52 protein-coding genes, 1 tRNA gene and 1 pseudogene (2 of these 54 running past the window's edge) are annotated in these 56,292 nt (G+C 62.9%); 26 read left to right on the top strand and 28 right to left on the bottom strand.

Annotated features, from left to right (window positions below; translation table 11 throughout):
- From RIN61_RS02845 to gloB, 5 genes are all read right to left on the bottom strand, one after another.
- Positions 1-22, bottom strand: partial view of a microcin C ABC transporter permease YejB gene (locus tag RIN61_RS02845; protein WP_016488245.1) — the 5' end (the start) only. 1,052 nt of this gene lie to the left of the window's left edge; only the first 22 of its 1,074 coding nucleotides appear in the window; the start codon lies at positions 20-22; its stop codon lies off the left edge, out of view.
- A 1-nt stretch (position 23) separates the two neighbouring features.
- The gene (locus RIN61_RS02840) at positions 24-1,859 is read right to left on the bottom strand and encodes an extracellular solute-binding protein (protein ID WP_215520572.1); all 1,836 of its coding nucleotides are present in this window, start codon (positions 1,857-1,859) and stop codon (positions 24-26) included.
- Positions 1,856-3,685, bottom strand: coding sequence for an extracellular solute-binding protein (locus RIN61_RS02835; protein WP_313855671.1), 1,830 nt, complete (start codon positions 3,683-3,685; stop codon positions 1,856-1,858). Before RIN61_RS02835 ends, RIN61_RS02840 begins: the two co-directional genes overlap by 4 nt.
- A 218-nt stretch (positions 3,686-3,903) precedes the next feature.
- Entirely contained in the window at positions 3,904-5,334 is a 1,431-nt protein-coding gene (locus RIN61_RS02830) for a lytic transglycosylase domain-containing protein (protein WP_133974128.1), read from the bottom strand.
- Positions 5,335-5,434: 100 nt separating this feature from the next.
- Complete coding sequence (gene gloB, locus RIN61_RS02825) at positions 5,435-6,214, bottom strand: hydroxyacylglutathione hydrolase (protein WP_112252945.1); 780 nt, start codon at positions 6,212-6,214, stop codon at positions 5,435-5,437.
- Between the two features lie 85 nt (positions 6,215-6,299).
- Here gloB and RIN61_RS02820 point away from each other — a divergent pair, with 85 nt between their 5' ends.
- The 4 genes from RIN61_RS02820 to RIN61_RS02805 all read left to right on the top strand — a co-directional run bounded on the left by RIN61_RS02820 (position 6,300) and on the right by RIN61_RS02805 (position 10,770).
- Positions 6,300-7,073 (top strand): class I SAM-dependent methyltransferase, encoded by a 774-nt coding sequence (locus tag RIN61_RS02820; RefSeq protein ID WP_112252944.1) that lies wholly within the window; start codon positions 6,300-6,302, stop codon positions 7,071-7,073.
- Between the two features lie 15 nt (positions 7,074-7,088).
- Complete coding sequence (gene rnhA, locus RIN61_RS02815) at positions 7,089-7,535, top strand: ribonuclease HI (RefSeq protein ID WP_112252943.1); 447 nt, start codon at positions 7,089-7,091, stop codon at positions 7,533-7,535.
- A 51-nt stretch (positions 7,536-7,586) separates the two neighbouring features.
- Complete coding sequence (gene dnaQ / locus RIN61_RS02810) at positions 7,587-8,345, top strand: DNA polymerase III subunit epsilon (protein ID WP_313855661.1); 759 nt, start codon at positions 7,587-7,589, stop codon at positions 8,343-8,345.
- Between the two features lie 175 nt (positions 8,346-8,520).
- Positions 8,521-10,770 (top strand): Orn/Lys/Arg family decarboxylase, encoded by a 2,250-nt coding sequence (locus RIN61_RS02805; protein WP_112252940.1) that lies wholly within the window; start codon positions 8,521-8,523, stop codon positions 10,768-10,770.
- Here the strand turns inward: RIN61_RS02805 and RIN61_RS02800 are convergent.
- On the bottom strand, positions 10,754-10,972 hold the full coding sequence (locus tag RIN61_RS02800; RefSeq protein WP_003261019.1) for a hypothetical protein: 219 nt from the start codon (positions 10,970-10,972) through the stop codon (positions 10,754-10,756). The two genes, RIN61_RS02805 and RIN61_RS02800, sit on opposite strands and share 17 nt — an antisense overlap.
- A 157-nt stretch (positions 10,973-11,129) precedes the next feature.
- On the opposite strand from RIN61_RS02800, the gene chrR reads away from it, so the two are divergent.
- The gene (chrR, locus tag RIN61_RS02795) at positions 11,130-11,690 is read left to right on the top strand and encodes a class I chromate reductase ChrR (RefSeq protein ID WP_112252939.1); all 561 of its coding nucleotides are present in this window, start codon (positions 11,130-11,132) and stop codon (positions 11,688-11,690) included.
- Positions 11,691-11,852: 162 nt separating this feature from the next.
- Here chrR and RIN61_RS02790 read toward each other — a convergent pair whose 3' ends face one another.
- Positions 11,853-13,925: a TonB-dependent receptor family protein gene (locus tag RIN61_RS02790; RefSeq protein WP_313855658.1), complete on the bottom strand. Its 2,073-nt coding sequence runs from the start codon at positions 13,923-13,925 to the stop codon at positions 11,853-11,855.
- 217 nt (positions 13,926-14,142) lie between these two features.
- Here RIN61_RS02790 and RIN61_RS02785 point away from each other — a divergent pair, with 217 nt between their 5' ends.
- The 3 genes from RIN61_RS02785 to RIN61_RS02775 are packed head-to-tail and all read left to right on the top strand — an operon-like array spanning position 14,143 to position 15,104.
- On the top strand, positions 14,143-14,391 hold the full coding sequence (locus RIN61_RS02785; RefSeq protein ID WP_112252937.1) for a helix-turn-helix domain-containing protein: 249 nt from the start codon (positions 14,143-14,145) through the stop codon (positions 14,389-14,391).
- A 10-nt stretch (positions 14,392-14,401) separates the two neighbouring features.
- Positions 14,402-14,749 carry a head completion/stabilization protein gene (locus RIN61_RS02780; RefSeq protein WP_112252936.1) on the top strand — a complete coding sequence of 116 codons (348 nt, stop codon included), beginning with the start codon at positions 14,402-14,404 and terminating at the stop codon, positions 14,747-14,749.
- Positions 14,742-15,104, top strand: a complete 363-nt coding sequence (locus RIN61_RS02775) for a hypothetical protein (RefSeq protein WP_112252935.1) — start codon at positions 14,742-14,744, stop codon at positions 15,102-15,104. The genes RIN61_RS02780 and RIN61_RS02775 overlap by 8 nt, the downstream gene beginning before the upstream one ends.
- On the opposite strand, the gene RIN61_RS02770 is transcribed toward RIN61_RS02775, so the two are convergent.
- Entirely contained in the window at positions 15,101-15,481 is a 381-nt protein-coding gene (locus RIN61_RS02770) for a helix-turn-helix domain-containing protein (protein WP_112252934.1), read from the bottom strand. The two genes, RIN61_RS02775 and RIN61_RS02770, sit on opposite strands and share 4 nt — an antisense overlap.
- A 200-nt stretch (positions 15,482-15,681) precedes the next feature.
- Here RIN61_RS02770 and RIN61_RS02765 point away from each other — a divergent pair, with 200 nt between their 5' ends.
- A complete protein-coding gene (locus RIN61_RS02765) occupies positions 15,682-15,945 on the top strand; it encodes an Ogr/Delta-like zinc finger protein (RefSeq protein WP_112252933.1) in 264 nt (87 codons plus the stop codon).
- A 79-nt stretch (positions 15,946-16,024) separates the two neighbouring features.
- On the opposite strand, the gene nuoN is transcribed toward RIN61_RS02765, so the two are convergent.
- From nuoN to RIN61_RS02700, 13 genes are all read right to left on the bottom strand, one after another.
- A complete protein-coding gene (gene nuoN / locus RIN61_RS02760; RefSeq protein ID WP_085625354.1) occupies positions 16,025-17,494 on the bottom strand; it encodes an NADH-quinone oxidoreductase subunit NuoN in 1,470 nt (489 codons plus the stop codon).
- Between the two features lie 7 nt (positions 17,495-17,501).
- Positions 17,502-19,034 carry an NADH-quinone oxidoreductase subunit M gene (nuoM, locus tag RIN61_RS02755; protein WP_112252932.1) on the bottom strand — a complete coding sequence of 511 codons (1,533 nt, stop codon included), beginning with the start codon at positions 19,032-19,034 and terminating at the stop codon, positions 17,502-17,504.
- A 40-nt stretch (positions 19,035-19,074) separates the two neighbouring features.
- On the bottom strand, positions 19,075-20,928 hold the full coding sequence (gene nuoL, locus RIN61_RS02750) for an NADH-quinone oxidoreductase subunit L (protein WP_114168202.1): 1,854 nt from the start codon (positions 20,926-20,928) through the stop codon (positions 19,075-19,077).
- Positions 20,925-21,233, bottom strand: coding sequence for an NADH-quinone oxidoreductase subunit NuoK (nuoK, locus tag RIN61_RS02745; RefSeq protein WP_003251446.1), 309 nt, complete (start codon positions 21,231-21,233; stop codon positions 20,925-20,927). Before nuoK ends, nuoL begins: the two co-directional genes overlap by 4 nt.
- A gap of 3 nt (positions 21,234-21,236) precedes the next feature.
- Positions 21,237-21,737 carry an NADH-quinone oxidoreductase subunit J gene (gene nuoJ, locus RIN61_RS02740; protein WP_003261007.1) on the bottom strand — a complete coding sequence of 167 codons (501 nt, stop codon included), beginning with the start codon at positions 21,735-21,737 and terminating at the stop codon, positions 21,237-21,239.
- Positions 21,738-21,747: 10 nt separating this feature from the next.
- Positions 21,748-22,296 (bottom strand): NADH-quinone oxidoreductase subunit NuoI, encoded by a 549-nt coding sequence (nuoI, locus tag RIN61_RS02735; RefSeq protein ID WP_003251442.1) that lies wholly within the window; start codon positions 22,294-22,296, stop codon positions 21,748-21,750.
- Between the two features lie 11 nt (positions 22,297-22,307).
- Complete coding sequence (nuoH, locus tag RIN61_RS02730) at positions 22,308-23,315, bottom strand: NADH-quinone oxidoreductase subunit NuoH (RefSeq protein WP_003251440.1); 1,008 nt, start codon at positions 23,313-23,315, stop codon at positions 22,308-22,310.
- Positions 23,312-26,026 carry an NADH-quinone oxidoreductase subunit NuoG gene (gene nuoG, locus RIN61_RS02725; RefSeq protein ID WP_313855648.1) on the bottom strand — a complete coding sequence of 905 codons (2,715 nt, stop codon included), beginning with the start codon at positions 26,024-26,026 and terminating at the stop codon, positions 23,312-23,314. The genes nuoH and nuoG overlap by 4 nt, the downstream gene beginning before the upstream one ends.
- 134 nt (positions 26,027-26,160) lie before the next feature.
- The gene (nuoF, locus tag RIN61_RS02720) at positions 26,161-27,540 is read right to left on the bottom strand and encodes an NADH-quinone oxidoreductase subunit NuoF (protein ID WP_039613100.1); all 1,380 of its coding nucleotides are present in this window, start codon (positions 27,538-27,540) and stop codon (positions 26,161-26,163) included.
- Positions 27,537-28,034, bottom strand: a complete 498-nt coding sequence (gene nuoE / locus RIN61_RS02715) for an NADH-quinone oxidoreductase subunit NuoE (protein ID WP_003251433.1) — start codon at positions 28,032-28,034, stop codon at positions 27,537-27,539. Before nuoE ends, nuoF begins: the two co-directional genes overlap by 4 nt.
- Before the next feature lie 2 nt (positions 28,035-28,036).
- Positions 28,037-29,818: an NADH-quinone oxidoreductase subunit C/D gene (nuoC, locus tag RIN61_RS02710; RefSeq protein ID WP_085625347.1), complete on the bottom strand. Its 1,782-nt coding sequence runs from the start codon at positions 29,816-29,818 to the stop codon at positions 28,037-28,039.
- A gap of 78 nt (positions 29,819-29,896) precedes the next feature.
- Positions 29,897-30,574 carry a NuoB/complex I 20 kDa subunit family protein gene (locus RIN61_RS02705; RefSeq protein WP_003251429.1) on the bottom strand — a complete coding sequence of 226 codons (678 nt, stop codon included), beginning with the start codon at positions 30,572-30,574 and terminating at the stop codon, positions 29,897-29,899.
- A 9-nt stretch (positions 30,575-30,583) separates the two neighbouring features.
- Complete coding sequence (locus RIN61_RS02700; protein ID WP_003251427.1) at positions 30,584-30,997, bottom strand: NADH-quinone oxidoreductase subunit A; 414 nt, start codon at positions 30,995-30,997, stop codon at positions 30,584-30,586.
- A gap of 1,183 nt (positions 30,998-32,180) precedes the next feature.
- Here RIN61_RS02700 and RIN61_RS02695 point away from each other — a divergent pair.
- Entirely contained in the window at positions 32,181-32,423 is a 243-nt protein-coding gene (locus RIN61_RS02695; RefSeq protein WP_112252929.1) for a hypothetical protein, read from the top strand.
- A 156-nt stretch (positions 32,424-32,579) separates the two neighbouring features.
- Positions 32,580-32,843 carry a DUF3077 domain-containing protein gene (locus RIN61_RS02690; protein ID WP_112252928.1) on the top strand — a complete coding sequence of 88 codons (264 nt, stop codon included), beginning with the start codon at positions 32,580-32,582 and terminating at the stop codon, positions 32,841-32,843.
- A 234-nt stretch (positions 32,844-33,077) separates the two neighbouring features.
- Here the strand turns inward: RIN61_RS02690 and aceA are convergent, their stop codons facing one another.
- Positions 33,078-34,403, bottom strand: a complete 1,326-nt coding sequence (aceA, locus tag RIN61_RS02685; protein WP_112252927.1) for an isocitrate lyase — start codon at positions 34,401-34,403, stop codon at positions 33,078-33,080.
- A gap of 489 nt (positions 34,404-34,892) precedes the next feature.
- On the bottom strand, positions 34,893-35,657 hold the full coding sequence (locus tag RIN61_RS02680) for a secretin N-terminal domain-containing protein (protein WP_313855640.1): 765 nt from the start codon (positions 35,655-35,657) through the stop codon (positions 34,893-34,895).
- Positions 35,658-35,783: 126 nt separating this feature from the next.
- On the opposite strand from RIN61_RS02680, the gene RIN61_RS02675 reads away from it, so the two are divergent.
- The 3 genes from RIN61_RS02675 to RIN61_RS02665 all read left to right on the top strand — a co-directional run bounded on the left by RIN61_RS02675 (position 35,784) and on the right by RIN61_RS02665 (position 40,245).
- The gene (locus RIN61_RS02675) at positions 35,784-36,956 is read left to right on the top strand and encodes an ATP-binding protein (protein ID WP_112252926.1); all 1,173 of its coding nucleotides are present in this window, start codon (positions 35,784-35,786) and stop codon (positions 36,954-36,956) included.
- A gap of 54 nt (positions 36,957-37,010) precedes the next feature.
- Positions 37,011-38,720, top strand: a complete 1,710-nt coding sequence (locus RIN61_RS02670; protein ID WP_252378239.1) for a S8/S53 family peptidase — start codon at positions 37,011-37,013, stop codon at positions 38,718-38,720.
- Positions 38,721-38,802: 82 nt separating this feature from the next.
- Positions 38,803-40,245 (top strand): SulP family inorganic anion transporter, encoded by a 1,443-nt coding sequence (locus RIN61_RS02665; protein ID WP_112252924.1) that lies wholly within the window; start codon positions 38,803-38,805, stop codon positions 40,243-40,245.
- 129 nt (positions 40,246-40,374) lie between these two features.
- Here the strand turns inward: RIN61_RS02665 and fusA are convergent, their stop codons facing one another.
- Positions 40,375-42,486, bottom strand: coding sequence for an elongation factor G (gene fusA, locus RIN61_RS02660; RefSeq protein ID WP_215520576.1), 2,112 nt, complete (start codon positions 42,484-42,486; stop codon positions 40,375-40,377).
- A 73-nt stretch (positions 42,487-42,559) separates the two neighbouring features.
- Positions 42,560-42,985, bottom strand: a complete 426-nt coding sequence (locus RIN61_RS02655; RefSeq protein WP_112252922.1) for a hypothetical protein — start codon at positions 42,983-42,985, stop codon at positions 42,560-42,562.
- A gap of 246 nt (positions 42,986-43,231) precedes the next feature.
- Here RIN61_RS02655 and RIN61_RS02650 point away from each other — a divergent pair, with 246 nt between their 5' ends.
- Positions 43,232-43,534, top strand: coding sequence for a hypothetical protein (locus RIN61_RS02650; RefSeq protein ID WP_112252921.1), 303 nt, complete (start codon positions 43,232-43,234; stop codon positions 43,532-43,534).
- Between the two features lie 13 nt (positions 43,535-43,547).
- Here the strand turns inward: RIN61_RS02650 and RIN61_RS02645 are convergent, their stop codons facing one another.
- Both RIN61_RS02645 and gcvA read right to left on the bottom strand, forming a co-directional pair.
- The gene (locus RIN61_RS02645; RefSeq protein ID WP_112252920.1) at positions 43,548-44,801 is read right to left on the bottom strand and encodes a 2-aminoadipate transaminase; all 1,254 of its coding nucleotides are present in this window, start codon (positions 44,799-44,801) and stop codon (positions 43,548-43,550) included.
- A 235-nt stretch (positions 44,802-45,036) separates the two neighbouring features.
- On the bottom strand, positions 45,037-45,933 hold the full coding sequence (gcvA, locus tag RIN61_RS02640; RefSeq protein ID WP_015271044.1) for a transcriptional regulator GcvA: 897 nt from the start codon (positions 45,931-45,933) through the stop codon (positions 45,037-45,039).
- A 252-nt stretch (positions 45,934-46,185) separates the two neighbouring features.
- Between gcvA and RIN61_RS02635 the strand changes: the two genes are divergently transcribed.
- The 3 genes from RIN61_RS02635 (at position 46,186) to RIN61_RS02625 (ending at position 48,910) form a co-directional block, all read left to right on the top strand.
- Entirely contained in the window at positions 46,186-47,568 is a 1,383-nt protein-coding gene (locus RIN61_RS02635; RefSeq protein ID WP_112252919.1) for an amino acid permease, read from the top strand.
- Positions 47,569-47,628: 60 nt separating this feature from the next.
- Complete coding sequence (locus tag RIN61_RS02630) at positions 47,629-48,126, top strand: PaaI family thioesterase (RefSeq protein ID WP_112252918.1); 498 nt, start codon at positions 47,629-47,631, stop codon at positions 48,124-48,126.
- A gap of 88 nt (positions 48,127-48,214) precedes the next feature.
- On the top strand, positions 48,215-48,910 hold the full coding sequence (locus tag RIN61_RS02625; protein ID WP_112252917.1) for a glutathione S-transferase N-terminal domain-containing protein: 696 nt from the start codon (positions 48,215-48,217) through the stop codon (positions 48,908-48,910).
- Between the two features lie 106 nt (positions 48,911-49,016).
- Here the strand turns inward: RIN61_RS02625 and RIN61_RS02620 are convergent, their stop codons facing one another.
- Entirely contained in the window at positions 49,017-50,633 is a 1,617-nt protein-coding gene (locus tag RIN61_RS02620) for an inorganic phosphate transporter (RefSeq protein WP_313855630.1), read from the bottom strand.
- Positions 50,634-50,760: 127 nt separating this feature from the next.
- Between RIN61_RS02620 and RIN61_RS02615 the strand changes: the two genes are divergently transcribed.
- The 8 genes and pseudogenes from RIN61_RS02615 to RIN61_RS02580 form a co-directional block, all read left to right on the top strand.
- Entirely contained in the window at positions 50,761-51,147 is a 387-nt protein-coding gene (locus RIN61_RS02615) for a DUF488 domain-containing protein (protein WP_112252914.1), read from the top strand.
- 142 nt (positions 51,148-51,289) lie between these two features.
- Positions 51,290-51,721: a GNAT family N-acetyltransferase gene (locus tag RIN61_RS02610; RefSeq protein ID WP_075045798.1), complete on the top strand. Its 432-nt coding sequence runs from the start codon at positions 51,290-51,292 to the stop codon at positions 51,719-51,721.
- A 117-nt stretch (positions 51,722-51,838) separates the two neighbouring features.
- Positions 51,839-52,228: a helix-turn-helix domain-containing protein gene (locus tag RIN61_RS02605; protein WP_112253242.1), complete on the top strand. Its 390-nt coding sequence runs from the start codon at positions 51,839-51,841 to the stop codon at positions 52,226-52,228.
- A 63-nt stretch (positions 52,229-52,291) separates the two neighbouring features.
- On the top strand, positions 52,292-52,930 hold the full coding sequence (gene gacA / locus RIN61_RS02600) for a response regulator transcription factor GacA (protein WP_112252913.1): 639 nt from the start codon (positions 52,292-52,294) through the stop codon (positions 52,928-52,930).
- Between the two features lie 6 nt (positions 52,931-52,936).
- A complete protein-coding gene (uvrC, locus tag RIN61_RS02595) occupies positions 52,937-54,760 on the top strand; it encodes an excinuclease ABC subunit UvrC (RefSeq protein WP_252378244.1) in 1,824 nt (607 codons plus the stop codon).
- 32 nt (positions 54,761-54,792) lie between these two features.
- A complete protein-coding gene (pgsA, locus tag RIN61_RS02590) occupies positions 54,793-55,353 on the top strand; it encodes a CDP-diacylglycerol--glycerol-3-phosphate 3-phosphatidyltransferase (RefSeq protein WP_015271035.1) in 561 nt (186 codons plus the stop codon).
- 64 nt (positions 55,354-55,417) lie between these two features.
- Positions 55,418-55,493: transfer RNA gene (locus RIN61_RS02585), tRNA-Gly, on the top strand.
- 130 nt (positions 55,494-55,623) lie between these two features.
- Positions 55,624-56,292: pseudogene (locus RIN61_RS02580) on the top strand (IS1182 family transposase); it runs 749 nt beyond the window's last position.

The following is a 56,292-nucleotide window of genomic DNA, read 5'->3' as shown; positions in this document are numbered from 1 at the left end:
GGCGCAGGATGTAGGCCAGCATGTTATTCGGCCTCGTCCGCAGTGGCTGCGCTGGCGGCCGGGGTTACGCCAGGCTTGATCCACCAGGTGTCGATGCCGATGTCGTACTTGGGCGAGACGTCCGGGTGGCCGATGTGGTTCCAGTAGGCCACGCGCCAGGTCTTGATATGCCAGTTGGGGATCACGTAGTAGCCCCACAGCAGCACGCGGTCGAGGGCCCGGCAGTGGTCGATCAGGCTCTGGCGCGAATCGGCATTGATCAGTTGCTCCACCAGCTGGTCGATGGCCGGGTCGCGCAGGCCGATGAAGTTGCGGCTGCCAGGGTTGTCGGCGGCGGCACTGGACCAGAACTCGCGCTGCTCGTTGCCCGGCGAGTTGGACTGCGGGTAGCCACCGACGATCATGTCGTAGTCGCGCGAGCGCAGGCGGGTAATGTACTGGGAAACGTCGACCCGGCGGATGTTCAGGTCGATGCCAAGGTCGGCGAGGTTGCGCTTGAACGGCAGCAGGATACGTTCGAACTCAGTCTGTGCCAGCAGGAACTCGATGCTCACCGGCTTGCCCTGGGCGTCGACCATCTTGTCGTCGACGATTTTCCAGCCGGCTTCCTGCAGCAGCTTGTAGGCCTGGCGCTGCTGCTCGCGGATCATGCCGCTGCCGTCGCTGACCGGGTTGTGGAAGGCTTGGCTGAATACCTGCTCGGGGACCTTGCCGCGCAGCGGTTCGAGGATTTTCAGCTCGTTGGGGCCGGGCAGGCCGCGGGCGGCCATTTCAGAGTTTTCGAAGTAGCTGCCGGTACGGGTGTAGGCGCCGTTGAACAGCTGCTTGTTGGTCCACTCGTAGTCAAGCAGCAGGCTCAGCGCCTGGCGCACGCGCACATCCTGGAACACCGGGCGGCGGATATTGAAGATGAAACCCTGCATGCCGGTGGGGTTGCCGTTGGGCAATTCTTCCTTGATCAGCCGGCCATCGCGCACGGCGGGTACGTTGTAGGCAGTGGCCCAGTTCTTCGCGCTGACTTCCAGCGCATAGTCGAACGCCCCGGCCTTGAGCGCTTCCAGGGCGACCGTGGTGTCGCGGTAGGAGTCGAAGGTCATCACGTCGAAATTGTAGAAGCCGCGGTTGATCGGCAGGTCCTTGGCCCAGTAGTCCTTGACCCGCTCGTAGCGCACCGAGCGCCCGGCCTTGACCTCGGCGACCTTGTACGGGCCGCTGCCCAGCGGGATTTCCAGGTTGCCGCGGTTGAACTCGCGGCTTTCGTACCAGTGCTTGGGCAACACCGGCAGCTGGCCGAGAATCAGCGGCAGCTCACGGTTGTTCTTGTGCTTGAAAGTGAACAGCACCGTCAGCGGGTCTTCGGCGACCACTTCGGCGACGTCGGCATAGTACTGGCGGTACAGCGGCGCGCCGTCCTTGATCAGGGCATTGAAGGTGAACACCACGTCTTCGGCGCGCATTGGGTGGCCGTCGTGGAAGCGTGCCTCGGGGCGCAGGTAGAAGCGCACCCAGCTGTTGTCCGGGGCCTTTTCGATCTTGCCGGCCACCAGGCCGTACTCGGTGAACGGCTCGTCCTGGCTCTGGCGCATCAGGGTGTCGTAGATGCTGCCGATATTCTCGGCCGGCACACCCTTGTTGATGAACGGGTTGAGGCTGTCGAAACCGCCGAAGCTGGACTGGCGGAAGGTGCCGCCCTTGGGCGCGTCAGGGTTGACGTAGTCGAAGTGCTTGAAGTCGGCCGGGTACTTGGGCGGTTCGTCATAAAGCGTGAGCGCGTGCTGCGGTGCGGCCAGGGCGGAAAGGCTCAGGCAGGCAAGCAACAGGCTGCCGGCCAGCCGGCGCAGTCGGTGCGTTGGCGTCATTGGGCTTTCTCCGAGGTCTTGATCCACCAGCTGTTCAGCCCGAGGGTGTAGGGCGGCGTGGTGACGAAGGCGAACCGGTTGCGGTAGGCCAGGCGATGATTGTCGAGGTACCAGTTGGGGATCATGTAGTACTGCCATGAGAGCACCCGGTCCAGGGCGCGGGCGGCGGCGACCTGGTCATCACGGGTACGGGCGGCGAGCAGGGTGTCGAGCAGATGATCGACCACCGGGTCCTTGACCCCAGCATAGTTCTTGCTGCCCTTGGTCGTGGCCTGGCTGGAGTGGAAGTACAGCCACTGTTCGAGGCCGGGGCTCAGGGTCTGGTTCAGGGTCATCAGAATCATGTCGAAATCGAACTGGTCCAGGCGTTGTTTGTACTGGGCGCGGTCCACGGTACGCAAGCGCGCATCGATGCCGATGCTGGCCAGATTTTCGACATAAGGTTGCAGGATGCGTTCAAGGTTGGGGTTTACCAGCAGCAGCTCCATGCGCAGCTGCTGGCCCTTGCTGTCAACCAGGCGCTGCCCGTTCAGTTTCCAGCCGGCCTCGGCGAGCAGGCCGAGGGCCTGGCGCAGGGTGTGGCGGCTGATACCGCGGCCATCGGTCTGGCTGACCTTGTAGGGTTCGCTGAACAGGCTGGCCGGCAATTGGTCGCGGAACGGCGCCAGCAGCAGCCACTCCTTGCCGGTGGGCAGGCCGGTGGCGGCGAACTCGCTGTTGGGGTAGTAGCTGGTCGAACGGCGATAGGCGCCGCTGAACAGCGCGCGGTTGGTCCACTCGAAGTCGAGCATCAGCCCCAGCGCCTGGCGAACCCGTGGGTCGCTGAAGGTGGCCCTGCGGCTGTTCATGAACAGGCCCTGGGTTTGCGTGGGGATGCGGTGCGGGATCTGCGCCTTGATTACCTCGCCCCGGCGCACGGCCGGGAAGTTGTAGCCGTTGGCCCAGTTCTTCGCCTGGTGCTCGATATAGATGTCGAACTCGCCGGCCTTGAACGCTTCGAAGGCGACCGTGGCGTCGCGGTAGAACTCGTACTCCACGCGGTTGAAGTTGTATTTGCCACGGTTCACCGCCAGGTCCTTGCCCCAGTAGTTCTTTACCCGTTCGAACACCAGCCGGCGCCCAGGGTGGACCTGGGTGATGCGGTAGGGGCCGCTGCCCAGCGGGGGCTCGAAGGTGGTGGCCTTGAAATCGCGCTTTTGCCAGTAGTGTTTGGGCAGCACCGGCATTTCGCCCAGGCGCAGGATCAGCAACGGGTTGCCGGCGCGCTTGAACACGAAGCGGATGCGCAGCGGGCCAAGGATGTCCACCCGCTGCACTTCCTGCAGGTTGGTACGGTAGATCGGGTGGCCATCCTTGAGCAGCGTGCGGTAGGAGAAGGCCACGTCTGCCGAGGTGATCGGCTTGCCGTCATGCCAGTGGGCTTCCGGGCGCAGGTTGAACACCACCCAGCTGCGGTCCTCGCTGTACTCCACAGAGCGGGCGATCAGGCCGTAGCTGGAGGTTGGTTCGTCGCCGGACGGGTCGTACTGGCCGGTGCCGACCATCAGCGGCTCGTTCAGCTCGCTGACGCCGTATTGCTGGAAATTGGGCGTGGTAATCGGGCTCGACCCCTTGAAGGTGTAGGGGTTGAGGGTGTCGAAGGTACCGAAAGCCATGGCCCGCAAGGTACCGCCCTTGGGCGCTTGCGGGTTGACCCAGTCGAAATGGGTGAATGTGGCTGGGTACTTGAGCGTGCCGAACTGCGCGTATCCGTGGCTTTCGCTCACCATCGCGGCTGCGGGAAAGCTCAAGGCCAGGCTGAGTGACAGCAGGAGGGGACGTATCAAGTCGGCATCCGATCCAGAGGCGTTGGGCTTTGATCGGGGTACAGTAACAGCTTGGTGGGGTTGGAAAAAGAGTGCGAACTTGAGGATTGCAAGGGGCTGCCTTGCAGCCCATCGCCGGCAAGCCAGCTCCCACAGGTACTGCACAAGACTTCAAGTCGATGCGGTCGGTGTGGGAGCTGGCTTGCCGGCGATGGGGCGCGCAGCGGCCCCGCACTACATCAATGCGAGAGGTAGACGGTCAGGGTCTGGCCTGGCTTCAGGGCATGGCCGCTGCGTGGGTTCCAGCGCTTGAGGTGCTTCATTTCCACGTTGAAGCGCTTGGCCACCAGGTACAGCGAGTCGCCTTTGCGTACCTTGTACTGCGTGGAGCGCTTCCCGGAGGCGGCTACCCGATTGCCAGCAGCGCTCGGCGCGCTGCCACCGCGCAGGGCCAGCACCTGGCCAGCGCGCACGCTGTTGCCGGAGAGACGGTTCCAGCGCTTGATGTCCTTGACCGAAACGCGGTTGGCCTTGGCGATTGCGCCCAGATTGTCGCCGCGCTTGACCCGGTAGCTGCGCGCCGCCACCGGGGCCTTGGCTTCGGCCACGGCGCGGGCGAACACGGCCTTGTTCGGCTGCAGGCTGACCAGTTGCTCGGGCTTGAGGTTGGACAGGCTGTCGCTCAGCAGTTGCGCCTTGGCGGTGGGTACCAGCAGCTGCTGCGGGCCGTCCACGGTCATGCGCTTCTTGAATGCCGGGTTGAGCTGGATCAGCTCGTCTTCGTCGATATTGGCGAAGGCTGCTACCCGCGACAGGTCGAGGCGGTCGTTGATGGCCACCGCCTCGAAGTAAGGTTCGTTGGCGATCGGGTTCAGGTTCACGCCATAGGCTTGCGGCGTGAGTACCACCTGCGACAGGGCAAGCAGCTTGGGCACGTAGTCGCGGGTTTCCTGCGGCAGCGGCAGGTTCCAGTAGTCGGTGGGCAGGCCGAGCCGCTCGTTGCGCTCGATGGCGCGGCTGACCGTGCCTTCGCCGGCGTTGTAGGCAGCCAGGGCCAGCAGCCAGTCGCCGTTGAACATGTCGTGCAGGCGGCTGAGGTAATCGAGTGCGGCATTGGTCGAGGCGGTCACGTCGCGACGGCCATCGTAGAAGTTGGTTTGGCGCAGGTTGAAGTGGCGCCCGGTGGACGGAATGAACTGCCACATGCCTGCGGCGTGGGCGCGCGAGTAGGCCATCGGGTTGTAGGCGCTTTCGATGGCTGGCAGCAGGGCCAGCTCCAGCGGCATGTCGCGCTCTTCGAGGCGCTCGACGATGTAGTGCAGGTAGAGGCTGCCACGCTCGCCGGCGCTTTCGATGTAGCTTGGGTTGCTGGCAAACCACAGACGCTGCTGCTCGATGCGCGGGTTGACGTCGATGTTGTCCTGCAGGGCAAAGCCCTGGCGCATGCGTTCCCATACATCCTGGGGTGCCTGCTCGGCCGGCTTGACCAGCAGCGGTGAAGGCTTGTGCTTGATCCGCGCCTGGTAGTTGTGCGCGCGAACGCTATCGGATTCGTCGAGCTGACGGGTGCTCTGGCAGCCCACCAAAGTGGCGGCCAGGGCCAGCGCACTGATTTGGGCCAGGCGCGTCAGGGCGACGGAATGAGAGGTTCTGCGGCTACGGGAAGACATCGGCTGACACAGGTTTCCGGGCGAAAAATTTCGGCGATTCTAGAAACCGCTCCGGGCCTGGTCAACCTTTGACCATCGCTTGCGATATATCTTGAGGTTATCAGAAGGTGTCCTTCCAAGACCTCAAGGCAGCAAAAACAGCGACATGCGAGGGGTTTGAATGTCCCTTCCATTCGTCTGCTTTTTGTTTAACTAATGTTTCAGAGGTGCGCAGGAAGGGATTGGTCAGGCGCTCCAGACCGATCGTTGATGGCAATGTGATGCGATTTTCGCCACGCAAACGGGTAACGTCCTCGAACCGCTGTTGAACGTGCGGGTTGCCGGGTTCCACCGCCTTGGCGAAACGCAGGTTGCTCAGGGTGTATTCGTGGGCGCAGTACACTTCGGTGTGCTCTGGCAGGGCTGCCAGGCGGGCGAGGGCAGGCTGCATCTGTTCGGGGGTGCCTTCGAACATGCGCCCGCAACCGGCGGCGAACAATGTGTCGCCACTGAACAGCACGGGTGTTGCCGGCTGGTCGCTGAACAAGGCGATATGCCCCAGGGTATGGCCGGGCACGGCCAGCACCTGGAAGGTCACGCCAAGCACGGTCACCTGGTCACCTTCGTCCAGCGCCAGGTCACGGCAGGGAATGTGCTCGCGGGCCGGGCCGCAGACGCGGGCGCCGGTCAGTTGCTTGAGCCGCTCCACGCCGCCGACGTGGTCATTGTGATGGTGGGTGACCAGGATGTCGCTCAGTACCCAGCCGGGGTTCGCCGACAGCCAACGTTCCACTGGGCCGGCGTCACCCGGATCGACCACCGCGCAGCGGCGTTTGGCAGTATCCTGTAACAACCAGATGTAGTTGTCGGAGAAAGCGGGGAGAGCATCGATCTGTATCATGGTGCGGATCCGATTCGCCTAGCGTGGCACATGAAGGCATCTTAGCCGCGATGGCGCGGTGCGAGAACCTTCGAGGGAGAGCGCAATGACCGACCAAGCCTTTGCCCAGGCCGACCCGGAGTGGGTCAAGCTGATCAGCCTGGCCCGTGAGTGGTTCAACGGCCCACTCGGCCAACTGATGCTCAAGGAGGAGGAAAAACTGCTGGAAGAAGAACTCGGGCGCTTCTTCGGGGGTTACCTTGTGCACTACGGGCCCTGCGCCGAGCCACCGCCCAGCGCGCCTCAGGTGCAGCGCAACGTGCGCCTCGGCGCGCCGCTGCCGGGGGTGGAGATTGTCTGCGAAGAGCAGGCCTGGCCGCTGAGCGAGCACGCCGCCGATGTGGTGGTGCTGCAGCATGGCCTGGATTTCAGCCTGTCGCCCCACGGCCTGCTGCGCGAGGCGGCCAGCGCCGTGCGCCCTGGCGGGCACCTGCTGATCGTCGGGATCAACCCCTGGAGCAGTTGGGGCATGCGCCATTTCTTCAGCCACGGCGCCCTGCGCAAGGCCCGTTGCATCTCGCCGTCGCGGGTGGGCGACTGGCTCAACCTGCTGGGCTTCGCGCTGGAGAAACGCCGCTTCGGGTGCTATCGTCCGCCGCTTGCCTCGCCGGCCTGGCAGCACCGCCTGCAGGGCTGGGAACGGATGGCCGGCGGCTGGCAGGGCTCCGGAGGCGGGGTGTACCTGCTGGTGGCGCGCAAGATGGTGGTGGGCCTGCGGCCGTTGCGCCCGGAGCGCCGCGAGCCGATGGGCAAACTGCTGCCGCTGCCGCTGGCCAAGGTCAACCGCACGGCGGCCAACCCCGAAACTGACAAGCACTGACTTCAAGAGTGGTACATGAGCGATAGCGTCGAGATGTTTACTGATGGTGCCTGCAAGGGCAACCCGGGCCCTGGTGGCTGGGGCGTGCTGATGGTCTACAAGGGCGTCGAGAAGGAACTGTGGGGCGGCGAGCGTGAAACCACCAACAACCGCATGGAGCTGATGGCCGCGATCCAGGGCCTGATGTCGCTGAAGCGCGAATGCGAGGTGGTGCTGACCACCGACTCGCAGTACGTGATGAAGGGCATCAACGAATGGATGACCAACTGGAAGAAGCGCGGCTGGAAAACCGCGGCCAAGGAGCCGGTGAAGAACGCCGACCTGTGGCAGCAGCTGGATGAGCAGGTCAACCGCCACAAGGTGACCTGGAAGTGGGTACGCGGGCACATCGGCCACCCCGGCAACGAACGCGCCGACCAGCTGGCCAACCGTGGCGTCGATGAGGTGCGCGCCAAGCGTTGAGCTGGGGTACAATTGCGCCCTTTGTAACTGATGCAAGTTGGAGCGCCCCGCGTGGAGCAGCAGCAAGATAAACGGTTCGTCATTCTCGATACCGAAACCACGGGTATGCCGGTCAGCGAAGGCCACCGGATCATCGAGATCGGCTGTGTCGAGGTAATCGGCCGGCGCCTGACCGGGCGGCACTTCCACGTTTACCTGCAGCCGGACCGCGAGAGTGACGAGGGCGCCATCAACGTCCACGGCATCACCGATGCCTTCCTGGTCGGCAAGCCACGCTTTGGCGATGTGGCCGAGGAGTTCTTCGAGTTCATCCAGGGCGCCACGCTGGTCATCCACAACGCGGCGTTCGACGTTGGCTTCATCAATAACGAATTTGCCTTGCTGGGCCAGCACGACCGCGCGGACATTTCCCAGCACTGCACGATCCTCGACACCCTGCTGCTGGCGCGCTCGCGCCACCCGGGGCAGCGCAACAGCCTGGATGCGCTGTGCAAACGCTACGACATCGACAACTCGGGCCGTGAACTGCACGGCGCATTGCTCGACTCGGAACTGCTGGCTGACGTCTACCTGGCGATGACCGGTGGCCAGACCAGCCTGTCGCTGGCCGGGCATGGGGCAGAATCGGGGGATGAAGGGGGCGGTGCTGGCGGCAGCGAGATTCGCCGTATTACCGGGCGTGTGCCCGGGCGGGTGATCATGGCCAGTGCCGAGGAGCTGGAGGCGCATGCCGAGCGCCTGGCGGCCATTGCCAAGTCGGCGGGTGGGCCATCCATGTGGCAGGCTTTGACCGAGACACCTGCTAGCTGATTTTCAGCCTGTACCGGCCTCTTCGCGGGCGCGCCCGCTCCCACAGACAATCGACTGGTCTTGAAAACAATCCAGTCCCTGTGGGAGCGGGTTCACCCGCGAAGAGGCCAGTACAGGCAGTACAAGGCTCAACTACCCTGAAATGGACGTCATGTCCTTCGGAGGTAGCCACCTGATGTACAAGGACCTCAAGTTCCCCATCCTCATTGTCCACCGTGCCATCAAGGCCGACAGCGTCGCTGGCGAACGCGTGCGGGGCATCGCCGAGGAACTGCGCCAGGACGGCTTTGCCATCCTCGCCGCCGCCGACCATGCCGAGGCCTGCCTGGTCGCCGCCACCCACCATGGCCTGGCTTGCATGCTGATTGCCGCCGAGGGCGTCGGCGAGAATACTCACCTGCTGCAGAGCATGGCCGAGCTGATTCGACTGGCCCGCCTGCGTGCGCCCAACCTGCCGATTTTCGCCCTGGGCGAACAGGTGACCCTGGAAAACGCCCCCGCCGAAGCCATGAGCGAGCTCAACCAGCTGCGCGGCATCCTCTACCTGTTCGAAGACACCGTGCCGTTTCTTGCGCGCCAGGTGGCGCGTGCCGCACATATCTACCTCGACGGCCTGCTGCCGCCGTTCTTCAAGGCCCTGGTACAGCACACTGCGCAGTCCAACTATTCCTGGCACACCCCGGGCCACGGCGGTGGCGTGGCTTATCGCAAAAGCCCGGTTGGCCAGGCCTTTCACCAGTTCTTCGGGGAAAACACCCTGCGCTCGGACTTGTCCGTTTCCGTGCCGGAGCTGGGCTCGCTGCTCGATCACACCGGCCCCTTGGCCGAAGCCGAAGCCAGGGCCGCACGCAACTTTGGCGCCGACCATACCTTCTTCGTCATCAATGGCACCTCCACGGCCAACAAGATCGTCTGGCACGCCATGGTCGGCCGCGACGACCTGGTACTGGTGGATCGCAACTGCCACAAGTCGGTGGTGCACGCGATCATCATGACCGGTGCCATTCCCCTCTATCTGTGCCCCGAGCGCAACGAACTGGGCATCATCGGCCCTATCCCGCTCAGCGAGTTCAGCGCCGAGGCGATCCAGGCGAAGATCCAGGCCAACCCTCTTGCCCGCGATCGCGGGCAGCGCATCAAGCTGGCGGTGGTGACCAACTCCACCTACGACGGCCTGTGCTACCACGCCGGGCTGATCAAGCAGAGCCTGGGCGCCAGTGTCGAGGTGCTGCACTTCGACGAAGCCTGGTTCGCCTATGCGGCCTTCCACGAGTTCTTCACCGGGCGCCATGCCATGGGCACGGCCTGCGCGGCAGACAGCCCGCTGGTGTTCAGCACCCATTCCACCCACAAGCTGCTGGCCGCGTTCAGCCAGGCCTCGATGATTCATGTGCAGGACGGGGCCAGGCGCCAGCTGGACCGTGACCGCTTCAACGAAGCGTTCATGATGCACATCTCGACCTCGCCGCAGTACAGCATCCTCGCTTCGCTGGACGTGGCCTCGACCATGATGGAGGGGCCGGCCGGGCGTTCGCTGTTGCAGGAAATGTTCGACGAGGCGCTGAGCTTTCGCCGTGCCCTGGCCAACCTGCGCGAGCATATCGCTGCCGACGACTGGTGGTTCAGCATCTGGCAGCCGCCGAGTGCCGAAGGCATCCACCGTTTGGCCGCGCAGGACTGGCTGCTGCAGCCGGGGGCGGAGTGGCATGGCTTTGGCGAAGTGGCGGACGACTATGTGCTGCTCGACCCGCTGAAGGTGACCTTGGTGATGCCGGGCCTGAGCGCGGGCGGTGCGCTGGGCGAGCATGGCATCCCGGCGGCGGTGGTCAGCAAGTTCCTCTGGGAGCGGGGGCTGGTGGTGGAGAAAACCGGCCTTTACAGCTTTCTGGTGCTGTTCTCGATGGGCATCACCAAGGGCAAGTGGAGCACCCTGCTTACCGAGTTGCTGGAGTTCAAGCGCCACTATGACGGCAATACCGCCCTGAACAACTGCCTGCCGAGCGTGGTGGCTGCCGATGCCTCACGCTACCAGGGCATGGGCCTGCGCGACCTGTGCGACCAGTTGCATGGCTGCTACCGGGCAAATGCCACGGCCAAGCAGCTGAAGCGGCTGTTCACGCGCTTGCCGGAGGTAGCCGTGAGCCCGGCCCGGGCCTATGACCAGATGGTGCGCGGTGAGGTGGAAGCGGTGCCGATCGAGATGCTGCTGGGGCGCGTGGCGGCGGTGATGCTGGTGCCGTACCCGCCTGGTATTCCATTGATCATGCCGGGCGAGCGGTTCACCGAGGCGACCCGCTCGATACTCGATTACCTGGCATTCGCCCGGGCGTTCAACCAGGGCTTCCCAGGTTTCGTCGCCGATGTGCACGGCCTGCAGAACGAAAGCGGCCGCTACACGGTGGATTGCATCAAGGAATGCGAATGATCTCGACGCCGCTGCGCGCCAGTTCGAAGCGGTTTTCGCCCAGGTGGTTGACCTTGTCGCCGATGGCCAGGCGATAGGTGGTGATGGGGGCGCCCAGCGTGCTGCCGTCGGTTTGCAGGGTCGACTCCTGGAACTCGTGCACGGGGTAGATGCGGCCTTCGGCGTCACGGGCGTGGAATTGGCCGACCATTACTGCTGCCATTTGGGTGGAAACCTCTGAATTGCGTGGGAAATGTCTGCAGGCATAGACCGTGGAACAGCGTCGGAAGTTTTCGCCCCGCGGAAAAAAAACCAAGGCGCCGAGGAACGGTCATCTATAACTACAACGTCCCTTTACTCAGCGAAGGTTGGAAATTGCCATGAGCCAGGTGTATTCGGTAGCGGTTGTCGTCGGTAGCTTGCGCAAGGATTCCTACAACCGCAAGGTCGCCCGCGCACTCTCGGAACTGGCGCCGTCCAGCCTTGCCCTGAGGATCGTCGAGATCGGCGATCTGCCGTTGTACAACGAGGACGTCGAGGCCGACGCACCGCCAGAGGCCTGGAAGCGTTTTCGCGACGAAATCCGCCGCAGCGATGCGGTGCTGTTCGTTACCCCGGAATACAACCGTTCGGTGCCGGGCTGCCTGAAAAACGCCATCGATGTGGGGTCGCGGCCCTACGGGCAGAGCGCTTGGGGGGGCAAGCCAACGGCGGTGGTCAGTGTGTCGCCGGGGGCTATTGGTGGTTTCGGTGCCAACCATGCCGTGCGCCAGTCGCTGGTGTTTCTGGATATGCCGTGCATGCAGATGCCCGAGGCCTATATCGGCGGCGCAGCGAGCCTGTTCGATGACGCAGGCAAGCTCAATGACAAGACCCGGCCGTTCTTGCAGGCGTTTGTCGACAAGTTTGCTTCGTGGGTTAAGTTGAACCGGGCGGTTTGACCTGCCTTGAGCAATCATCGCTGAGCGCACGATCCCTGTAGGAGCGGCCTTGTGTCGCGAAAGGGCTGCGCAGCAGCCCCGCAATTTATGTTGCGAAGCTGAAATCCTGGGGCTGCTGCGCAGCCCTTTCGCGACACAAGGCCGCTCCTACAAAAAAGCGGATTAGCGGAAGCTGTAGGAAACCCCGGCATACACGCCAAAGCCTTCGCCCGGCGTCGAGCGGGCGTTGTCTTTGCCGTCATCGTCATAGGTCGGTGTCACCGTCGCCGCATAACGCTTGTTGGTCAGGTTGCGCAGGTCCAGCCAGGTCTGCCAGTCCTGCTTCGGTGAATCCCAGCCCAGGCGCGCGCCGAGCAAGGCATATTCATCGGCGTGGTAGCTGTTGGCGTAGTCCACCTGCACCTTCGACGCCATCTGCGTGTTGACCCCGGCGTAGAAGCCGCTCGGCCAGTCATAGCGCAGCTCGGCCTGGTAGTAGTGCATGGGGATGCCCGGCAGGCGGTTGTCGTCGAACTGGTCGTCATCGCGGTAGTGGAAATCACTGAAGGTGTAGGCCTGGCGCAGGCTGAGCTTGCCAGTACCGGCGTGCTCCCACAGGGTGCTGTCGAGGCCGGCTTCCACGCCCTGGTGCACGGTGGGGCTGGCGTTGAACTCCGAGGTGAAGTTCGGCACCACTTCCACGGCCAGCAGTTCATGGCGCACCTGCGCGTAGTACCAGGCCAGGTCCCAGCGGCCAAGCACCGAATCGCCACGCGCGCCCAGCTCCAGGGTGGTGGCGGTCTGGTTCTGCATCTCGATCGGCTGGATCTGCTTGCCGCCTACTTTGGGCGAGCTCCAGATCAGTGACCACGGGTGGGGCGGCTCTACCGAGCGGCTCAGGTTGCCGTATACCTGCAGGTCCGGGCGGATGTCATAGCGCAGCCCCACGCGTGGCGCATAGTCCCAGTCATGCATGCTTACCTTGCCGCCCTCGGCAGGGTAGGTGACATCACTTTCACGGCGGGTATAGATCATCGCCAGGCCCGTGGTCAGCCACAGGTTCGGCACCAGTTCCAGGTCGTTGCCCACATGCAGCACCGTGTCCGAGCCCTGGTAGGTGAAGTCACGGGTGCGCTCACCGAACACATCGCCGTTGCGGTTGAACTGCGAAGCACCACTGTTGGGCAGGTGCTTGGTGGTGCGCCAGCCGATGGTGGTCTTGCTCTCATGGCCGAACAAGGTATCGCGACGGAAGTAGTTCAGCGTGCCGCTGACATCGGTGTAGGCCACCTTCAGGCGCATCGGGCCTTCACGCAGGTCCATCGGGTAGTCGTGGTATACCAGGCCGGCTTCCAGGCGCGCATCGTCGTCGAGGTAGAAGGTGGTCTTGTTGCCCACCCAGGTGCTGCCCGGCTGCGGGCGGCTGTCGTCGCGGGCCAGGTAGGCCGGGTTGGCCGCACGTGGGTGGTGCTTGATCTGCTCCTTGGTCAGGCGCCCGGCCAGCTCGTTCTCGGTTTCCCGGTAGCGCAAGTAGAAGCGGGTTTCCAGGTTCGGGTTGAAGCGGTAGCCGACGTTGGCGGCAACGCCCTTGGCGCTGCCACTGCTGTGCGCCTGGTAGCCGTCATATTCCGAATCGGTCAGGGCCACGTAGTAGTCGAGGTTGCCCAGCACCTGCCCCGAGCTGATATGCCGGTGCTGGTAGCCGCGGCTGCCGACTTCATAGCGCACCTGCAGCGGCGCGGCGTCGTAGCCGGTGTGGGTGACATAGTTGATCGCGCCGCCAAGGGCGAGGGAACCCTGGTCGAAGCCGTTGGCGCCGCGTAGCACTTCGGCACGGCTCAGCCACAGCGGCTCGAACAGCTCGTAGGGCGTACCGCCCGGGCCGGTCAGGGGCAGGCCGTCAAACATCGTGTACACCCCGGAACCGTGGGCCCCCGGTGCGCGGTTGAGGCCCGAACCGCGGATCGACAGCTTGATGCCATCGTTGCCCGCCGATTGGGCGAATACCCCGGGTTGGTAGGCCAGTACATCCTGATTGCTGGCGACCCGGCCTTGTCCCACTCGCTGCATGTCCACCAGGTTGCTGGCGCCCGGCACTTCGTGCAGGCGTTCGGCGGCTGCGGTCAGGTCGTTCTGCTCCTCATCGGTGATCAGCACTTGGCCCAACTCGAGCGAAGATGCCGCCAGGGCAGGCTGGGAGGCAGCGAAAGCAGCCAGCAGGCCGAGGCAGGATGGCAGGGGCAAAACGCAACGCATTGTACGACTCCAGGCGAAAGGCGAATGGACAACGGCGTTGAGACGAGCGAAATGGCGCTTGGAGCACGAGGAAAGACGACAAATATCGCGCAGCCTTCGTCAGACGGTTTTGTACGAAAGTTCTTTACAAGCCGCAGCGATGGAGCAGGGCGGCCAGCGCTTCGTAAGGTGACTGCAGATCGGCAGCGATGCCTCTCATAACCCGTGGAGTTCAAGCATGACTGACAACGCGCGACACTCGCAGCAACCCTTGGCGGACGCCCCGGTTCGCCTGACACCACGTGAACAGCAAGTGCTTTTGTGGTGCGCCTACGGCAAGAGCTCTTGGGAAATTGGCCAGATCCTGGAATGCAAGGAATCGACGGTGAACTTCCACGTGTCGAACATCCTGCGCAAGTTCGATGTGCCCACCCGGGTGGCGGCGGTGATCAAGGCCATTCGCTACGGCATGCTGGTCGGGCAGTGAGAGGTGACACATGGGCAACGATCCTCGGTTATCGCGCTTTGCCGATTGCCATGACCCATTCTGGCCACGGGTGGACCTGGCCACCCTGCGCGAGCGCCTGAACCTGCAGCGGCCAGTCAGTGAGGCGGCGCTGGAAGTGGCCGCACGCTGCGCCGCCATCGACGCGGCACGCGAATTCGCACGCTGGCGCGCGGTGCTGCGAGAACGGGGCTACAAGCGCCTCGAGGATGTGGCCGGGCATGATCAGGGGCGTGCATTGCGGGTGTGCTACATCCGCTTTGTCGAAGCCGCGGTCATGCATAAACTGGGCTCGACCGCCTATTTGTCGGCGACGCACCGAGGGGCTGCCCATGGCTGAACAATCTGTTTTCGACAGCCTGGCCCCGCCGCTGGTGGAGTTGCTGGGCATGGATGGCAATGTACTGTTCGCCGCGTTTCTGGGGGCTTTGCTGGTGAGTGCGGCGCGTGACCGGTTGATCACCAATACGACCAGGCGTCTGACGCTGGGCAAGAGACTGTTGCTGGTGTTCGTGACCGTGGGGGTTGGCCATCTGTTCGAGCCGCTGGTTTCGTCATTGGTGCCTTTGCTGACTCGTGGCATGGCGGCGTTCGTAGCTGCCGTGGTGGTAATCCCCATCAGCCTCAAGGTCATGGCCTGGCTGGATACGCTGGACCTACGCGAGCTCATCCAGCGCTGGCGGCACCGGGGTTAGTCATTGGCCGCCCCGCGAAGCGCATTCAGTTTCTGTTCCAGTTGCTGGATGCGCTGCTTGTCCTTGATGACCAGCAGGATGGCCTGGCGATCGGTTGGTGACAGCGTTCGCAGCCGCTCGAGCATGTCGTACTCCCAGTCTGCTTCATCCTGGGCCGCAGGGCTCTGCCCGGCTTCGCCCAGCAACAACCAATCCAGCGAGCAGGCATGCTGCCTGGCGATATCTACGCATAGTGAGTACGGGATGCTGTCGCGAACCTTCCAGCTGCTCAGCGTCTGTGGGCTGATCGACAGTTTGCGCGACAGTTCGGCATCCGACTGGGCACCGGTCAGAAGCTTGAGGCGTGTTAACACAGCAGCAAGTACGTGAGTACTCATAACAAATATCCATGACTGGTTTAATGATATTCCATGGGCTTAAACTACTCGTTATGAATACAGCCCTGCGTTTTTAGGAGCATTTCTGAGATGAGAAACATCAAGCTGAGCAATCGATACACATCTGCAGCTAATACTGACACAGCGAAACGATCATTCTTACAGAAGATTAAGCCAAACAATGCTTGCAGGTACTTGCCGTGAGTACTTACAAGCTGGTTTGCCCGCATTGCCATAGCCGGATGCGTATCCGTACCAGCGAAGGGCGTCATATTTTCCTGCGGATCGCTTATTTGCAATGCACCACCGAGGCCTGTGGCTGGTCAGTGCGCGCCGAGTTCGAGATGACCCATGAACTCTCGCCCAGCGGCATGCCCAACCCGGAAGTCTACCTGCCTTCGGCCAATGGTGATTTGCGCAAGGCAGCGCTGCCGGCAGCCGTGCAGGACAACCCCGGCGAATGAGCTTTCATGGCTACGGATACAAAACGTGCAGATAAAAAAACACCCCGCATGAGCGGGGTGTCTTGTTTTGCCGGGGCGATCAGCCGATCAGTTGCAGGCCGGCTTGCTGGACCATTTCCAGCAGCGGTTGCGGATACACACCCAGCACGAAGGCAAGAATGGCGATGGCCAGCAGCATGACGCCGCCAGTGCGCTGTTCCCACTTCAGCGGGGCGTCGTGGCGACGCAGGTTCGGCTCGACCAGGTACAGGGTGACCATGACACGCAGGTAGTAGTAGACGCCGATGGCGCTACCGATCACCAGCGCACCGACCAGCCACCACAGGTGCGACTCGACGCCGGTGGCGATGATGTAGAACTTGCCGATGAAGCCGGCGGTCAGCGGGATACCCGCCAGCGACAGCATCATCACGGTCAGTACCGCGGTCAGGTACGGACGGCGCCAGAACAGACCACGGTACTCGTACAGCGCATCGGCGTCACGGCCGCCGTAAGGCGAGGACATCAGGGTGATGACACCGAAGGCGCCCAGGCTGGTGATCACGTAGGTGACCAGGTACACGCCCATGGCTTCCAGGGCCAGGCCTTTGCTGGCGACCAGGGCGATGACCAGGTAGCCGAAGTGGGCGATGGACGAGTAACCGAGCAGGCGCTTGAGGTTGCTCTGGGTCAGTGCCAGCAGGTTACCGATCAGGATCGAGGCCACTGCAATCACTGCCAGTACGGTGCTCAGCACGCCGCTGCTGGCAGCAGGGGAGAGCATGAACAGGCGCACGACAACGGCAAACACCGCAACCTTGCTGGCGGTGGCCAGGAAGGCTGCGACCGGTGCCGGGGCGCCTTCGTATACGTCCGGGGTCCACAGGTGGAACGGTACCAGCGACAACTTGAAGGCCAGGCCGACCAGCATCATGGCCAGGCCCAGCTGGGCCAGCAGGCTCGGCATGCTGGTAGCGGCCAGGGCCTTGCCGATCTGGTCGAAGGTGAGGCTGCCGGCGTCGGCGTACAGCAGGGCCATGCCGAACAGCAGGAAGGCCGAGCCTGCGGCCGACAGCACCATGTACTTGATGCCGGCTTCCAGCGAGCGCTTGTTGAAGAAGGCATACGCCACCAGGCCGTAGACCGGTACCGACAGCAGCTCCAGGCCGATGAACAGGCCGGCCAGGTGGTTGGCGCTGACCAGCACCAGGCCACCGAGGGCCGACATCAGCAGCAGCAGGTAGAGTTCTTCACGGTTGCCCGGGAAGCCCTTGGAGCCTTCGCCGAGGTAGGCGTGGGCGAGGGTGACGCAAGCCAGCGTCGCCACCAGCATGATCGCCATGTACAGGCAGGCGAACTTGTCGATGGTGACCAGCGAAGTGACCGCCAGCGGCGCGACCTTCAGCGCCGGCAGGATCGACAGCAGGGCCAGGTTGAGGCCCACGGTGGACAGCAGGAAGGTCTGCGAGTGGTTGCGCTTCCAGGCGATCGCCAGCATCACCACCACCGTGGTGATGGTGGTGATCAGCATCGGCGCCAATGCGATGAAGTGTTGAGTGGTGAATTCCATAGCGCTCTTACCGGGCCGAAGCGAGTTGAGTGAAAGCGGAACCGAGCCACTGCTGCACACCACTCATGGTGGCGGCAGAGGTGTCGAGGAACGGCTGTGGATACACGCCCAGCAGGATCAGCAGTACTGCCAGACCCAGGACCATGATGAGCTCGCGACCGTCCATGCCGGCCAGCACGGTGTCGGTCTTGGCCGGGCCGAAGTAGGCGCGGTGGATCATGATCAGCGAGTACACCGAACCGAACACCAGGCCAGTGGTGGCGATCACGGTGATCCACGGCACGCTGGCGAAGCTGCCGATCAGGATCAGGAACTCGCCGACGAAGTTGCCGGTACCTGGCAGGCCCAGGGAGGCGGCGGCGAAGAACAAGCTGATGGCTGGCAGGTAGGCGATGCGGTGCCACAGGCCACCCATCTGGCGCATGTCACGGGTATGCAGGCGCTCGTACAGCTGGCCGGCCAGGATGAACAGCGCGGCAGCGGACAGGCCGTGTGCCAGCATCTGGATCACTGCGCCTTGCAGGGCCTGCTGGCTGCCGGAGTAGATACCGATCAGCACGAAGCCCATGTGCGAGACGCTGGAGAAGGCGACCAGGCGCTTGATGTCGGTTTGCGCGAAGGCCAGGAATGCACCGTAGAAGATACCGATCAGGCCCAGGGTCATGGCGATTGGCGCGAACTCGGCCGAGGCGTTCGGGAACAGCGGCAGAGCGAAGCGCAGCAGGCCGTAGGCCGCTGTCTTCAGCAAGATACCGGCCAGGTCGACGGAACCTGCGGTCGGTGCCTGGGCGTGAGCGTCAGGTAGCCAGGAGTGGAACGGCACCACCGGCAGCTTCACCGCGAAGGCGATGAAGAAGCCCAGCATCAGCAGGTACTCGGTACCGGCTGGCAGCTCGGCCTTGAGCAGGTCGCTGTAGTTGAAGGTGATCACGCCGGTGTTGGTGTAGTTGACCAGCACCAGGCCGAGGATCGCCACCAGCATGATCAGGCCGCTGGCCTGGGTGAAGATGAAGAACTTGGTCGCCGCGTAGATCCGGGTCTTCTTGCCGTCTGCCGAGCTGTGACCCCAGAGCGCGATGAGGAAGTACATCGGCACCAGCATCATTTCCCAGAAGAAGAAGAACAGGAACAGGTCAAGGGCCAGGAACACACCGACCACGCCGCCGAGGATCCACATCAGGTTGAGGTGGAAGAAGCCGACGTGACGCTGGATCTCTTTCCAGGAGCACAGTACCGACAGCACACCGAGCAGGCCGGTGAGCAGGATCATCAGCAGCGACAGGCCGTCGAGGGCCAGGTGGATGCTGATGCCGAAGCGCTGGATCCACTGGACCTTGTATTCCAGGGCCCAGGCAGGCTCGGCGCCCGGGGCGGGGGCCAGGGTGTAGTCGCCGTTAGCCCACAGCCACAGGCCGATGCCGAGCAGCAGGGACATTGTCAGCAGCGCGATCCAGCGCGGCAGGGTGGCGCCGAAGCGCTCACCCAGCCAGCACAGGAAGCCGCCGATGAAGGGGATCAGGATCAGCCAAGGCAAAATCATGACGGGTTGGTTTCCTTTGGCAAAGTCGCAAGATTCATAGTCATACCGCAGCCACTACCACGGCACCGAGCACCAGCACGGCACCCACGGCGATAGAGGCGGTGTACCAGCGCAGCTGGCCAGTCTCGGTCTTGCTCATGGCGACGTGGCCGCCACGCGCCATCCGCGGAATCAGGCCAATGGTGCGGTCAACCGGGTCCTTGCGCAGGATGTGGCTGATCAGCAGGTACGGTTTGACGAAAAGCTTGTCGTAGATCCAGTCGAAGCCCCAGGCAGCGAACCACCAGGCCGAAAGGACACGACCGATGCCGCTGTTGGCCACGGCGCTGACGAAGCGGCGCTTGCCCAGGAACAGCAGGGCCGACAACAGGATACCGGCGATGGCGATGGCACCCGAGGTGATCTCCAGCGCGTGCTTGGCTTCGCCGCCAGCGTGGCCGGCGCTTTCAGGCAGCACGCCTGCCAGCGGCGGGGTGATCCAGGCGCCGACGAAGGTCGACAGCACGATCAGCACGCCCAGCGGCAGCCAGTGGCTGATGCCGTGGCCAGCATGGGCTTCGGTCTTGGCTTCGCCGTGGAAGGCGATGAAGATCAGGCGGAAGGTGTACAGCGAGGTCATGAACGCGCCGACCAGGCCGGCGTACAGCAGGCCGGTGTTGCCGCTGGCGAAGGCTTCCCAGAGGATCTCGTCCTTGGAGTAGAAGCCCACGGTCACGATCGGCAAGGCAGCCAGAGCAGCGCCACCGACCACGAAGCTGGCGTAGGCCAGTGGCAGTTTCTTCCACAGGCCGCCCATCTTGAAGATGTTCTGCTCGTGGTGGCAGGCCACGATCACCGCACCGGAAGCCAGGAACAGCAGGGCCTTGAAGAAGGCGTGGGTCATCAGGTGGAAGATCGCCGCGTCCCAGGCGCCAACGCCCAAGGCCAGGAACATGTAGCCGATCTGGCTCATGGTCGAGTAGGCGAGAATACGCTTGATGTCGGTCTGCACCAGCGCGGCGAAGCCGGCCAGTACCAGGGTCACGCCACCGACCACGCCCACCAGGTGCAGGATGTCCGGTGCCAGCAGGAACAAGCCGTTGGTACGGGCGATCAGGTAAACGCCTGCGGTCACCATGGTTGCCGCGTGGATCAGCGCCGAAACCGGGGTCGGGCCGGCCATCGCGTCGGCCAGCCAGGTCTGCAGTGGCAGCTGGGCCGATTTACCGACCGCACCACCCAGCAGCATCAGGGTTGCCAGCACCATCCAGGTGTCGCCAGCCTGGAACTTCTGCGGGGCCAGCACCAGCAGTTCCTGCACGTTCAGGGTACCCAGCTGGGCGAACAGGATGAACAGGCCGATGGCCATGAACACGTCGCCGATGCGGGTGACGATGAATGCCTTGAGTGCCGCGTTACCGTTGTTGCGGTTGCTGTAGTAGAAACCGATCAACAGGTACGAGCACAGGCCCACGCCTTCCCAGCCGAAGTAGATGAACAGCAGGTTATCGCCAAGGATCAGGAACAGCATGCTGGCGATGAACAGGTTGGTGTACGAGAAGAAGCGCGAGTAGCCGGCTTCGCCACGCATGTACCAGGACGCGAACAGGTGGATCAGGAAGCCGACACCGGTGACCACGCCGAGCATGGTGACCGACAGGCCGTCCAGGTACAGGGTGAAGTTCGGCGCGAAGCCGTCCACCGACATCCACTGCCACAGCAGCTGGCTGTACGCGCCGCCTTCAGGCGGGGCGACGTTGAATTGCCAGATGACGTAGGCGGCCGTGGCCGCCGAAAGGCCTACCGAGCCGACGCCGATCAGCGCGGACAGGTTCTCCGAGAACCGCCCGCGCGAGAACGACAGCAGCAGGAAGCCGATGAGGGGGAAGACGAAAGTCAGGAAGAGAAGGTTCATCCGCGCATCTCACTGGCAGCATCGATGTCGAGAGTGTGGAAGCGGCGATACAGCTGCAGCAGGATGGCCAGGCCAATGCTGGCCTCGGCGGCTGCCAGGCTGATCACCAGAATGAACATCACCTGGCCGTCGGGCTGGACCCAACGGGCACCGGCGACGACGAACGCCAGGGCAGAGGCGTTCATCATGACTTCCAGGCTCATGAGCACGAAGAGGATGTTGCGGCGGACCATCAGGCCAACCAGACCTAAGCAGAACAGGATGCCGGCGACTGCCAGACCATGCTCGAGAGGGATAGCACCCATGATTTACTCCTTCGCCTCGTTGCGGCCCAGGTGGAAGGCGGTGACGGCCGCGGCCAGCAGCAGCATCGAAGCCAGTTCGACCACCAGCAGGTAGGGGCCGAACAGGCTGATGCCGACTTCTTTCGGGCCCACGGTGGTACCGCTGATGCCGGCGCCGCTCGGGGTGACGAACAGCACGTACAGCAGCTCCAGCAGCAGCAGGGCGGCGAGAATCACCGGCCCCGCCCAGATACCGGGCTTGAGCCAGCCCCGTTCCTGGGCGACCGAAGCCGGCCCGAGGTTGAGCATCATCACCACGAACACGAACAGCACCATGATGGCGCCGGCGTAGGCGATCACTTCCAGGGCGCCGGCGAACGGCGCACCCAGGGCGAAGAAGATCATGGCCACGGAAATCAGCGAAATGATCAGGTAAAGCAAGGCGTGCACGGGGTTGGTGCCGGTCACCACCCGAAGGGTGGAGACCACGGCGATCCCGGATGCGAAGTAGAAAGCGAATTCCATCTTTCTGTCCTTATGGGAGCAAGCTCTTCACGTTGATCGGCTCGGCTTCGTTCTGTGCAGAGCCCTTCGGCTTGCCAGCGATTGCCATGCCGGCAACACGGTAGAAGTTGTAGTCAGGGTTTTTGCCGGGGCCGGAGATCAGCAGATCTTCTTTCTCGTACACCAGGTCCTGACGCTTGAACTCGGCCATTTCGAAATCCGGAGTCAGCTGGATCGCGGTGGTCGGGCACGCTTCTTCACACAGGCCGCAGAAGATGCAGCGCGAGAAGTTGATGCGGAAGAACTCCGGGTACCAGCGGCCGTCCTCGGTCTCGGCCTTCTGCAGCGAGATGCAGCCAACCGGGCAGGCCACCGCGCAGAGGTTGCACGCTACGCAGCGCTCCTCGCCATCGGGGTCGCGGGTGAGGACGATGCGGCCGCGATAGCGCGGCGGCAGGTACACGGGTTCTTCGGGGTACTGCAGGGTATCGCGCTTGCGGAACCCGTGGGAGAACACCATTGCCAGGCTGCGCAGCTGGGTGCCGGTGCCCTTAACGATGTCGCCGATATACTTGAACATGGGTCAAATCCTCACTGGGCCGCGACGGCTGGCGTGTTGTAGAGCACGATCGCAGCGGTCACCAGCAAATTGATCAGGGTCAGCGGCAGGCAGAACTTCCAGCTGAAGTCCATCACCTGGTCATAGCGTGGGCGCGGGATCGAGGCGCGCAGCAGGATGAACAGCATGATGAAAAACGCGGTCTTCAGCGCGAACCACAGGAACGACAGTTGCGGCAGGATGCCGAACGGGCCGTGCCAGCCGCCGAAGAACAGGGTTACCAGCAGCGCCGAGATGAGGATGATGCCGATGTACTCACCGACGAAGAACATGCCCCATTTCATGCCGGCATACTCGATGTGGTAGCCGTCGGCCAGTTCCTGTTCCGCTTCTGGCTGGTCGAACGGGTGACGGTGAGTCACGGCGACGCCAGCGATGAAGAAGGTGCAGAAACCGAAGAACTGCGGAATGATGAACCACAGGTTCTGCGCCTGGTACTCGACGATGTCGCGCATGTTGAACGAACCTACCTGCACCACCACGCCCATCAGCGCCAGGCCCAGGAACACTTCGTACGACACGGTCTGCGCCGAGGCACGCAAGCTGCCCAGCAGGGCGTACTTGTTGTTCGACGACCAGCCGGCGAACAGCACCGCGTAGACCGACAGGCCGGCCATGGCGAAGAAGAACAGCAGGCCGATGTTCAGGTCGGCGACGCCCCAGGTCGGGGTGATCGGGATGACCACGAAGGCGATCAGCAGGGCGCTCATGGCCACTACCGGTGCCAAGGTGAAGATCACGCGGTCGACGAAGGGCGGGTTCCAGTCTTCCTTGAAGAACATCTTCAGCATGTCGGCAGCGATCTGGAACATGCCGAACGGGCCGACGCGGTTCGGACCGTAACGGTCCTGCCACCAGCCCAGCAGGCGGCGCTCGACGAAGCTGAGCAGCGCGCCGCAGACCACCACCGCCAGCAGGACCACGATGGCCCGCAGCACGGTGAGGATCACATCGATCACTTCGGGGGTGAACCAGCTCATTGTGCTGCCTCCTGCAGACCTTCGACGGATGCACCGAAGATGGCAGGCGGAATGCCGGCCAGGCCTTTCGGCAACGCGACCAGGCCAGCGCCCAGCTGTTCATTGATACGCAGCGGCAGACGCAGGGCCACACCGGCCACGGTCAGGCTCAGCAGGGCACCGTCGTTGACGCCCAGGCGGTCGGCTTCGGACTTGGCCAGGGCCACGTAGGCTGCCGGAATGCGCGTTTGTACCGGGGCGGCGCGCGAGGAGCTTTCTTCGCTGCCGAACAGGTGGAAGAACGGCACGGCAGTCCAGGTGCCACGGGCCGGGTTGAAGGCGCCCGGAATGGCGTTGAACCAGTGCAGGCGGTCGCCTTGCGGTTCGATCAGGCGTACGCCCGGGTCACCGGCACGCAGGTGACCACCGACCTCGTCCTGGAATTTGTTCCAGGCCTGCGGCGAGTTCCAGCCCGGCGACCAGGCGAACGGCACCTGCTGGCGCGGTTCGGCCGAACCCGAGTAGCCTTCCATGGAGAAGGCGAACGCGGTGTCCTTGTCTTGCGGGGTGCGTGGTTCGTGCACGCTGATGTTGGCGCGCATGGCGGTGCGGCCGGAGTAACGCAGCGGCTCGCGGGCCAGTTTCATGCCCTTGATGCGGAACGCGGCGCTTGGCGCGGCGTTGACGATGCCGGCCAGTTGCGGCGCGGCTTCGGCGCAGGCGCTGGTGACATGGTCCAGCTGGGTCCAGTCGACCGGCTTGTTCAGCAGGGTGGCGCGCAGGGCGTGCATCCAGCGCCAGCCTTCGTGGATCTGGATGCTGCTGTCCAGGTACTGCGGGTCGAAAACCTGGAAGAAGCGCTGGGCACGGCCTTCCTGGCTGACCAGGGTACCGTCGCCTTCGGCGAACGAGGCGGCCGGCAGCACCAGGTGGGCGCGGTCGACAGTCGGGGTTTTCGAGTGGTCGGCAACGATCACCACCTTGGCCGCGGCCAGGGCTGCATCGACCTTGGCGGCCGGTACGCGGGCGTACAGGTCGTTTTCCAGCACGACGATGGCGTCGGCCTTGCCGCTGATGACCGCGTCCAGCGCGGCATCGACCGACTCGCCACCGAGCATGGCCAGGCCGAGGCTGTTGGCTTCAGGCACCACCAGGCTCAGCGAGCCGTTCTTCTCGCGCAGCTTCAACGCCTTGGCGATGTTGGCGGCGGCTTCGATCAGCGCCGGGTCGGCCAGCGAGGTACCGGCTACGACCAGTGGGCGTTTGGCCGCGACCAGGGCGTCGGCAATACGCTGGGCCAGAGCTTTCGCTTCGGCGTCCAGGCCTTCGACGGCAGGGGCGCTCGCGTCGATGGCGTGGGCCACGGCGAAACCGATACGGGCCAGGTCGGCGGGGGCGGCGTGCACGCATTCTTCGGCGACGTCGTCCAGCTTGGTTTCAGCCAGCGAAGCGATGAACAGCGGGTACAGTGCGTGCTGGCCGATGTTCTTCACGGCGGCGTCGAGCCACGGCTGCACCTTCATGGCTTCGGCCATGGCCTCGGCCTTGCCCTTGGTGGCCTGGCGCACCGCCAGTGCGACGCGGGCAGCGGTCTGGGTCAGGTCTTCACCGAGCACGAACACGGCGTCGTGGTCTTCGATATCGCGCAGGGTCGGCACCGGCAGCGGGCTGTTGTTCAGCACGTTCAGGGCCAGGCGTACGCGGGCCAGTTCGCCGGCTTCCATGCCCGAGTAGAAGTACTCGGCACCCACCAGTTCACGCAGGCCGTAGTTGCTCTCGAGGCTGGCGCGTGGCGAGCCGATACCGACGATGGTACGCCCGCGCAGCAGGTCGGAGGCCTTGTCCAGGGCGGCGTCCAGGCCCAGCTTGGTACCGTCGGCCAGCTGTGGCTGGCGTGGGCGATCCTTGCGGTTGACGTAGCCATAGCCGAAGCGGCCACGGTCGCACAGGAAGTACTGGTTGACCGAACCGTTGAAGCGGTTTTCGATGCGACGCAGTTCGCCGTAGCGCTCGCCCGGGCTGATGTTGCAGCCGCTGGAGCAGCCATGGCAGATGCTCGGGGCGAACTGCATGTCCCACTTGCGGTTGTAGCGCTCGGAGTGGGTCTTGTCGGTGAATACGCCGGTCGGGCAGACCTCGGTCAGGTTGCCCGAGAACTCGCTTTCCAGCACGCCGTCTTCGACGCGGCCGAAGTACACGTTGTCGTGAGCGCCGTACACGCCCAGGTCGGTACCACCGGCATAGTCCTTGTAGTAGCGCACGCAGCGGTAGCAGGCGATGCAGCGGTTCATCTCATGGGCGATGAACGGGCCGAGGTCCTGGTTCTGGTGGGTACGCTTGGTGAAACGGTAGCGGCGCTCGTTGTGGCCGGTCATTACCGTCATGTCCTGCAGGTGGCAGTGACCGCCTTCCTCGCACACCGGGCAGTCGTGCGGGTGGTTGGTCATCAGCCATTCGACGACGCTGGCGCGGAACGCCTTGGACTCTTCATCGTCGATGGAGATCCAGGTGCCGTCGGAGGCAGGGGTCATGCAGGACATGACGATACGACCACGGGTGTCGTTCTCGTCGGTGTACTGCTTGACCGCGCACTGCCGGCAGGCGCCAACGCTACCAAGCGCCGGGTGCCAGCAGAAATAAGGGATGTCGAGGCCGAGCGACAGACAGGCCTGTAACAGGTTGTCTGCACCGTTGACTTCGAGCGCTTTGCCGTCTACGTGGATAGTGGCCATTGTTCAAAGTTCTTCGTTGGCCCGCGTGAGCGGGCGTGGCTAATGGAAATCGGTGAGCTTGCGACACGCCGCGATCGACTCGGGCCGGCCGGCAAGCTGGCGAGTGGCACGGACCACCCGCCTCAATCATCTTGTTATGCGCCGACCACGATCGGCCCGGCCTGGATTGGCTTCGCCAGGTTCGGACGCAGCGCATCGCCAGCACCAGCTGGAGCGACACCGGCCTCGAATTCCGAGCGGAAGTATTTGATGGCACTGCCCAATGGCTCGACGGCACCTGGTGCGTGAGCACAGAAGGTACGGCCTGGGCCGAGGAAGTTGACCAGCCCCAGCAGCGTCTCGATGTCTTCGGCGCGGCCCTGGCCTTTTTCCAGTGCGCGCAGCATCTTCACGCTCCACGGCAGGCCGTCACGGCATGGGGTGCACCAGCCGCACGACTCGCGGGCGAAGAACTCTTCCATGTTGCGCAGTAGCGAAACCATGTTGATGCTGTCGTCCACCGCCATGGCCAGGCCGGTACCCATACGGGTGCCGACCTTGGCGATGCCGCCGGCGTACATCTGTGCGTCGAGGTGCTCGGGCAGCAGGAAGCCGGTACCGGCGCCGCCTGGCTGCCAGCACTTGAGCTTGAAGCCGTCGCGCATGCCACCGGCGTAGTCTTCGAACAGCTCGCGGGCGGTGACGCCGAACGGCAGTTCCCACAGGCCCGGGTTCTTGACCTTGCCGGAGAAGCCCATCAGCTTGGTGCCGTGGTCTTCACTGCCTTCGCGGGCCAGCGACTTGTACCAGTCGTTGCCGTTGGCGACGATGGCCGGAACGTTGCACAGGGTTTCGACGTTGTTCACGCAAGTCGGCTTGCCCCACACGCCCACGGCGGCAGGGAAGGGCGGCTTGGAGCGCGGGTTGGCACGGCGGCCTTCCAGCGAATTGATCAGTGCGGTTTCTTCACCGCAGATGTAGCGGCCGGCACCGGTGTGCACGAACAGCTCGAAATCGAAACCGCTGCCGAGGATGTTCTTGCCCAGCAGGCCGGCGGCCTTGGCTTCCTCGATGGCGCGGTTGAGGTTCTTCGCTGCGGTGGTGTATTCGCCACGCAGGAAGATGTAGCCCCGGTAGGCCTTCAGGGCGCGGGCGCTGATCAGCATGCCCTCGACCAGCAGATGGGGCTGTTGCTCCATCAGCATGCGGTCCTTCCAGGTGTTCGGCTCCATTTCGTCCGCGTTGCACAGCAGGTAGCGGATGTTCATGGATTCGTCTTTGGGCATCAGGCCCCACTTCACGCCAGTGGGGAAGCCCGCGCCACCACGGCCCTTGAGGCCGGAGTCCTTGACGCTTTGCACGATGTCGTCGGCGGACATCTGCGCCAGCGCCTTGCGCGCGGCAGCATAGCCGTTCTTCGACTCGTACTCGGCCAGCCAGACCGGCTCGCCGTCATCACGCAGGCGCCAGGTCAGCGGGTGGGTTTCGGCGGTACGCGCAATGCGGTTGGCCGGGCCGAAGGAAGTAATGGTCATACGTAACCCTCCAGCAGTTTGGAAACGCCAGCCGGCTGCACGTCACCGAAGGTGTCGTCGTCGATCATCAGCGCCGGGGCCTTGTCGCAGTTGCCCAGGCAGCACACCGGCAGCAGGGTGAAACGGCCGTCGGCGGTGGTCTGGCCGAGGCCGATGCCCAGCTCGCTCTGGATCTGGCTGACCACCGACTCGTGGCCGCCGATGTAGCAGACCATGCTGTCGCACACGCGGATGATGTGGCGGCCGACCGGCTGACGGAAGATCTGGCTGTAGAAGGTGGCCACGCCTTCGACGTCACTAGCCGGGATGCCCAGCACTTCGCCGATGGCGTGGATGGCGCCGTCCGGCACCCAGCCACGTTCCTTCTGGACGATCTTCAGGGCTTCGATGGACGCCGCGCGCGGGTCCTCGTAGTGATGCATTTCGTGCTCGATGGCCGAGCGCTCGGTTTCGCTCAGGGCGAAACGGTCTGTCTGGATAAGCGTGCTGTTCATGCTTAGCGGTCCACGTCAGCCATAACGAAGTCGATACTGCCCAGGTACGCAATGAGGTCGGCGACCATGCTGCCTTTGATCACCGAAGGGATCTGCTGCAGGTGCGGGTAGCTCGGGGTGCGGATCCGGGTGCGGTAGCTCATGGTGCCGCCATCGCTCGTCAGGTAGTAACTGTTGATGCCCTTGGTCGCCTCGATCATCTGGAACGACTCGTTGGCCGGCATGACCGGGCCCCACGAGACTTGCAGGAAGTGCGTGATCAGGGTTTCGATGTGCTGCAGGGTGCGCTCTTTCGGCGGCGGCGTGGTCAGCGGGTGGTCCGCCTTGTACGGGCCTTCCGGCATGTTGCGCAGGCACTGGTCGATGATGCGGATACTCTGGCGCATCTCCTCGACACGGACCATGCAGCGATCGTAGGCATCGCCGTTGTGGGCCAGCGGTACTTCGAACTCGAAGTTCTCGTAGCCGGAGTAGGGGCGGGCTTTACGCAGGTCGAAGTCGCAACCGGTGGCACGCAGGCCGGCACCGGTGGTACCCCAGGCCAGGGCTTCCTTGGTGTTGTACGCGGCAACGCCGATGGTACGGCCCTTGAGGATGCTGTTCTGCAGGGCAGCCTTTTCGTACTCGTCGAGGCGCTTGGGCAGCCATTCGACGAAGTCCTTGACCAGCTTGTCCCAGCCGCGTGGCAGGTCGTGGGCAACACCACCGATGCGGTACCAGGCCGGGTGCAGGCGGAAACCGGTGATCGCTTCGATCACGGTGTAGGCGCGCTGGCGGTCGGTGAAGGTGAAGAACACCGGAGTCATGGCGCCGACGTCCTGGATGTAGGTACCCAGGAACAGCAGGTGGCTGGTGATACGGAAGAACTCGGCCAGCATCACGCGGATGGTGTCGACCTTCTGTGGCACCTTGATGCCGGCCAGCTTCTCGACGGCGAGCACGTACGGCAGGTTGTTCATTACCCCGCCGAGGTAGTCGATACGGTCGGTGTAGGGGATGAAGCTGTGCCAGGACTGGCGCTCGGCCATTTTCTCGGCGCCACGGTGGTGGTAGCCGATGTCCGGTACGCAGTCGACGATCTCTTCACCGTCCAGCTGCAGGACGATACGGAAGGCGCCGTGCGCGGAAGGGTGGTTGGGGCCGAGGTTGAGGAACATGTAGTCCTCGTTGGCGCCCTGGCGCTTCATGCCCCAGGCTTCCGGGTTGAAGCGTGCCGATTCCTCTTCAAGCTGCTGCTTGGCCAGGGTCAGGCTGTAGGGGTCGAACTCGGTGGCGCGGGCAGGGTAGTCCTTGCGCAGCGGGTGGCCTTCCCAGGTGGGCGGCATCATGATGCGGCTGAGGTGCGGGTGGCCGGCAAAGTCGATGCCGAACATGTCCCAGACTTCGCGCTCGTACCAGTTGGCGTTCGGCCAGATACCGGTCACGCTCGGCAGGTTCAGGTCGCCTTCGCTGAGCGATACCTTGATCATCACGTCGCTGTTACGCTCGATCGACAGCAGGTGGTAGAACACGCTGAAGTCGGCGGCTGGCAGGCCGCGGCGCTGGGTGCGCAGGCGCTCGTCGACGCCGTGCAGGTCGTACAGCATGCTGTACGGTTTGGCCACACCGCGCAGGAAGCTGAGCACCTCTTTGAGCTGCTCGCGCTTGACCCACAGCACGGGCATGCCGGTGCGGGTTTCCTGGGCGACGAATGCTTCGGCGCCAAAACGGTTGTGCAGTTCGACGACCACATCCTGGTCGTCAGCCTTGTAGGGCGGAATGAAAATAGCGTTGTCCGCTGTCATGGTCTCGGTCGCTTTGGGTCAACGTTAAGAATGAAGCCAGGCCGCCGGCTCCAGGGGAGCGGGCGGCAGGTCGCTGGATCAGACTTCGTCGGGGCTGCGCAGGTTGGTTACTGCAATGCGCTGCTCACGACGCAGGTCTTTCTGGGCTGGCATCTCGGCACGGTAAATACCTTGATCACCAACAACCCAGGAAAGCGGGCGTCGTTCTTGGCCGATCGACTCCTGCAGCAGCATCAAGCCTTGCAGGAAAGCCTCAGGGCGTGGCGGGCAGCCAGGCACATAGACGTCCACGGGGAGGAACTTGTCGACCCCCTGAACGACCGAGTAGATGTCGTACATGCCGCCGGAGTTGGCGCACGAACCCATGGAGATGACCCATTTGGGCTCGAGCATCTGCTCGTACAGGCGCTGGATGATCGGCGCCATCTTCACGAAGCAGGTACCGGCGATGACCATGAAGTCGGCCTGACGCGGCGAGGCCCGGATGACTTCGGCGCCGAAGCGGGCGATGTCGTGGGGTGCCGTGAAGGCCGTGGTCATTTCCACGTAGCAGCAGGACAGGCCGAAGTTGTACGGCCAGAGGGAGTTCTTGCGACCCCAGTTGACCGCGCCACGCAGCACATCTTCAAGCTTGCCCATGAAGATGTTCTTGTGGACCTGGTCCTCCAGCAGTTGATCGGTGACGGTTTCCCGTTCACCGACCGGGTACTGCTCGTTGGGCGCATCCGGATCGATTCTGGTGAGATTGTATTGCATGCCAAAGCCTCATTGTTTCAGCTTCGCTTGCCGCTTGCGGCGACCTTCGGGAGCCCAATCAAGTGCCCCGACGCGCCATAGGTAGACAAGACCAGCCAACAGAATTGCTATGAAAACGAGTGCTTCGACGAATCCGGTCCAGCCGCTTTCGCGGACGGACACAGACCATGCAAAGAGAAAGAGGGCTTCGATATCGAAGATCACGAACAGCATCGCGACCAGATAGAATTTGGCGGACAGGCGCAGGCGGGCGCTGCCGACGGGCAGCATGCCGGATTCGAAGGGTTCGTTCTTGGCGCGGCCCCAGGCCTTGCTACCGAGCAGGCTGGACAGGCCGAGCATGAAGGCGCACAGGCCGACGACACCCAGGAGGAAGATGGCAAAGCCCCAGTTGTGGGCGATGAGTCCTGCCGAATCGGACATGCTAGAGATCCTTATACAGAGACCCAGCTCTGCAGTCTGAAATAAGTGTAGAGCGGCGACCTGGTGTCGCACATGCAGTGACCAAATGTCGCAGCTGAATCAATCGCGCTGATTTTATGGGTAAACCCGGTGCAAGTAAAATTTCTGTCGCAAATTTATTCGTAGGATTAAGTACAAAACCTGCTCGTAACTGGCTGAAAGCCTTGAGATTCGGGCATTGCGTGCGGTTTTGTTAATTATGTTTCTTGCAGGGGGTAACGAATTGCAAGTTTCGTAATGATAATTAATATCATTTAACCTGATGCCTGATATTTCCCCTGTTCTGCGTCTTGTAAAGTTCATCTGGCGATTCCCCCTACTTGCAAATGCGAAAAACGCCTGTTCTAGCAGCTTCCGACACCGTTCGCCCCGCTCTGGGTCAATATTTTATCGATCGAGCGATGGCTGGCTGATGAAGCGGTGGGTGGTTGTGTTGCCTCAAGCATAGACATGATTGTGGGGAGGGGGATGTCTTTGAGGGGCGGTGGTTGCCATGGGTATGGCGAAATGAATGCAGTGTCTGTGAGATCGAGCGCCGCCCGCGCGGCGCTTCGCGGGACAAGCCCGCTCCCACATTTGTTGCAACGTGCCGAACCTGTCAGGCCATGGTTGCCTGTCTTGGTGCATGTCTTGAGACTGTTGAGGCGGCGGCAGCGCCAGTCGAGAAATTGAGTCAGACCAACAAGGCTCACAACCATGGCCTAACTGACATGGCCACGTTGCAACAAATGTGGGAGCGGGCTTGTCCCGCGAAGCGCCGCGCGGGCGGCGCTCGATCTACGCAACACCGCAAAAACCAAGGCAGGCACCTCGCCGCCCTGGCGCAATCGGGCGCAGAACACCTGACATGTCGGATTTAGCCCCTTCCCTGTAGGCCATTTCCCAAACATACTCCTGCCGCGCATTTTCCGTTGCCGCTGCTCTGGCAGCGCTCTAGTCTCGGCCTGTCGTTGCTCATCAACGATACAGCTTTGACAGGCTGTGACGGTAAATCGTGTGCGGCTCGCTGTTATGGTGGCTGTACGTGCGGGCACGCTTGCGTGCGCCGGAACTTTGCGATTTCCGCCGGTCTGTCAACCCACGTACAGCTGCCACCCTTCTGTTTGACAGCAGACGGGTAGCGGCACTGCCAACGGAAGTCGATATGTTGAAAATCGTTCCCGATCCACCCCATAACCCCCATTCCCTCGAAGACACCCTGATCCAGGCCACGGATTATGCGCTGTGCGCTGCGACCGTTGTGCATCAGGCCATGCTGCTGCAGCCCAAGTCGCCGGCGTCGGTTTTGATGATGACGTCGATGCATGAACTGGAGACGTTGCGGGCTTTGCTGGAGTCGGCATTGGTTCAGGCGCAGATGCACACAGAGCCTCGGACTTTGCACTAAGGCTTGATTGATGTGTTGTCTGGGCGGGCCTCTTCGCGGGTGAACCCGCTCCCACAGGTTCATCACAAGCGCCAAGACTTGCACAGCACCTGTGGGAGCGGGTTTGCCCGCGAAAGGGCCGGCCCAGGCAGTAGAGAATTCTCAGGGAATTGAACAATGACAACAGAAGACACCCAATTCACCGTCGGCAAAACCACCTTCTACCAAGGCGAAAACGGCACCCACCCACTGTTCCGCATCGAGCCCGGTATTCCGTGCAAGGACGCCCGCGAGCAGTCCTCGGAATTGATGGGCTATGTACGCGAACTGACCATCACCGGCCTGATGGATGAGAAGCCATTGATGATATGGGCCGCCCATTACCTGAGTGCGATGGCCAAGGCGCTGATGGATGATGCAGAGCTGGGCATGAAGCACTGAGGTGCCGACAGGCGCGATTTCTCCTGTGGGAGCGGCCTTGCGTCGCGATTGGGGTGCGAAGCGACCCCGGGATCGGTGCATCGTCGCAAGATTGCCGGGGCCGCTCTGCGGCCCATTCGCGACACAAGGCCGCTCCCACATGTTTGGCGCTAGCCTGTTGCCCGTCAGTACACGCAAAAAGAAAGGCCCGGGGCTTTCACAAGCCCCGGGCCTTCTTTCAACAGCAACCCACTATCAGTGGAACTGCTCTTCCTCGGTCGAACCGGTCAGTGCAGTCACCGACGAAGCGCCACCCTGGATCACGGTGGTCATGTCGTCGAAGTAGCCAGTACCCACTTCCTGCTGGTGCGCGACGAAGGTGTAGCCTTTGCTGGCGTCGGCGAATTCCTGTTCCTGCAGCTTCACGTAGGCGGTCATGTCGTTGCGGGCGTAGTCGTGCGCCAGGTTGAACATGCCGTGCCACATGTTGTGGATGCCGGCCAAGGTGATGAACTGGTGCTTGTAGCCCATCGCCGACAGCTCGCGCTGGAACTTGGCGATGGTCGCGTCGTCCAGGTTCTTCTTCCAGTTGAAGGAAGGCGAGCAGTTGTACGACAGGATCTGGTCCGGGTATTCCTTCTTGATCGCTTCGGCGAAGCGACGGGCTTCGTCCAGGTCCGGCTTGGCAGTTTCGCACCAGATCAGGTCGGCGTACGGTGCGTAGGCCAGGCCGCGGGCGATGGCCTGGTCGAGGCCGGCGCGTACCTTGTAGAAGCCTTCACGGGTGCGCTCGCCAATCACGAACGGCTGGTCGTACGGGTCGCAGTCGCTGGTCAGCAGGTCGGCGGCGTTGGCGTCGGTACGGGCCAGGATGATGGTCGGCACGCCCGATACGTCAGCTGCCAGGCGCGCGGCCACCAGCTTCTGCACGGCTTCCTGGGTTGGTACCAGTACCTTGCCACCCATGTGGCCGCATTTTTTCACCGAGGCCAGCTGGTCTTCGAAGTGCACGCCGGCGGCGCCTGCTTCGATCATGTTCTTCATCAGCTCGTAGGCGTTCAGTACGCCGCCGAAACCAGCTTCGGCGTCAGCCACGATCGGCGCGAAGTAGTCGATGTAGCCTTCGTCGCCCGGGTTCTTGCCGGCTTTCCACTGGATCTGGTCGGCGCGGCGGAACGAGTTGTTGATGCGCTTGACCACGGTCGGTACCGAGTCGACCGGGTACAGCGACTGGTCAGGGTACATGGACTCGGCCGAGTTGTTGTCGGCGGCAACCTGCCAGCCGGACAGGTAGATGGCCTGGATACCGGCCTTGACCTGCTGCACTGCCTGGCCGCCGGTCAGGGCGCCCATGCAGTTGACGAAATCTTTTTCTGGGCGGAAGGACGGGTGGGCACCTTCGGTGACCAGCTTCCACAGTTTTTCTGCACCCAGGCGGGCCAGGGTGTGCTCCGGCTGCAGGGAGCCACGCAGGCGAACGACATCAGCGGCGGTGTAGGTACGGGTCACGCCTTTCCAGCGCGGGTTCTCGGCCCAGTCTTTCTCGAGGGCTGCAATTTGCTGTTCGCGTGTCAGTGCCATGGAAATAAACCTCGTCGCATCGATCTTGGGGTAATTGTGCTGATGCTCGGAGCAGATCAGGAGCTGGCGGCTGTCCTGTTCGCAGGAGTGCGACGGCGAACGCGAAGGCTCGAAGGGGAAGGGTGTGCAGGCCAGGCGAAAGGGTGCTCCGGCAGGTCGGCTCGTGGTTGCCTTGCTGCGGTGCTACGCGATTGCCAGTACTGCGGTGATGCGCTTCCGTCCCTCGGGACAACTTCTTCGTTGCAGTCGCAATCCCGTCGAACCGCCTTGTGGGCCGTATAGACACGAGACGCCTCCAAGGGTGGGAGGAGTGCGCCTCGAAGGCCCTTGCCAGGGCCCCTGATTAGCGGGAGCGAGGCCATCATGCCCTTGGGAAAAAGACCCTGTCAAATGTTTTGTAGTGGTTTTTTTCACTTACTACATCTTTGGTCTAATGCGACTTGGCAGTCAGTTTCAAGGCCTTTGGTCGAAGCCTTGAATTGCCTGGGATCAGTCAAGAAGGTCGACTTTGACACGCAAAGTCATGTTTTCACCCCGTTGGGTACTGTAACTGTGGCTTGACGCGCTACGGTCGGCTTGGCTCTGCTGGTTGTAACCCGCCAGGGTGATCCACTCGCCGAGCTTGCCGGTGATTGTCGTGTCGGTGCTTTGCACTTTCACTACATCTGCACGTTCATGGCTGATGCGGTCATTATTGGTGCTTATTTGCAGACGAACCGTGTCGCCACTCAAGCTGGGGGTGACATAGAAACCCTGGGTCACGTTGCGGTATTCGGTGTTGCTCTGAATGCGCCCGTAGCCGTCAGTGCTGGTGCTGGTGATCGGGATGCTCTGGCCTACCTGGATCAGCGCCGGTTGGCCTTCGCTGGCCTGAATCTGCTGCATGCCGCCGTCACGGTTGCTGGTGCCGTAGTGGATGACACGTGCGTTGCCACGGTTGTCCTGAAAGTTGCTGTCGTTGTTGTCGAAGCTGATCAGCAGGCGCTTGGGTGCGGTGTCCAGCTGTTGTAGCAGGGTGCGCAGGTCGTCGATGCGCTCGGGGCTGGCGTTGACGATCAGCTTGTTCTCGAACGCCGTGACGCTGCCGTCCTTGCCGATGAACGCCTGGGCGGCGGGCAGCAGTTCGGCGCTGCTGCGGTGTTGTAGGGGTACGACTTCGGTGGCGGCCTGGGCGCTGAGGCTGGCGACCAGCAGCAGGGAAGCGAAAAGGGGGCGTAGCGGCATGTCCATGATCTCCGCAGGTGGAATCAACATGATGGCAAATTTAGCGGCTGGCTGCCGGATCTGGATCACGTTGGTGCTGTGGCCGAGTGGGTGATTTATCGGGTTCTATCTTGTAGGCTATAAATTATAGTCATCAAGATAATTGAGGGTAATTGCATGTCACCCATCCGCCCGCTTCTACGTCGTGATCAGTTGGCCAAGGCTCTGGGCCGAGACCTGGCCGGCGAGTCGCTGGTCGATTACAGCTCGGGCATGTTCCTCGCCGCGCCCCGACGTACGGGCAAGAGCACCTTCCTCAACAACGACTTCATTCCGGAATGCGTACAGCGCGGCTGGCTACCGGTTTATGTCGACCTGTGGTCGGACCGCGACGCCGCGCCGGCAGAACTCATCAGTGGCGCCATCGGTGCTGCGCTGGGCAGCTTCGAAGGTGCGCTGGCCAAGGCTGCGAAAAAGGCCGGTATCGACAAGATAAACCTGCTGCGTACCCTCAGCTGGGATTTTACTCGCCCGCAACTGCCTGAGGGGACTACCTTGGCTCACGCACTTGCCGTGTTGCATCAAGTGTCGGGGCAGATGGTGGTACTGATCATCGATGAGGCCCAGCATGCCCTCAACAGCGAAGATGGCCTGAATGCGATGTTCGCGCTGAAAGCCGCGCGTGACCATCTCAACCGTGGTGACCGCCCGGACGGCTTGCGTCTGGTGTTCACTGGCTCCAGCCGCGACAAGCTGGCCAACCTGGTGCTCAAGAGCAAGCAACCCTTCTTTGGGGCCAGCATTACGCCATTCCCCTTGCTGGGGCGTGAGTATGTCGAGTTCATCACTGATTTGTGGAACCGGCGTCTGGCCGCCAGCAACCAGTTCAAGGTCGAGGACCTTGCGTATGCGTTCGAGTTGGTCGGGCGCCGCCCTGAAATGCTCAACAAGCTGTTGGCCGAAGTGAGCGTGGGCCTGGGTGAGGCGGGCAACCTGGGTGAATTGCTGCGCACAGGGGCGCTCAATCATCAGGCGGGCGTGTGGAGTGACTACGAAAGCGCCTGGAACGACCTGTCGGCCTTGCAGCAGGCAGTGCTTGAGGTAATGGCCGAGCGGACGTTGGGCCGGCAGCCGTTTTCGCCATTTACCGAGCAAACCTTGAGGGATGTGAACCGTAAGCTGGAGCAGGCCCGGGCGGAAATCAACGCCAGCACGACCAGCGTCCAGAAGGCCCTCGATGCCCTGCGTGACAAGGAGCTGGTATGGAAGGCCAATCGCGGAGAGTACGCGCTTGAGGATGCTTCCATGGCTGAATGGCTTGCACGGGACAAGGCGGCGGGCCGCAGCTGAACCTTTGATCTACCCCACCAGTCGCACGCACAGGGATTGAGTGGGGCTGAGTGCATGAAGCGTGTTCTGATCTTGTTGTTGTGCCTGTGCAGCGTTTGTGCCGAGGCTGCAGCTGATTCGTTGCGCATCAAGCAGCTGCAGCGTTGCGGCGACCTGGTTGGCGATGGCCAGCAGCAATGGTGCCTGCGCGCCGAGGGGCTCGGGGCGCAGTTGCCGACGGTCTGGCTCGGTGGTGCGCGGCTGCCGACAGCCGATTTCGAGCGGCAAGGTGACCGGCTTACGCTGAAGTTGGCCAAACAAGCCCTGCGCAGTGCTCCGCTGTGGCTGGAGGACGGCGAGCGCACCAGCAACCCGGTTTGGCTGACACGCCAGCGCAGCCATGTTGTGGCCGCCGGGCCTGATGAAGTGGCGAAGAACATGGATGGCCTCACCACCTATGTGGACTTGGTAAGCCTTTTGATCGAGGAAAAACATGATGGCCTCGGCGAAGCCCGACGGATCGCCGGGAAGTACGGCGCCCAGGTCGTGGGTGCCATACCGCCGCTGAATGTCTACCAGTTGCGCTTGCCGGTGGGCGACCTGGTGCAGCGCGACGCGATGATCCTGCGCATGGGGAGTGAAGTTAGCGTCGATGCAGTGATTGTCGAGGAGTCTGCCCCGGAGCGCGGCGAGGAAGGTGGCGGGCGCGAGCAGGCGGCCATCGTCCAGGCGGATGAATGGGCCGCCAACCGCTTCATGGACGCCCTGTACTTCTACCAGCGGCGTATCGCTGCCTCCGCTGTGCCGGTACAGCCGGTGCGGGTGGGTGTGATCGAGCGCGATCTCGACTTCGACGCGCCGGCGTTCGAAAGCTACCGCGGCCGCTGCGACACGGGCCGGACCTGCCTGTACGGCCGCGACGGCGGACGCCCGACCAGCCACGGCAGCCATGTGGCCGGCATCCTGGCAGCGCAGGGCGACGGCTTTCTGCCGGGGCTGGGCAAGCAGAACCCTGGCTTTGATGTCATCGTCGAGCGCAACTCCGATGCCGGCATCACGGCGAACATCGCTGCCTCGGTGAACCTGGTCGAAGACGGCGCGCGGGTTTTGAACTGGAGCTGGGGGATTCACCGGGTCGGGGCGAAGAACGTAAAGGGCGATGAGGTCGATTCGCTGGTACGTTCCGGGCTGGCGATGAGCGGCTATGAAGAGCTGCTCGAAGAGTTCTTCCTCTGGTTGCGGGCCAAGCATCCTGACGTGGTAGTGGTGAACTCGGCCGGCAACGGTGCGTCCTGGTCGGGGACCGATGAATATCGCCTGCCATCGTCGTTCATCACCGAACAACTGCTGGTGGTGGGCGGCCACCAGCGCAGTGACAGGCCGGTGCCAGTCGCAGACCCGCGCCATGTGCGCAAACGCCACAGTTCCAACATCGACATGCGTGTGGACATCAGTGCGGCTGCCTGCATCCGCCCGTCGCCAGCCGCCGAGCCGCATTGCGGCACGTCGTATGCGACCCCGCTGGTGACCGCCACCGTGGCGACCATGCTGGCGATCAACCCGGCCCTGACCCCGCAGCAGGTGCGCATGCTGTTGCGGCGCAGCGCCTTGACCCTGGGCCCCGAGCAGGATTTCGAAGCCATGGATGCCGAGGACCTGACCGCGCCGATTCTGCCATCGGAGCGCAACGGGCAATTGCATCACCCCGACCTTGGCCGCTCTGCGCGGCTGGATATGCAGCGGGCGCTGGACCTGGCCGTGCAGAGTCGCGACCGGGTGCGTTGAACGGTGGCTGTTGACGGGCAAATTCCGTAACATCGCGACCCTTGTTTTTGTCCCGTCCGCCCGGACCGACCCCAGGATGCTCATGAAACCCGCCCGACTCCGCGCCGACCTGCTCGCCGGCCTGACCACCTCGTTCGCACTGGTGCCCGAGTGTATCGCTTTCGCCCTGGTGGCCCACCTGAACCCGCTGATGGGCCTGTATGGCGCCTTCATCATCTGCACCCTGACGGCGCTGTTCGGCGGCCGGCCGGGGATGATTTCCGGCGCTGCCGGTTCGATGGCGGTGGTGATCGTCGCGCTGGTGGTGCAGCACGGCGCCCAGTACCTGCTGGCCACCGTGCTGCTGGGCGGCGTGGTGATGATGCTGTTCGGCCTGCTGCGTCTGGGCAAGCTGGTGCGGTTGGTGCCTTACCCGGTCATGCTCGGTTTCGTCAATGGCCTGGCAATCGTGATCGCACTGGCCCAGCTCGAGCATTTCAAGCAAGGTGAACACTGGCTCACTGGAATGCCGTTGTACCTGATGATCGGCCTGGTGGCGCTGACCATGCTGGTGGTCTACGTACTGCCGAAGCTGACCCGCGCGGTGCCGCCGGCGCTGGTGGCGATCCTCGGTGTCGGTCTACTGGTGTACGTGCTCCACCTGCCCACGCGCACCCTCGGCGACATGGCGAGTATCGCCGGCGGCCTGCCACACCTGGCCCTGCCGGATGTGCCGTGGAACCTCGAAACCCTGAAAATCGTAGCGCCGTATGCGGTGCTGATGGCCATGGTCGGCCTGCTGGAAACCTTGCTCACCCTCAACCTGACCGATGAAATCACCGAGAGCCGTGGCTACCCGGACCGCGAGTGCGTTGCGCTGGGTGCGGCCAACATGGTTTCCGGCCTGTGCGGCGGCATGGGTGGTTGCGCGATGATCGGCCAGACGGTGATCAACCTCAGCTCAAATGGCCGTGGTCGGCTGTCGGGTGTGGTGGCCGGGGTGATGGTCCTGCTGTTCGTGTTGTTCCTGTCGCCGCTGATCGAGCGTATTCCGCTGGCGGCGCTGGTCGGGGTGATGTTCGTGGTGGCGCAGCAGACTTTTGCCTGGGCGTCGTTGCGGGTGCTGCACAAGGTGCCGCTGAGCGATGTGCTGGCGATCATTGCCGTGACCGTGGTAACGGTGCTCACCGACCTGGCGGTGGCGGTGCTGTTCGGCATTGTCATCGCGGCGGTGAACTTCGCCTGGCAGCATGCGCGGGAGCTCTATGCCGACAGCCATGAGGATGGAGAGGAGGGCAAGCATTACCAGGTGCACGGCACGCTGTTCTTTGCCTCGACAACGGTGTTCCTGAACCAGTTCGACCCGGCTAACGACCCGGCCAAGGTGACCCTGGATTGCCAGCATTTGAGCTTTGTCGATTATTCGGCGGTTGCTGCGTTGAAGACCTTGCGCGAGCGGTATGCCAGGGCTGGTAAGCAATTGCGGGTGGTGCATCTGTCCGAGCGTTGCAAGAAGCTGCTGAAGCGGGCTGGGGAGCAGCACTGAGAATGTTGTTATCTGTGCCGGCCTCTTCGCGGCTAAAGCCGCTCCCACAGGGACAACACAGCCAGTGACTACTGTGCATTCCCTGTGAGAGCGGCTTTAGCCGCGAAGAGGCCAGCACAGGAGAGCGAATTACTCCCCGCGGTTCTTCTTGACGATGGCATCGGCAATGCTCGCAGGCGCCTCTGCATAACGGGTGAACTCCATCGAGAAGCTGGCCCGACCCTGGGTCATGGAACGCATCGAGGTGGCGTAGCCGAACATCTCGCCCAGCGGCACCTCGGCACGGATCACCTTGCCGGCCGGCGTTTCGTCACCATCCTGGATCATCCCGCGGCGCCGGCTCAGGTCGCCAAGGATGTCACCCTGGTACTCCTCCGGCGTCACCACCTCCACCTTCATCACCGGCTCCAGCAACACCGCGCCGCCTTTCTGCGACAACTGCTTGGTGGCCATCGAGGCGGCAATCTTGTAGGCCATTTCGTTGGAGTCGACGTCGTGGTACGAGCCGTCGTACACCGCCGCCTTGAGGTTGATCAGCGGGTAGCCGGCCAGCACGCCGTTCTTCATCTGCTCTTCGATACCCTTCTGGATCGCCGGGATGTACTCGCGCGGTACCACGCCGCCAACGATCTCGTTGATGAACTCCAGACCTTCCTTGCCCTCGTCGCCGGGGGCGAAGCGGATCCAGCAGTGGCCATACTGGCCCCGGCCGCCGGACTGGCGGACGAAGCGGCCCTCGATCTCGCACGTGTTGCGGATTTTCTCGCGGTAGGCCACCTGCGGCTTGCCGATGTTGGCCTCGACGTTGAACTCGCGGCGCATGCGGTCGACGATGATGTCCAGGTGCAGCTCGCCCATGCCCGAAATGATGGTCTGTCCGGTCTCTTCGTCGGTGCGCACGCGGAATGACGGGTCTTCCTGGGCCAGCTTGCCCAGGGCGATGCCCATCTTTTCCTGGTCGGCCTTGGTCTTCGGCTCCACCGCCACGGAAATCACCGGGTCGGGGAAGTCCATGCGTTCGAGGATGATCGGCTTGTCCATGTCGCACAGGGTGTCGCCGGTGGTCACATCCTTCATGCCGATCAGCGCGGCGATGTCGCCAGCGCACACATCCTTGATTTCGGCGCGCTGGTTGGCATGCATCTGCACCATGCGGCCGATGCGTTCCTTCTTGCCCTTGACCGAGTTGAGCACCGCATTGCCAGAGCTGAGCACGCCGGAATAGACCCGGGCGAAGGTCAGAGTGCCGACGAACGGGTCGGTGGCGATCTTGAAGGCCAGCGCCGAGAACGGTTCGCTGTCGTCGGCGTGGCGCTCGAGGTGCTTTTCTTCGTCATCCGGGTCGGTGCCCTTGATGGCCGGGATCTCCGACGGGGCGGGCAGGTAGTCGATGACCGCGTCGAGCATCAGCGGCACGCCTTTGTTCTTGAATGACGAGCCGAGGATGGTCGGCACGATCTCGTTGTTCAGGGTGCGTTTGCGCAGGCCGGCCTTGATTTCTTCGATGCTCAGCTCTTCGCCATCAAGAAACTTCAAGGTCAGTTCGTCATCGGCCTCGGCCGCTGCTTCGACCATATGCGCACGCCATTCGTCAGCCAGCGCCTGCAGCTCGGCAGGGATGGCTTCTTCGCGGTAACTGGTGCCGTTGTCGGCATCGTTCCAGTAGATGGCCTTCATCTTCACCAGGTCGATCTGGCCCTGGAAATTTTCTTCGCTGCCGATGGCCAGCTGGATCGGCACCGGGTGGTGGCCCAGGCGCTGGTCGATCTGCTTGACCACGCGCAGGAAATCGGCGCCCTGGCGGTCCATCTTGTTGATGTAGGCCAGGCGCGGCACGTGGTACTTGTTGGCCTGGCGCCATACGGTCTCGGACTGCGGTTCGACCCCGTCCGCGCCGCTGAACACCACCACCGCGCCATCGAGCACGCGCAGCGAGCGTTCCACCTCGATGGTGAAGTCGACGTGGCCGGGGGTGTCGATGATATTGAAGCGGTACTTGTGGGCGAACTGCTTGGTCGAGCCTTGCCAGAAGGCAGTGGTCGCTGCCGAGGTGATAGTGATGCCGCGCTCCTGCTCCTGGGCCATCCAGTCCATGGTCGCGGCACCATCGTGCACCTCGCCCATCTTGTGGTTGACCCCGGTGTAGAACAGGATCCGCTCGGTGGTCGTGGTCTTGCCGGCGTCCACGTGGGCGACGATGCCGATATTGCGGTACAGCTCGATGGGCGTTGTACGGGCCATGGCGGACTACCTGCGGGTGAGCGGATTCTCCCACGGTAGCAGAACGGGAGAATCCTGCTTTACCGCCGGGCCGTCAGTCGGCCTGGGCCTGCAGCAGCCACTGGCCATCCACTTCGCGGGCCAGGCCGCTGGCAGGCAACAGCGCCAGCAGGCGTGCGTGCAGAGCGGCTTCGGTGAAGGTCTTGAGGGTGGTCAGGTCCAGGTTGCCGACCAGGTTGAGGTCGGCCTTGGTGTACGACAGCCAGGCCTTTTTCAGGGCTTGGGCGACGTCGCTACCGGAGGTGCTGGCGAAGCGGCGGTGCCACTGGCGGCCGTCGAAGGTGAAGGTGTGGGCGTGGCTGTAGATGCTTTGGTCGCCACCTTCGGTGCAGCGGTGGCAACGGCACGGGCCTTCGCCGAAGGCGTTGCGCAGGTAGCTGTTGAAGTCCACCACGGGCTTGAGGGACAGGCGTTTGTCGACCTCGAACAGGTCGGCGATAAGGGGTTCTTCGGCGCTCACTCTGGATCCTCGTGTGGTGTGGCTTGCATCGCCGGGCACCCTAACAGATCGGGCCCTTCAGATCACCTTTTGCAGGCCTGGCCTCTTCGCGGGTAAACCCGCTCCCACAGGTACAACACAGCCTTTGAATAATGTGTAGTCCCTGTGGGAGCGGGCGTGCCCGCGAAGAGGCCGGTAGAGACAATAGAGATCACCTGCCGTACTCTACGCGCCCATACGCCTACACACCCACAGAGGTAACCCCGCTTGAGCACCAAGTACCCGTACATCGCCACCATCACCATCAGCGCCGAAGACCGTGGCGGCGACACCGAAGCCTCGGAAAACCCCAACATGCGCGTTGGCCTGGAAGCGGTGACCGAAACGCTGAAGAAGGTGCATTTCGTCGGTACGCTCGCAGCCCCCGAAAAGAACGCCACGCACATCTGCGTGACCCTGGAAAACGGCCTGACCTACTACGGCCCGATCGTCAACGGCCAAGCCGAACTCGAAGGCGGCTGGATTGCCTTCGAGTCCGACATGCTCACCCCGCAGGAACTGGGTCTTTAAGCCCCGGTTGTCCTCAGGAGCCCAGCTCCACCAGGCACTGCTCGAGGATATCCAGGCCTTCCTCGAGCACTTCGGCCTCGATGGTCAGCGGTGCCAGCAGGCGGATGATGTGCCGCGCCTTGCCGCTGGGCATCAGCAGCAGGCCCTTGGCGCGTGCCGCTTCCATCACCTTGGCCAGTTGCGCCGGTGCCGGGCTGCCGTCGGCATTGACGAACTCGATTCCGCGCATGGCGCCGACGCCGGTCAGGCGGCCGATGAACGGGCTCAGGCCCGAGGCCTTCCAGCGCTCGAAGCGGCGCACGATTGCCTGCTCCTGGCGTTCACCCCAGGTAGCGACGTTCTCGTCGGTCATCTGCGCCAGGCTGGCCAGGGCCGCTGCGCAGGCAATCGGGTTGCCTGAATAGGTGCCACCCAGGCCGCCCTTGGGCAGCGCTGCCATCAACTCCTTGCGCCCGACCACCGCACCCAGCGGCATGCCGCCGGCAATGCTCTTGGCCAACAGCAGCAGGTCGGGTTCAAGCCCTAAGCGCGGGAAGGCGAAGCGCTGGCCGGTGCGGCCGAAGCCCGACTGGATCTCGTCGATGATGATCAGGATGCCGTGCTCGTCGCAGAAGCGGCGCAGGGCCTGGGCGAAGGTTGGGTCAAGGGCAAGGAACCCGCCTTCGCCCTGCACCGGCTCGAAGATGAACGCCGCCACATCCTCCACTGCCAGCTCGACGCTGAACAGGCGGTCCATGGCCTTGAGGGCCTGTTCGCAGGTGACCCCGGTGTCGGCGCTAGGGTAGGGCAGGTGGTACACCGGCCCCGGCAGTTCGCCGACCCGCTGCTTGTAAGGGGCGACCTTGCCGTTGAGGTTCAGGGTGGCCAGGGTGCGACCATGGAAGCCGCCGTCGAAGGCGATGATGGCGCGTTTGCCGGTGGCAGCGCGGGCCACTTTCAGGGCATTTTCCGCAGCCTCCGCGCCACTGTTGGTGAGCATGCCGGCCAAGGGGTAGCTGACCGGTACGAATTGGCTCAGTTGCTCCATCAGCGCCAGGTATGGGCCGTGCGGGGCTGCGTTGAATGCGTAGTGGGTCAGGCGAGCGGCCTGGGCCTGGATCGCCTCCACCACGGCCGGGTTGCAGTGGCCCAGGTTGAGTACGCCGATACCGCCGACGAAGTCGATGTAGCGTTTGCCGTCGGTGTCCCATACTTCGGCATTACGGCCATGGGAAAGTGTGATCGGGTGAACGATGGCAATGGATTGGCTGATACTTTCCTGGTTCATGGGGCACGCGGACCTTGTTCGAGTTTCTTATTATCCAAGCGTGTTGGCGGGTTATTCCGCAAACGAATTATTCGATTGCGATCATTCCCTGGATTCTTGATCTTGGCTGATTTTGTATTGCTAGCACTGGCCTCTTCGCGGGTGAACCCGCTCCCACAGGTACGGCGCCACGCTTGAAAGCTGTGCGATCCCTGTGGGAGCGGGCAAGCCCGCGAAGTGGCCGCTACAGGCTGAATCAATCCCCCTCAGCCACCCGCTCCCGAATCCACTGCACGAAGGCCCGCACCTTGGGCACTTCGGCCGCATGCTCGGCATGGGCGATGAAGTGCCGGCCATTGCTCGCCACCGGGTGGTCCCAGGCCACCACCAGCTTGCCCTCGCTCAGCTCTTCGGCCACCAGGTAGCGCGGAATCAGAGCGATCCCGCAGCCGGCAATGGCCGCGCGGATGCACAGGTAGAACGTGTCGAAGCGCGGCCCGTGGTAGCTGTTCTGGCTATGCAACCCCAGCCCCAGGAACCATTCGTGCCAGGCCTCCGGGCGTGACACGCACTGCAACAGGCGGTGCTCGGTCAGCGCCTGGGCACTGTCGAAACGGTGGTTGGCCAGCAGCTGCGGGCTGCATACCGGCACCACCTCTTCGCTGAACAGCTCGATGCAGGTTGCCCCGGGCCAGGTGCCCTGGCCGAAGAAAAACGCAATGTCGGCCTTGGCCTGCACCAGGTCGAACGGCTCCAGCTCATTGCGAATATCCAGGTGAATACGCGGGTAGCGGTCGCCAAAACCCTTCAGCCGGGGCACCAGCCAGCGCGCGCCGAAGGTGGGCTGGGTGGCAATGCGCAGCACTTCGGTCTCGTCGCCGTAGCTGAGGATGTAACGGCTGGAAATGTCGATCTGGGTGAGGATCTTGTTCACTTCGGTGAGGTACAGCGCGCCGGCCGGGGTCAGGTGCAGGCGGCGGCGAATGCGCTGGAACAGCGAGTGCGACAGCATGTCTTCGAGCTGTGCCACCTGCTTGCTGACGGCGCTCTGGGTCAGGTGCAGTTCCTGGGCCGCGCGGGTGAAGCTGAGGTGGCGGGCGGCCGCTTCGAAGCACTGAAGGGCGGTGGTCGAAGGCATCAGGCGTTTGGACATGACGGGCAAATACCGAGCAAAAAAGGAAGGAGTTCATTCCGTAATGGAATCATGTGTTTCGAAAAGGTCGTTTGTTGACCCCGCCCTATAGATTAATACTGACCTGGATCAACGATTACAACCGGTCGTGCGAAGAGGAGGTCAGTACCCGCTTCCGGCATCTGCAAAACAACAACGAACATCAGAAATTTATAAGAATTCTGCTCCAGTCTTCAGCCGCTCCGCTGCGGCCGACCCATTCGAGGGTTCTTCATGGCTTCGCTACACAACAACAAACAGCGCTCCCTGCAGCACGGCCTGACGTCCCGTCAGGTATCCATGATCTCCATCGCCGGCATCATCGGCGCCGGCCTGTTCATCGGGTCCTCCAACGCCATCGCCACCGCCGGCCCGGCTATCCTCATCTCCTACGCCATGACCGGCCTGCTGGTCTTGCTGGTGATGCGCATGCTGGGTGAAATGGCCATCGCCAACCCAAACAGCGGCTCGTTCTCCACCTATGCCTCCGAAGCCATCGGCCCCTGGGCAGGCTTTACCATCGGCTGGCTGTACTGGTGGTTCTGGGTACTGATCATTCCGGTCGAGGCCATCGCCGGCGCCGATATCCTGCATGCCTATTTCCCTGACGTGCCGTCGTGGCTGTTCGCCTTCCTGATCATGCTGGTGCTGTCGGGTACCAACCTGATCAGCGTGAAGAACTTCGGTGCCTTCGAGTACTGGTTCGCGCTGGTCAAGGTGGTGGCGATCATCGCCTTCATCGTGGTCTGCAGCCTGGCAGTGTTCGGCGTCTGGCCGCTGGCCGAGGTGTCCGGGGTCAGCCGGTTGTGGGACAACGGCGGCTTCATGCCCAACGGTTTCGGCACCGTGCTCGGTGGCGTGCTGATCACCATCTTCTCGTTCTTCGGTGCCGAGATCGTCACCATTGCCGCTGACGAAACCGCCAACCCGAAAGACAAGATCCGCCGCGCCACCAACCTGGTGGTGTACCGCATCGCCATCTTTTACCTGGCGTCGATCTTCCTGGTGGTGTCGCTGGTGGCCTGGAACGACCCCGGGCTGAAAGCGGTGGGTTCGTTCCAGCGTGTGCTTGAGGTGCTGAACGTGCCGGGCGCCAAGCTGCTGGTGGATATCGTGGTGCTGGTGGCCGTGACCAGCTGCATGAACTCGGGCCTGTACACCGCGTCGCGCATGCTCTATTCGCTGGGTGCCCGCGGCCAGGCGCTGAGCGTTACCAAGCGTATTTCCGGCGCTGGCGTACCGACCGTGGCGGTCATCTTCTCGACCCTGGCCGGCTTTGCCGGGTGCTTCGTCAACTATGTGTTCCCGGGCAAGGTATTCGGCTTCCTGCTGTCCACCACCGGCGCCATCGCCTTGCTGGTGTACCTGGTGATTGCCGTGTCGCAGCTGCGCATGCGTGCCCGTGCCGAGCGTGAAGGGCGGCCGCTGGAGCTGAAGATGTGGCTGTTCCCGTGGCTGACCTGGCTGGTGATCGGCACCATCGTCATGGTGCTGGGCTACATGCTGTTCAGCGATGCCTACCGCTACGAGACACTGATGACCGCCGGGGTGACTGCGTTCATCCTGCTGGTTTCGCTGACCCAGCGGCGCGCCAGTGTGGCTACCCAGACGGCCTGATGTTTCTGCTTTAATGTGGGGGCGTTGCGCGCCCTTCATATCAATAAGCACAGGAAGCGTATGAACGACCATTCCCTTTCCCTCCAGGCCCTCGCCGCACCCGACGGCACTTGCTACGGCTGCGGTTGCTCCCACCCCAGCGGCCTGCACCTGCAAAGCCATTGGGACGCCGATGGCATCCATCTGGTGTGCCGGCACGCGCCCGACAGCACCTTCATCGGCTGGCCCGGCCTGGTCTACGGCGGGCTGCTGGCGATGCTGGTCGACTGCCACTCCAACTGGACGGCGATGGCTTACCACTACCGCAACGAAGGTCGCGAAGCGGGGAGCCTGCCGCGCATCGACTGTGTCACTGGCAGCCTTGGCCTGAACTACCTCAAGCCCACACCCATGGGCGTGGAACTGTTGCTCAAGGCGCGTGTGGAAGGTGAGGTCGGGCGCAAGACCCGGGTGATCTGCGAAGTCTGGGCCGGCGATGTGCTGACGGTGACCGCCGACTCGGTGTTCGTCCGCGTCGATACCGAAAAGCTCAAGCTCAAGGCCCACGGCCAAGCATGAGCCGACCGTGCTGAGGAGTGGTCGGTGATGGTCAGCGGTCGGGGATGTCTCTAGAGTGAGAGGTTCATTCCCCCAGGCAAGGTTGATCATGACCGATCTCAGTGCTTTCCCCATTACCCGCAAGTGGCCCGCAAAACACCCCGAACGCCTGCAGCTTTACTCGCTGCCTACGCCCAACGGCGTCAAGGTGTCGATCATGCTCGAAGAGATCGGCCTGGCCTATGAGCCGCACAAGGTCAGCTTCGACAATGATGACCAGCTGAGCCCCGAGTTCATTTCGCTCAGCGTCAACAACAAGATCCCCGCCATCCTCGACCCTAATGGCCCGGGTGGCCAGCCACTGCCGCTGTTCGAGTCGGGAGCGATCCTGCAGTACCTGGCGGAGAAGAGCGGCCAGTTGCTCAGCCAGGACCCGGCCCAGCGTTACCAGACCTTGCAGTGGCTGATGTTCCAGATGGGTGGCATCGGGCCAATGTTCGGCCAGGTGGGGTTCTTCCATTTCTTTGCTGGCAAGGAATACGAGGACAAGCGCCCGCGCGACCGTTATGTCAACGAGTCCAAGCGCCTGCTCGGGGTCCTGGACCGGCATCTGAAAGGCCGGGAATGGATGGTCGACGAGTACAGCATTGCCGATATCGCGATCTTCCCGTGGGTGCGTAACCTGGTCGAGCGTTACAACGCCCGTGATCTGGTCGGCTTCGAGCAGTTCAAGGAAGTGCAGCGGGTGCTGGCGGCATTCCTCGAGCGGCCAGCCGTGCAGCGCGGCCTGAAAATTCCAGGTTGAGTAGTTGACTCCGATCCTGTGGGAGCGGGTTTACCCGCGAATGCGATGTTGGGTTTACCGACGCATTCGCGGGTAAACCCGCTCCCACAGGGGACGGTGTACAGATTCAGAATATCTGGTGCAGCACCCAGTACAAGCTACCGGCCAAAAGCATCGCTGCCGGCAAGGTCAGCACCCAGGCCATCAGCAGGTTGACCAGCGTGCGCTTCTGAATCCCTGACCCGTTGGCCACCATGGTCCCGGCTACCCCGGAACTCAGCACATGGGTGGTCGACACCGGCAACCCGAACATGTCCGCCGCACCGATGGTGCACATTGCCACCACTTCAGCCGAAGCCCCCTGGGCATAGCTGAGGTGGGTCTTGCCGATTTTCTCGCCTACCGTTACCACGATACGCCGCCAACCGACCATGGTGCCCAGCCCCAGTGCGATGGCCACGGCCACTTTCACCCATAGTGGGATGTAGCGGGTGGCATCATCCAGCTGGGTCTTGAACAGCAGCAACTGGCTGCGTGTGCCTGCATCGAACCCTACCAGCTGGTTCTTCTCGATCAGGCGGATGGCTTCGCTGGTCAGGTACATGTCATTGCGCACGTTGGCCATGGCTTCGGCCGGTACCCGCTTGAGCGAGCCATAACCTTTGACCTCTTCGCCGATCATGCCGGTAAGCGCTGCCAGCGCCGGTATCAGTTGCGGGTTGGCCCGTGGCTCGGCAATGAACGTGGTCAGCACCTGGCGCGGGTCGGCCGGTGCCGCTTGCGGGTTGCTGCGCACCAGTGCCTGGCGGGTTACCTCGGCGACCGCGGAAAACTGCAAGGCTTGCTCATTGGGCATGGTCTTGTTCAGTGCGTAAGCCATCGGCAGGGTACCAACCAGAATCAGCATGATAAGGCCCATGCCTTTCTGGCCGTCATTGGAGCCGTGGGCAAAGGACACCCCGGTGCAGGTCAGGATCAGCACGCCACGGATCCACCATGGCGGAGGTGTCTGGCCTTCCGGCGCCTGGTACAGCGCCTTGCGCTTGACCAGCGCGCGCAGGGCCAGCAGCAATAGCGCGGCACAGGCAAAGCCGATCAGTGGCGAGAACAGCAGGGCATAACCGACCTTGCTGGCCTGGGCCCAGTCCACGCCACTGGTGCCGTCGCGCCCGTGCATCAGCGCATTGGCCACGCCCACGCCGATGATCGAACCGATCAGGGTGTGCGAGGATGAGGCCGGCAGGCCCAGCCACCAGGTGCCAAGGTTCCAGATGATCGCCGCCAGCAGCAGGGCGAAGACCATGGCGAAGCCGGCCGAGGAACCAACCTGCAGAATCAGCTCCACCGGCAGCAGGGCGATGATGCCGAACGCCACCGCGCCGCTGGAAAGCAGCACCCCGAGGAAGTTGCACAGCCCGGACCAGACCACTGCGACCGGTGCCGGCAACGAGTGGGTGTAGATGACGGTGGCCACTGCGTTGGCGGTGTCATGGAAGCCATTGACGAACTCGAAGCCCAGGGCAATCAGCAACGCCAGGCCCAGCAGCAGGAATGGCGTAACCGTGGTGATTACCGTACCGCTGGCCGCCACGTCCTGCTTCAGGCTCCAGGCGGTATAGGCAATGCCGGCCAGCAGCAGGCCGAAGAACAACACCAGGGTGGCACGCCCGGGTTTGTGGGCAAGTTGCGGGCGGGCATCGCGTTGAGCCAGTTGCGGCAGGCTGGCCAGTGAAGGGGTTGCCATGGTGGCTCCGGTTGGAGTGGGCAAGGGTGCCGAAGGCCTTGAGCATAGAAACAATTCGTAACCCGGCCGTGACCTCGATCAATGATTTATCTAGGCTCAAGACGGACGGTAGTGGCAGGAGAAGCCCATGATTCGCTGCAAGCGTGTCTACGATGCGGTTGAGCAAGACGACGGCCAGCGCGTGCTGGTTGATCGCCTGTGGCCGCGTAACAAACGCAAGGACGACCTGCACGGGCAGTGGTTGCGCGAAGTTGCACCCTCTGATGAGTTGCGCAAGGCATTTCACCAGGGAGAAGTGGATTTCGCCGGCTTCACCCAGCGTTACCGGCAGGAGCTGGCGGCGCACCCCGAGCACTGGTACCCGCTGCTCGATCTGGCCGGAAAGGGCACGCTGACATTGCTTTATGCGGGCAAGGATACTGAGCACAACAATGCCCGGGTGCTGGCCGAATGGCTGGAGGACGAACTGGATCGCCGTGGGCCCGGCAGTTCGCCCGTGTGCTACGCCCCATGATTGGTATTCGTTGTGCTGGCCCTATCGCCGGCAAGCCAGCTCCCACAGGTACGGCGCTGCCTTCAAGGCTATCGTTGTAACTGTGGGAGCTGGCTTGCCGGCGATAGGGCCGGGCCTGGCAAACCGAAGAGTCCGAAATGTGATGTCCCTGAAACTGACCCCCGCCAACGACACCCACCGCACCTTCGCCCGCGACCTCACGCGCCGCGCCATGCTGCCGTACTACCGCGAATACGACCTGCTGTGGCTAGAGGAAGCCTTCGACGAAGCCTGGGGCTGGCGCGAGCAATGGCTGGTGACCGAAGGCGACGCCGTGCTCGGCTTCTGCAGCCTCAGCCAGGACCGCCAGGCGCTGTTCATTCGCGAGTTGCATCTGCTACCCGAGCACCGTGGGCGTGGGGTGGGCAGCTGGGTGCTGGAGCAGTTGGCACTGTGGGCCCGCCAGCGGCACCTGCCGCTGCTGCGGCTGATGGTGTTTCGCAGCAACCCGGCGCGCGTGCTCTACCAACGCCACGGCTTCGTCGAAATGGGCGAGGACGAATGCTTTGTGCGCATGCAGCGCACGATCGACTAATAGCTTAATGATGGCTTGTCGCGACTGGTGAGCATCGGCATAGTGAACCCAGGCGTTCACGGCTGCCTGCTGGCGGGTAGGCCGTACATGATTGTGATCAGGGACAAGGAGAACCCCATGAATGGAATCGGTCCGCGGCTGCGGGAAGAGCGAGAACGCCTGGGGATGACCCAGCGCGTGTTTGGCGATATCGGCGGGGTCGAACCCAATGCCCAAGGCAAATACGAGAGTGGTGAGCGTTCGCCGCGGGTCGACTACCTGGCGGCTTTGGCAGCCAGGGGCGTGGATGCACTTTATGTGCTCAGCGGCACCCGCACCCCCGTACCGCTCGAGGGGCTGAGCACCGATGAGTCCGGTTTGCTGGGGGCTTTCCGGCAGTTGTCATGCGACGACCAAGCGGCCCTTTGGCACTTGTTGCGGCGTTTGACCAACAACGACAAATCCCGGCAGACAATGAGGCCGCTTACGGTTGAACGTCAGGCGTTTCTTACGGAAGGAATGCGTTAGGTCCGCCGTGAAAAATTTTGTTAAGGTGGCAGGATCCAATCGCCCTGCTGACGAGGTGTGTGCTTGATTAGGGTCTTAGTGGTCGACGATCACGATCTGGTACGAACCGGTATTACACGCATGCTTGCCGACATCGATGGTCTGCAGGTGGTGGGCGAAGGTGATTCGGGTGAATCGGCACTCAAGCTGGCCCGTGAGCTGAAGCCGGATGTGGTGCTGATGGACGTGAAAATGCCTGGCATCGGTGGCCTGGAGGCAACCCGCAAGCTGCTGCGCAGCCACCCGGACATCAAGGTGGTTGCCGTGACCGTGTGCGAGGAAGACCCGTTCCCCACGCGCCTGCTGCAGGCCGGTGCTGCTGGCTACCTGACCAAAGGCGCCGGCCTTGACGAAATGGTCCAGGCCATCCGCCTGGCCTTCGCCGGCCAGCGCTACATCAGCCCGCAGATTGCCCAGCAGATGGCGTTGAAACCCTTCCAGCCGCAGGGTTCGCCGTTCGATGCCTTGTCGGAACGGGAAATCCAGATTGCCCTGATGATCGTCGGCTGCCAGAAAGTGCAGATCATCTCAGACAAGTTGTGCCTCTCGCCCAAGACCGTCAATACTTACCGTTATCGGATCTTTGAAAAACTCTCGGTTACCAGCGACGTCGAACTGACCTTGCTGGCCGTTCGCCACGGCATGGTCGACGCAAGCCTGTAAAACCTCATGTCCCAAGTTTTCGATGCCAGCGCATTCCTGGCTACCTGCAGTGGTCGCCCGGGCGTCTACCGGATGTTCGACGGCGAAGCCCGGCTGCTTTACGTGGGCAAGGCCAAGAACCTCAAGAAGCGCCTGGCCAGCTATTTCCGCAAGACCGGCCTGGCGCCCAAGACCGCCGCGCTGGTGGCCCGCATCGCCCAGGTCGAAACCACCATCACCGCCAACGAAACCGAGGCGTTGCTGCTGGAACAGAACCTGATCAAGGAATGGCGGCCGCCGTACAACATCCTGCTGCGCGATGACAAATCCTACCCCTACGTGTTCCTTTCCGACGGCGAGTTCCCGCGGCTGGGCATCCACCGTGGGGCGAAGAAGGCCAAGGGCCGCTACTTTGGCCCGTACCCCAGCGCCGGAGCCATTCGCGAAAGCCTCAGCCTGCTGCAGAAGGCCTTTTCGGTGCGTCAGTGCGAAGACAGCTATTACGCCAACCGCACCCGGCCATGCCTGCAGTACCAGATCAAGCGCTGCAAAGGGCCCTGCACGGGCCTGGTGACCGCCGAGGAATATGCCGAGGACGTGCGCCACTCGGTGATGTTCCTCGAAGGGCGTAGCCAGCAACTGGGCAACGAGCTCAATGCCGAGATGGAGAAGGCCGCCATGGCCCTCAATTTCGAAAAGGCCGCCGAGTTGCGCGACCAGATCGCCTTGTTGCGCCGGGTCCAGGACCAGCAGTACATCGAAGGCGGCAGCGGCGATGTCGACGTTGTCGCCGCCTTCGTCAACCCTGGTGGCGCCTGCGTGCACCTGATCAGCGTACGCGGCGGGCGGGTGCTGGGCAGCAAGAACTTCTTCCCGCAGGTAGGTATCGAGGAGGAGGTGGCCGAAGTGATGGCCGCGTTCCTTTCCCAGTACTACCTGGGCAATGCCGAGCGCGAATTGCCGGGCGAACTGATCGTCAACGTGGTGCATGAAGACTTCGCAGCCATCAGCGAAGCCCTGCACACCCTGCGTGGCCGCGAGCTGACCATCAGCCACCGGGTACGCGGTACCCGCGCCCGCTGGCAGCAGCTGGCGGTGACCAACGCCGAGCAGGCGCTCAATGCCCGCCTGGCCAACCGCCAGCACATGGCCGCACGTTTCGAGGCCTTGGCCGAGGTACTGGGCCTGGACGAGGTGCCGCAGCGCCTGGAGTGCTACGACATCAGCCATTCCAGCGGCGAAGCCACCGTGGCCAGTTGCGTGGTATTCGGCCCCGAAGGCCCGCTCAAGTCCGACTACCGCCGCTTCAACATCGAAGGCGTCACCGGCGGTGACGACTACGCCGCCATGCACCAGGCCCTGACCCGCCGTTACGGGCGCATCAAGGACGGCGAGGGCAAGCTGCCCGACGTGCTGCTGGTGGACGGCGGCAAAGGCCAGCTGAACATGGCCCGTGACGTAATGCAGGAGCTGGGCTTCAGTGACCTGACCCTGCTTGGCGTGGCCAAGGGCGTGACGCGCAAGGCCGGTTTCGAAACCCTGTACCTGAACGACGTGCACCATGAGTTTACCCTCAAGGGCGACTCACCGGCCTTGCACCTGATCCAGCAGATCCGTGACGAGGCCCACCGTTTCGCCATCACCGGCCACCGCGCCCGCCGTGGCAAGGCCCGCCGGGTGTCCAGCCTGGAGGATGTGGCCGGGGTAGGGCCCAAGCGCCGGCGCGACCTGCTGAAACATTTCGGCGGCCTGCAGGAGCTCAACCGCGCCAGTATCGATGAAATCGCCAAAGCGCCCGGCATCAGTAAAAAGCTTGCCGAGTCGATTTATGCCAGCCTGCATAGCGAGTAGAATGCGGGCTCAACTTGCGGCCAGTCGTACCGATGAATATTCCAAACCTGCTCACCGTTCTACGCGTCCTGCTCATCCCGATCTTCATCCTGCTGTTCTATATGCCCTATCACTGGAGCTATATGGCCGCCAGCAGCGTGTTTGCCGTTGCCGCCGCCACCGACTGGCTGGACGGCTACCTGGCGCGTCGCCTGCAGCAGAGCACGCCGTTCGGTGCGTTTCTCGACCCAGTGGCCGACAAGCTGATGGTGGCGGTGGCCCTGGTGCTGCTGGTGCAAACCCACGCCAACTTCTGGCTGACCCTGCCGGCTGCGGTGATCATCGGCCGCGAGATCGTGGTATCGGCGTTGCGCGAGTGGATGGCCGAGCTGGGCGCGCGGGCGCATGTGGCGGTGTCCAACCTTGGCAAGTGGAAAACCGCGGCGCAGATGCTGGCGCTGGTGATCCTGCTGGCCAACCCGCCAGCGGTGACCTTCTGGGTAATTCTGGGTTACGCGCTGCTGCTGGTGGCGGCGGGGTTGACCCTGTGGTCGATGGTGCACTACCTGCTGGCCGCCTGGCCGCACCTGCGCGAAGGCTCGGAGCAGAAGTAAAAGTTTTTTTGAATCAAGGGGTTGACGCTGTTTTAGAAATCGCTAGAATGGCACCCATCACGACGCGGGAATAGCTCAGTTGGTAGAGCACGACCTTGCCAAGGTCGGGGTCGCGAGTTCGAGTCTCGTTTCCCGCTCCAAATTGGCCCTTATCGAAGTATTTCGGTGGGGCAAGAAATAAGGCCCTTCGCAGACTGTGTGAAAACCTAGCAATCTGTCCGGCCCTTTAGGAAAATGCTCCGCATCGAAAGATACGGAGCATTTTTCGTTATGGCCTACATCCAGGGAGAGTCCCGCAGCCAGACCAGCTTGTTCCCGGTCTCGCTGGAAGAGCTGATCCCTGAGGATCACCTCGTTCGTGTCATCGACCTGTATGTCGCTAGGCTGGATTTGGCACAGCTGGGTTTCGACAAAGCTCAGCCCAAGGCCACTGGGCGCCCTGCCTACGACCCCGCCGATCAGCTCAAGCTCTACCTCTATGGCTATTTTCAGCGCATCCGTTCATCGCGGCGTCTGGAAGCCGAGTGCCAGCGCAACATCGAAGTGATGTGGTTGCTTAACCGACTCAAACCTGACTTCAAAACCATCGCTGACTTCCGCAAGAACACAAAGTCGCTTTCGTTACGACGTGCCGGGCCTTTGTACAGTTCTGCCGAGCTGCCGGTTTGATTGCCGGTGACCTGATTGCCATCGACGGGAGCAAGTTTCAGGCAGTTGCTTCTTCGCGGCGCCATTTGAACTTGAATCAACTCAAGCGTCAGGAAGAGAAGCTGGATAAGCGAATCGCTCAATACCTGGCTGAGCTGGATGCCGCTGACAAGACTGAGGGCGAGCAAGTGGTAGATCGCTCTGCGATCAAGGCGGCCTTGGCGAAGCTTGAGGCCAAGCAGCAAGACAACCGCAGTTGCCAAGCCTTGATGAAGTCGATGGGGCTGGAGC

Source organism: Pseudomonas inefficax (genome assembly GCF_032164165.1).
Classification (GTDB): Bacteria; Pseudomonadota; Gammaproteobacteria; order Pseudomonadales; family Pseudomonadaceae; genus Aquipseudomonas; species Aquipseudomonas inefficax.
Note: the sequence above shows the minus strand (reverse complement) of the source record. Positions and strands in the feature narration are given on the sequence as shown.

Bases quoted from the DNA above. Each gene is read 5' to 3' on its own strand.
- RIN61_RS02840 (WP_215520572.1), bottom strand. From the start codon at position 1,859: ATGACGCCAACGCACCGACTGCGCCGGCTGGCCGGCAGCCTGTTGCTT.
- RIN61_RS02830 (WP_133974128.1), bottom strand. From the start codon at position 5,334: ATGTCTTCCCGTAGCCGCAGAACCTCTCATTCCGTCGCCCTGACGCGC.
- gloB (WP_112252945.1), bottom strand. From the start codon at position 6,214: ATGATACAGATCGATGCTCTCCCCGCTTTCTCCGACAACTACATCTGG.
- RIN61_RS02820 (WP_112252944.1), top strand. From the start codon at position 6,300: ATGACCGACCAAGCCTTTGCCCAGGCCGACCCGGAGTGGGTCAAGCTG.
- rnhA (WP_112252943.1), top strand. From the start codon at position 7,089: ATGAGCGATAGCGTCGAGATGTTTACTGATGGTGCCTGCAAGGGCAAC.
- RIN61_RS02805 (WP_112252940.1), top strand. From the start codon at position 8,521: ATGTACAAGGACCTCAAGTTCCCCATCCTCATTGTCCACCGTGCCATC.
- RIN61_RS02800 (WP_003261019.1), bottom strand. From the start codon at position 10,972: ATGGCAGCAGTAATGGTCGGCCAATTCCACGCCCGTGACGCCGAAGGC.
- chrR (WP_112252939.1), top strand. From the start codon at position 11,130: ATGAGCCAGGTGTATTCGGTAGCGGTTGTCGTCGGTAGCTTGCGCAAG.
- RIN61_RS02790 (WP_313855658.1), bottom strand. From the start codon at position 13,925: ATGCGTTGCGTTTTGCCCCTGCCATCCTGCCTCGGCCTGCTGGCTGCT.
- RIN61_RS02785 (WP_112252937.1), top strand. From the start codon at position 14,143: ATGACTGACAACGCGCGACACTCGCAGCAACCCTTGGCGGACGCCCCG.
- RIN61_RS02780 (WP_112252936.1), top strand. From the start codon at position 14,402: ATGGGCAACGATCCTCGGTTATCGCGCTTTGCCGATTGCCATGACCCA.
- RIN61_RS02775 (WP_112252935.1), top strand. From the start codon at position 14,742: ATGGCTGAACAATCTGTTTTCGACAGCCTGGCCCCGCCGCTGGTGGAG.
- RIN61_RS02770 (WP_112252934.1), bottom strand. From the start codon at position 15,481: ATGAGTACTCACGTACTTGCTGCTGTGTTAACACGCCTCAAGCTTCTG.
- nuoN (WP_085625354.1), bottom strand. From the start codon at position 17,494: ATGGAATTCACCACTCAACACTTCATCGCATTGGCGCCGATGCTGATC.
- nuoM (WP_112252932.1), bottom strand. From the start codon at position 19,034: ATGATTTTGCCTTGGCTGATCCTGATCCCCTTCATCGGCGGCTTCCTG.
- nuoL (WP_114168202.1), bottom strand. From the start codon at position 20,928: ATGAACCTTCTCTTCCTGACTTTCGTCTTCCCCCTCATCGGCTTCCTG.
- nuoK (WP_003251446.1), bottom strand. From the start codon at position 21,233: ATGGGTGCTATCCCTCTCGAGCATGGTCTGGCAGTCGCCGGCATCCTG.
- nuoJ (WP_003261007.1), bottom strand. From the start codon at position 21,737: ATGGAATTCGCTTTCTACTTCGCATCCGGGATCGCCGTGGTCTCCACC.
- nuoI (WP_003251442.1), bottom strand. From the start codon at position 22,296: ATGTTCAAGTATATCGGCGACATCGTTAAGGGCACCGGCACCCAGCTG.
- nuoH (WP_003251440.1), bottom strand. From the start codon at position 23,315: ATGAGCTGGTTCACCCCCGAAGTGATCGATGTGATCCTCACCGTGCTG.
- nuoG (WP_313855648.1), bottom strand. From the start codon at position 26,026: ATGGCCACTATCCACGTAGACGGCAAAGCGCTCGAAGTCAACGGTGCA.
- nuoF (WP_039613100.1), bottom strand. From the start codon at position 27,540: ATGACCATTACTTCCTTCGGCCCGGCCAACCGCATTGCGCGTACCGCC.
- nuoE (WP_003251433.1), bottom strand. From the start codon at position 28,034: ATGAACAGCACGCTTATCCAGACAGACCGTTTCGCCCTGAGCGAAACC.
- nuoC (WP_085625347.1), bottom strand. From the start codon at position 29,818: ATGACAGCGGACAACGCTATTTTCATTCCGCCCTACAAGGCTGACGAC.
- RIN61_RS02705 (WP_003251429.1), bottom strand. From the start codon at position 30,574: ATGCAATACAATCTCACCAGAATCGATCCGGATGCGCCCAACGAGCAG.
- RIN61_RS02700 (WP_003251427.1), bottom strand. From the start codon at position 30,997: ATGTCCGATTCGGCAGGACTCATCGCCCACAACTGGGGCTTTGCCATC.
- RIN61_RS02695 (WP_112252929.1), top strand. From the start codon at position 32,181: ATGTTGAAAATCGTTCCCGATCCACCCCATAACCCCCATTCCCTCGAA.
- RIN61_RS02690 (WP_112252928.1), top strand. From the start codon at position 32,580: ATGACAACAGAAGACACCCAATTCACCGTCGGCAAAACCACCTTCTAC.
- aceA (WP_112252927.1), bottom strand. From the start codon at position 34,403: ATGGCACTGACACGCGAACAGCAAATTGCAGCCCTCGAGAAAGACTGG.
- RIN61_RS02680 (WP_313855640.1), bottom strand. From the start codon at position 35,657: ATGTTGATTCCACCTGCGGAGATCATGGACATGCCGCTACGCCCCCTT.
- RIN61_RS02675 (WP_112252926.1), top strand. From the start codon at position 35,784: ATGTCACCCATCCGCCCGCTTCTACGTCGTGATCAGTTGGCCAAGGCT.
- RIN61_RS02670 (WP_252378239.1), top strand. From the start codon at position 37,011: ATGAAGCGTGTTCTGATCTTGTTGTTGTGCCTGTGCAGCGTTTGTGCC.
- RIN61_RS02665 (WP_112252924.1), top strand. From the start codon at position 38,803: ATGAAACCCGCCCGACTCCGCGCCGACCTGCTCGCCGGCCTGACCACC.
- fusA (WP_215520576.1), bottom strand. From the start codon at position 42,486: ATGGCCCGTACAACGCCCATCGAGCTGTACCGCAATATCGGCATCGTC.
- RIN61_RS02645 (WP_112252920.1), bottom strand. From the start codon at position 44,801: ATGAACCAGGAAAGTATCAGCCAATCCATTGCCATCGTTCACCCGATC.
- gcvA (WP_015271044.1), bottom strand. From the start codon at position 45,933: ATGTCCAAACGCCTGATGCCTTCGACCACCGCCCTTCAGTGCTTCGAA.
- RIN61_RS02635 (WP_112252919.1), top strand. From the start codon at position 46,186: ATGGCTTCGCTACACAACAACAAACAGCGCTCCCTGCAGCACGGCCTG.
- RIN61_RS02630 (WP_112252918.1), top strand. From the start codon at position 47,629: ATGAACGACCATTCCCTTTCCCTCCAGGCCCTCGCCGCACCCGACGGC.
- RIN61_RS02625 (WP_112252917.1), top strand. From the start codon at position 48,215: ATGACCGATCTCAGTGCTTTCCCCATTACCCGCAAGTGGCCCGCAAAA.
- RIN61_RS02620 (WP_313855630.1), bottom strand. From the start codon at position 50,633: ATGGCAACCCCTTCACTGGCCAGCCTGCCGCAACTGGCTCAACGCGAT.
- RIN61_RS02615 (WP_112252914.1), top strand. From the start codon at position 50,761: ATGATTCGCTGCAAGCGTGTCTACGATGCGGTTGAGCAAGACGACGGC.
- RIN61_RS02610 (WP_075045798.1), top strand. From the start codon at position 51,290: ATGTCCCTGAAACTGACCCCCGCCAACGACACCCACCGCACCTTCGCC.
- RIN61_RS02605 (WP_112253242.1), top strand. From the start codon at position 51,839: ATGAATGGAATCGGTCCGCGGCTGCGGGAAGAGCGAGAACGCCTGGGG.
- uvrC (WP_252378244.1), top strand. From the start codon at position 52,937: ATGTCCCAAGTTTTCGATGCCAGCGCATTCCTGGCTACCTGCAGTGGT.
- pgsA (WP_015271035.1), top strand. From the start codon at position 54,793: ATGAATATTCCAAACCTGCTCACCGTTCTACGCGTCCTGCTCATCCCG.